Annotated in this window: 57 protein-coding genes (1 of these 57 running past the window's edge); 17 read left to right on the forward strand and 40 right to left on the reverse strand. The window is 41.1% G+C overall.

The window, feature by feature from the left end:
- Nucleotides 1-473: 473 nt before the first annotated feature.
- From ACWXWT_RS00600 to ACWXWT_RS00625, 6 genes are all read right to left on the reverse strand, one after another.
- Nucleotides 474-1,319, reverse strand: a complete 846-nt coding sequence (locus ACWXWT_RS00600) for a D-hexose-6-phosphate mutarotase (protein WP_456039684.1) — start codon at nt 1,317-1,319, stop codon at nt 474-476.
- A 100-nt stretch (nt 1,320-1,419) separates the two neighbouring features.
- Nucleotides 1,420-2,037 (reverse strand): DUF938 domain-containing protein, encoded by a 618-nt coding sequence (locus ACWXWT_RS00605; RefSeq protein WP_456039685.1) that lies wholly within the window; start codon nt 2,035-2,037, stop codon nt 1,420-1,422.
- Nucleotides 2,037-2,699, reverse strand: coding sequence for a response regulator transcription factor (locus tag ACWXWT_RS00610; protein WP_456039686.1), 663 nt, complete (start codon nt 2,697-2,699; stop codon nt 2,037-2,039). Before ACWXWT_RS00610 ends, ACWXWT_RS00605 begins: the two co-directional genes overlap by 1 nt.
- 182 nt (nt 2,700-2,881) lie before the next feature.
- Nucleotides 2,882-3,319, reverse strand: a complete 438-nt coding sequence (locus ACWXWT_RS00615; protein WP_456039687.1) for an acyl-CoA thioesterase — start codon at nt 3,317-3,319, stop codon at nt 2,882-2,884.
- A 281-nt stretch (nt 3,320-3,600) separates the two neighbouring features.
- Nucleotides 3,601-4,131, reverse strand: a complete 531-nt coding sequence (locus tag ACWXWT_RS00620) for a SixA phosphatase family protein (RefSeq protein ID WP_456039688.1) — start codon at nt 4,129-4,131, stop codon at nt 3,601-3,603.
- A gap of 4 nt (nt 4,132-4,135) precedes the next feature.
- Nucleotides 4,136-4,876 (reverse strand): SIMPL domain-containing protein, encoded by a 741-nt coding sequence (locus ACWXWT_RS00625; RefSeq protein WP_456039689.1) that lies wholly within the window; start codon nt 4,874-4,876, stop codon nt 4,136-4,138.
- Nucleotides 4,877-5,471: 595 nt separating this feature from the next.
- On the opposite strand from ACWXWT_RS00625, the gene ACWXWT_RS00630 reads away from it, so the two are divergent.
- Nucleotides 5,472-6,701: an HD-GYP domain-containing protein gene (locus tag ACWXWT_RS00630; protein WP_456039690.1), complete on the forward strand. Its 1,230-nt coding sequence runs from the start codon at nt 5,472-5,474 to the stop codon at nt 6,699-6,701.
- Nucleotides 6,702-7,164: 463 nt separating this feature from the next.
- Here the strand turns inward: ACWXWT_RS00630 and ACWXWT_RS00635 are convergent, their stop codons facing one another.
- Together ACWXWT_RS00635 and ppsR are read right to left on the reverse strand one after the other, a co-directional pair.
- Complete coding sequence (locus ACWXWT_RS00635) at nt 7,165-8,229, reverse strand: 3-deoxy-7-phosphoheptulonate synthase (protein ID WP_456039691.1); 1,065 nt, start codon at nt 8,227-8,229, stop codon at nt 7,165-7,167.
- A gap of 205 nt (nt 8,230-8,434) precedes the next feature.
- Nucleotides 8,435-9,247 (reverse strand): posphoenolpyruvate synthetase regulatory kinase/phosphorylase PpsR, encoded by an 813-nt coding sequence (gene ppsR, locus ACWXWT_RS00640; RefSeq protein ID WP_456039692.1) that lies wholly within the window; start codon nt 9,245-9,247, stop codon nt 8,435-8,437.
- A gap of 126 nt (nt 9,248-9,373) precedes the next feature.
- Here ppsR and ppsA point away from each other — a divergent pair, with 126 nt between their 5' ends.
- The 4 genes from ppsA to ACWXWT_RS00660 all read left to right on the forward strand — a co-directional run bounded on the left by ppsA (nt 9,374) and on the right by ACWXWT_RS00660 (nt 15,945).
- Nucleotides 9,374-11,743 (forward strand): phosphoenolpyruvate synthase, encoded by a 2,370-nt coding sequence (ppsA, locus tag ACWXWT_RS00645; RefSeq protein ID WP_456039776.1) that lies wholly within the window; start codon nt 9,374-9,376, stop codon nt 11,741-11,743.
- Between the two features lie 130 nt (nt 11,744-11,873).
- Nucleotides 11,874-14,921 carry a D-2-hydroxyglutarate dehydrogenase YdiJ gene (gene ydiJ / locus ACWXWT_RS00650; RefSeq protein WP_456039777.1) on the forward strand — a complete coding sequence of 1,016 codons (3,048 nt, stop codon included), beginning with the start codon at nt 11,874-11,876 and terminating at the stop codon, nt 14,919-14,921.
- A 12-nt stretch (nt 14,922-14,933) separates the two neighbouring features.
- Entirely contained in the window at nt 14,934-15,383 is a 450-nt protein-coding gene (locus ACWXWT_RS00655) for a DUF1285 domain-containing protein (RefSeq protein WP_456039693.1), read from the forward strand.
- 142 nt (nt 15,384-15,525) lie between these two features.
- On the forward strand, nt 15,526-15,945 hold the full coding sequence (locus ACWXWT_RS00660) for a MarR family winged helix-turn-helix transcriptional regulator (RefSeq protein ID WP_456039694.1): 420 nt from the start codon (nt 15,526-15,528) through the stop codon (nt 15,943-15,945).
- A 1,174-nt stretch (nt 15,946-17,119) separates the two neighbouring features.
- Here the strand turns inward: ACWXWT_RS00660 and ACWXWT_RS00665 are convergent.
- The 10 genes from ACWXWT_RS00665 to ACWXWT_RS00710 are packed head-to-tail and all read right to left on the reverse strand — an operon-like array spanning nt 17,120 to nt 25,015.
- Entirely contained in the window at nt 17,120-18,829 is a 1,710-nt protein-coding gene (locus tag ACWXWT_RS00665) for a Na(+)/H(+) antiporter subunit D (RefSeq protein WP_456039695.1), read from the reverse strand.
- Nucleotides 18,819-19,133 (reverse strand): hypothetical protein, encoded by a 315-nt coding sequence (locus tag ACWXWT_RS00670; protein WP_456039696.1) that lies wholly within the window; start codon nt 19,131-19,133, stop codon nt 18,819-18,821. Before ACWXWT_RS00670 ends, ACWXWT_RS00665 begins: the two co-directional genes overlap by 11 nt.
- A 1-nt stretch (nt 19,134) precedes the next feature.
- Nucleotides 19,135-20,601, reverse strand: coding sequence for a monovalent cation/H+ antiporter subunit D family protein (locus ACWXWT_RS00675; RefSeq protein WP_456039697.1), 1,467 nt, complete (start codon nt 20,599-20,601; stop codon nt 19,135-19,137).
- Nucleotides 20,598-22,088 carry a monovalent cation/H+ antiporter subunit D family protein gene (locus ACWXWT_RS00680; RefSeq protein WP_456039698.1) on the reverse strand — a complete coding sequence of 497 codons (1,491 nt, stop codon included), beginning with the start codon at nt 22,086-22,088 and terminating at the stop codon, nt 20,598-20,600. Before ACWXWT_RS00680 ends, ACWXWT_RS00675 begins: the two co-directional genes overlap by 4 nt.
- Before the next feature lie 5 nt (nt 22,089-22,093).
- Nucleotides 22,094-22,453: a cation:proton antiporter subunit C gene (locus ACWXWT_RS00685; protein WP_456039699.1), complete on the reverse strand. Its 360-nt coding sequence runs from the start codon at nt 22,451-22,453 to the stop codon at nt 22,094-22,096.
- A complete protein-coding gene (locus ACWXWT_RS00690; RefSeq protein ID WP_456039700.1) occupies nt 22,450-23,430 on the reverse strand; it encodes a DUF4040 domain-containing protein in 981 nt (326 codons plus the stop codon). The genes ACWXWT_RS00685 and ACWXWT_RS00690 overlap by 4 nt, the downstream gene beginning before the upstream one ends.
- Nucleotides 23,427-23,786, reverse strand: coding sequence for a monovalent cation/H(+) antiporter subunit G (gene mnhG, locus ACWXWT_RS00695; protein WP_456039701.1), 360 nt, complete (start codon nt 23,784-23,786; stop codon nt 23,427-23,429). The genes ACWXWT_RS00690 and mnhG overlap by 4 nt, the downstream gene beginning before the upstream one ends.
- Complete coding sequence (locus tag ACWXWT_RS00700) at nt 23,779-24,060, reverse strand: monovalent cation/H+ antiporter complex subunit F (RefSeq protein WP_456039702.1); 282 nt, start codon at nt 24,058-24,060, stop codon at nt 23,779-23,781. Before ACWXWT_RS00700 ends, mnhG begins: the two co-directional genes overlap by 8 nt.
- 2 nt (nt 24,061-24,062) lie before the next feature.
- The gene (locus tag ACWXWT_RS00705) at nt 24,063-24,584 is read right to left on the reverse strand and encodes a Na+/H+ antiporter subunit E (protein WP_456039703.1); all 522 of its coding nucleotides are present in this window, start codon (nt 24,582-24,584) and stop codon (nt 24,063-24,065) included.
- Nucleotides 24,581-25,015, reverse strand: a complete 435-nt coding sequence (locus ACWXWT_RS00710; RefSeq protein ID WP_456039704.1) for a Rap1a/Tai family immunity protein — start codon at nt 25,013-25,015, stop codon at nt 24,581-24,583. The genes ACWXWT_RS00705 and ACWXWT_RS00710 overlap by 4 nt, the downstream gene beginning before the upstream one ends.
- Before the next feature lie 211 nt (nt 25,016-25,226).
- Here ACWXWT_RS00710 and ACWXWT_RS00715 point away from each other — a divergent pair, with 211 nt between their 5' ends.
- The 3 genes from ACWXWT_RS00715 (at nt 25,227) to ACWXWT_RS00725 (ending at nt 26,469) form a co-directional block, all read left to right on the forward strand.
- Nucleotides 25,227-25,349 (forward strand): helix-turn-helix domain-containing protein, encoded by a 123-nt coding sequence (locus ACWXWT_RS00715; RefSeq protein ID WP_456039705.1) that lies wholly within the window; start codon nt 25,227-25,229, stop codon nt 25,347-25,349.
- Nucleotides 25,350-25,581: 232 nt separating this feature from the next.
- Nucleotides 25,582-26,016 (forward strand): hypothetical protein, encoded by a 435-nt coding sequence (locus ACWXWT_RS00720; protein WP_456039706.1) that lies wholly within the window; start codon nt 25,582-25,584, stop codon nt 26,014-26,016.
- Nucleotides 26,017-26,064: 48 nt separating this feature from the next.
- Nucleotides 26,065-26,469, forward strand: a complete 405-nt coding sequence (locus tag ACWXWT_RS00725; RefSeq protein WP_456039707.1) for an NUDIX hydrolase — start codon at nt 26,065-26,067, stop codon at nt 26,467-26,469.
- Here ACWXWT_RS00725 and ACWXWT_RS00730 read toward each other — a convergent pair.
- The 5 genes from ACWXWT_RS00730 to ACWXWT_RS00750 all read right to left on the reverse strand — a co-directional run bounded on the left by ACWXWT_RS00730 (nt 26,431) and on the right by ACWXWT_RS00750 (nt 29,460).
- The gene (locus ACWXWT_RS00730; RefSeq protein ID WP_456039708.1) at nt 26,431-26,802 is read right to left on the reverse strand and encodes a hypothetical protein; all 372 of its coding nucleotides are present in this window, start codon (nt 26,800-26,802) and stop codon (nt 26,431-26,433) included. The genes ACWXWT_RS00725 and ACWXWT_RS00730 overlap by 39 nt on opposite strands.
- Nucleotides 26,803-27,172: 370 nt before the next feature.
- Nucleotides 27,173-27,574: a CBS domain-containing protein gene (locus ACWXWT_RS00735; RefSeq protein WP_456039709.1), complete on the reverse strand. Its 402-nt coding sequence runs from the start codon at nt 27,572-27,574 to the stop codon at nt 27,173-27,175.
- Nucleotides 27,571-27,921 carry a P-II family nitrogen regulator gene (locus tag ACWXWT_RS00740; protein ID WP_456039710.1) on the reverse strand — a complete coding sequence of 117 codons (351 nt, stop codon included), beginning with the start codon at nt 27,919-27,921 and terminating at the stop codon, nt 27,571-27,573. Before ACWXWT_RS00740 ends, ACWXWT_RS00735 begins: the two co-directional genes overlap by 4 nt.
- A 3-nt stretch (nt 27,922-27,924) precedes the next feature.
- Complete coding sequence (locus ACWXWT_RS00745) at nt 27,925-28,677, reverse strand: DUF1538 domain-containing protein (protein WP_456039778.1); 753 nt, start codon at nt 28,675-28,677, stop codon at nt 27,925-27,927.
- 45 nt (nt 28,678-28,722) lie between these two features.
- Nucleotides 28,723-29,460 (reverse strand): DUF1538 family protein, encoded by a 738-nt coding sequence (locus tag ACWXWT_RS00750; RefSeq protein WP_456039711.1) that lies wholly within the window; start codon nt 29,458-29,460, stop codon nt 28,723-28,725.
- A gap of 578 nt (nt 29,461-30,038) precedes the next feature.
- Here ACWXWT_RS00750 and ACWXWT_RS00755 point away from each other — a divergent pair.
- Complete coding sequence (locus ACWXWT_RS00755) at nt 30,039-31,208, forward strand: TonB family protein (RefSeq protein ID WP_456039712.1); 1,170 nt, start codon at nt 30,039-30,041, stop codon at nt 31,206-31,208.
- A 19-nt stretch (nt 31,209-31,227) separates the two neighbouring features.
- Here the strand turns inward: ACWXWT_RS00755 and ACWXWT_RS00760 are convergent, their stop codons facing one another.
- The 5 genes from ACWXWT_RS00760 to ACWXWT_RS00780 all read right to left on the reverse strand — a co-directional run bounded on the left by ACWXWT_RS00760 (nt 31,228) and on the right by ACWXWT_RS00780 (nt 36,318).
- On the reverse strand, nt 31,228-31,572 hold the full coding sequence (locus ACWXWT_RS00760; RefSeq protein WP_456039713.1) for a hypothetical protein: 345 nt from the start codon (nt 31,570-31,572) through the stop codon (nt 31,228-31,230).
- Nucleotides 31,573-31,878: 306 nt separating this feature from the next.
- On the reverse strand, nt 31,879-32,337 hold the full coding sequence (locus ACWXWT_RS00765; protein ID WP_456039714.1) for a CBS domain-containing protein: 459 nt from the start codon (nt 32,335-32,337) through the stop codon (nt 31,879-31,881).
- A 103-nt stretch (nt 32,338-32,440) separates the two neighbouring features.
- On the reverse strand, nt 32,441-34,180 hold the full coding sequence (locus ACWXWT_RS00770; protein WP_456039715.1) for a GNAT family N-acyltransferase: 1,740 nt from the start codon (nt 34,178-34,180) through the stop codon (nt 32,441-32,443).
- A 13-nt stretch (nt 34,181-34,193) separates the two neighbouring features.
- Nucleotides 34,194-35,096, reverse strand: a complete 903-nt coding sequence (locus tag ACWXWT_RS00775) for a UDP-2,3-diacylglucosamine diphosphatase (RefSeq protein WP_456039716.1) — start codon at nt 35,094-35,096, stop codon at nt 34,194-34,196.
- Nucleotides 35,097-35,286: 190 nt separating this feature from the next.
- Nucleotides 35,287-36,318: a Glu/Leu/Phe/Val dehydrogenase dimerization domain-containing protein gene (locus tag ACWXWT_RS00780; RefSeq protein WP_456039717.1), complete on the reverse strand. Its 1,032-nt coding sequence runs from the start codon at nt 36,316-36,318 to the stop codon at nt 35,287-35,289.
- A 274-nt stretch (nt 36,319-36,592) separates the two neighbouring features.
- On the opposite strand from ACWXWT_RS00780, the gene ACWXWT_RS00785 reads away from it, so the two are divergent.
- Entirely contained in the window at nt 36,593-37,033 is a 441-nt protein-coding gene (locus tag ACWXWT_RS00785) for a DUF4826 family protein (RefSeq protein ID WP_456039718.1), read from the forward strand.
- A 55-nt stretch (nt 37,034-37,088) separates the two neighbouring features.
- Here ACWXWT_RS00785 and ACWXWT_RS00790 read toward each other — a convergent pair whose 3' ends face one another.
- From ACWXWT_RS00790 to ACWXWT_RS00815, 6 genes are all read right to left on the reverse strand, one after another.
- A complete protein-coding gene (locus tag ACWXWT_RS00790; protein ID WP_456039779.1) occupies nt 37,089-38,225 on the reverse strand; it encodes a ribosomal protein uL16 3-hydroxylase in 1,137 nt (378 codons plus the stop codon).
- Nucleotides 38,226-38,318: 93 nt separating this feature from the next.
- On the reverse strand, nt 38,319-39,689 hold the full coding sequence (gene purB / locus ACWXWT_RS00795; RefSeq protein ID WP_456039719.1) for an adenylosuccinate lyase: 1,371 nt from the start codon (nt 39,687-39,689) through the stop codon (nt 38,319-38,321).
- A gap of 39 nt (nt 39,690-39,728) precedes the next feature.
- Nucleotides 39,729-40,361 (reverse strand): high frequency lysogenization protein HflD, encoded by a 633-nt coding sequence (gene hflD / locus ACWXWT_RS00800; protein ID WP_456039720.1) that lies wholly within the window; start codon nt 40,359-40,361, stop codon nt 39,729-39,731.
- Between the two features lie 3 nt (nt 40,362-40,364).
- A complete protein-coding gene (gene mnmA, locus ACWXWT_RS00805; protein ID WP_456039721.1) occupies nt 40,365-41,483 on the reverse strand; it encodes a tRNA 2-thiouridine(34) synthase MnmA in 1,119 nt (372 codons plus the stop codon).
- A gap of 234 nt (nt 41,484-41,717) precedes the next feature.
- Nucleotides 41,718-42,191, reverse strand: a complete 474-nt coding sequence (locus ACWXWT_RS00810; RefSeq protein WP_456039722.1) for an NUDIX hydrolase — start codon at nt 42,189-42,191, stop codon at nt 41,718-41,720.
- A gap of 32 nt (nt 42,192-42,223) precedes the next feature.
- A complete protein-coding gene (locus ACWXWT_RS00815; protein ID WP_456039723.1) occupies nt 42,224-42,934 on the reverse strand; it encodes a pseudouridine synthase in 711 nt (236 codons plus the stop codon).
- A 359-nt stretch (nt 42,935-43,293) separates the two neighbouring features.
- Between ACWXWT_RS00815 and ACWXWT_RS00820 the strand changes: the two genes are divergently transcribed.
- Entirely contained in the window at nt 43,294-45,519 is a 2,226-nt protein-coding gene (locus tag ACWXWT_RS00820) for an NADP-dependent isocitrate dehydrogenase (protein WP_456039724.1), read from the forward strand.
- Between the two features lie 149 nt (nt 45,520-45,668).
- Here ACWXWT_RS00820 and cspD read toward each other — a convergent pair whose 3' ends face one another.
- Complete coding sequence (gene cspD / locus ACWXWT_RS00825; protein ID WP_456039725.1) at nt 45,669-45,875, reverse strand: cold shock domain-containing protein CspD; 207 nt, start codon at nt 45,873-45,875, stop codon at nt 45,669-45,671.
- Between the two features lie 196 nt (nt 45,876-46,071).
- Between cspD and clpS the strand changes: the two genes are divergently transcribed.
- Nucleotides 46,072-46,380, forward strand: a complete 309-nt coding sequence (clpS, locus tag ACWXWT_RS00830) for an ATP-dependent Clp protease adapter ClpS (RefSeq protein ID WP_456039726.1) — start codon at nt 46,072-46,074, stop codon at nt 46,378-46,380.
- A gap of 39 nt (nt 46,381-46,419) precedes the next feature.
- Nucleotides 46,420-48,678 carry an ATP-dependent Clp protease ATP-binding subunit ClpA gene (clpA, locus tag ACWXWT_RS00835; protein ID WP_456039727.1) on the forward strand — a complete coding sequence of 753 codons (2,259 nt, stop codon included), beginning with the start codon at nt 46,420-46,422 and terminating at the stop codon, nt 48,676-48,678.
- Between the two features lie 380 nt (nt 48,679-49,058).
- Here clpA and infA read toward each other — a convergent pair whose 3' ends face one another.
- The 3 genes from infA to aat form a co-directional block, all read right to left on the reverse strand.
- Entirely contained in the window at nt 49,059-49,277 is a 219-nt protein-coding gene (gene infA, locus ACWXWT_RS00840; protein WP_011496276.1) for a translation initiation factor IF-1, read from the reverse strand.
- 77 nt (nt 49,278-49,354) lie between these two features.
- Nucleotides 49,355-50,074: an arginyltransferase gene (locus tag ACWXWT_RS00845; protein ID WP_456039728.1), complete on the reverse strand. Its 720-nt coding sequence runs from the start codon at nt 50,072-50,074 to the stop codon at nt 49,355-49,357.
- Nucleotides 50,064-50,771 (reverse strand): leucyl/phenylalanyl-tRNA--protein transferase, encoded by a 708-nt coding sequence (gene aat, locus ACWXWT_RS00850; protein ID WP_456039729.1) that lies wholly within the window; start codon nt 50,769-50,771, stop codon nt 50,064-50,066. The genes ACWXWT_RS00845 and aat overlap by 11 nt, the downstream gene beginning before the upstream one ends.
- Before the next feature lie 52 nt (nt 50,772-50,823).
- Here aat and ACWXWT_RS00855 point away from each other — a divergent pair, with 52 nt between their 5' ends.
- Nucleotides 50,824-51,312 carry a glycine zipper 2TM domain-containing protein gene (locus ACWXWT_RS00855; protein WP_456039730.1) on the forward strand — a complete coding sequence of 163 codons (489 nt, stop codon included), beginning with the start codon at nt 50,824-50,826 and terminating at the stop codon, nt 51,310-51,312.
- 55 nt (nt 51,313-51,367) lie between these two features.
- Here ACWXWT_RS00855 and ACWXWT_RS00860 read toward each other — a convergent pair whose 3' ends face one another.
- Nucleotides 51,368-51,718, reverse strand: a complete 351-nt coding sequence (locus ACWXWT_RS00860) for a hypothetical protein (RefSeq protein WP_456039731.1) — start codon at nt 51,716-51,718, stop codon at nt 51,368-51,370.
- 427 nt (nt 51,719-52,145) lie between these two features.
- Between ACWXWT_RS00860 and ACWXWT_RS00865 the strand changes: the two genes are divergently transcribed.
- Nucleotides 52,146-52,928, forward strand: a complete 783-nt coding sequence (locus tag ACWXWT_RS00865) for a Nif3-like dinuclear metal center hexameric protein (RefSeq protein ID WP_456039732.1) — start codon at nt 52,146-52,148, stop codon at nt 52,926-52,928.
- A 96-nt stretch (nt 52,929-53,024) separates the two neighbouring features.
- On the forward strand, nt 53,025-54,944 hold the full coding sequence (locus ACWXWT_RS00870; RefSeq protein WP_456039733.1) for a monovalent cation:proton antiporter-2 (CPA2) family protein: 1,920 nt from the start codon (nt 53,025-53,027) through the stop codon (nt 54,942-54,944).
- Nucleotides 54,945-55,001: 57 nt separating this feature from the next.
- Here the strand turns inward: ACWXWT_RS00870 and metG are convergent, their stop codons facing one another.
- The gene (gene metG / locus ACWXWT_RS00875) at nt 55,002-57,053 is read right to left on the reverse strand and encodes a methionine--tRNA ligase (protein ID WP_456039734.1); all 2,052 of its coding nucleotides are present in this window, start codon (nt 57,051-57,053) and stop codon (nt 55,002-55,004) included.
- Between the two features lie 156 nt (nt 57,054-57,209).
- Between metG and apbC the strand changes: the two genes are divergently transcribed.
- Nucleotides 57,210-57,671 carry the 5' end (the start) of an iron-sulfur cluster carrier protein ApbC gene (gene apbC, locus ACWXWT_RS00880; protein ID WP_456039735.1) on the forward strand. The gene runs 654 nt beyond the window's last position, so the window shows 462 of its 1,116 coding nt (coding positions 1-462); it begins with the start codon at nt 57,210-57,212; its stop codon lies off the right edge, out of view.

Raw genomic sequence — 57,671 nt, forward strand, 5'->3', positions numbered from 1 at the left:
CAGATGCTGGAGGTAGAGTAACGCAGGAGCTTGTTACCGAGGATCACTATTCGCTTCAATCATCTGCCTTGCCTACAGCACTTTGAACTCCCGCTGAAAGATCACATATTTAATAGGATTGGTATTATCTGGTCAATTCAGCGGAAATTCTACGTCTTCTAGACAAGTAATAAGGTTGTTGAGATAGTAGTTCTCGGTAACAGCTTCTACGTTGCTCAATTTCCAACAGCTATGCAATCGCACGTCAACATACAATTAAGCAGTATGCACCAGAGGTGCAGAAACCAGCCCTTCAGGAGCCACTCAGTTTTTCTATTTTCTGTTGCACCGTTTCATAAGGGAACAACTATTATTACAACAGTATGCCTCAAACTGAGTGACTTTGATTGGTCACAAAATTAATAGAATTGGGATAAAGCAGAGAAAATGGCATGTCGTTATTGTGCATGCCATCGTGCAGCCTGAAGGGATTTTTATATCCAACCAATATGCGTGGTGAGTGTATGGCTTGCACCAGGCGCTAATACAACATTGTCCTCAAGTACGTTTGCAGCTTCTAAACACACCATGGTTAAGTAATCGTTGTTATTAAAACGTGATAAACGAGCTGATTTAGCTATCCATGGATTCCATAATACTGCAGATTGACTATTTTCACGACTTACTTCAATTGTACCTTTAACAGTATGTAACACTTGGGTGGTGCTTAAGTCGGTATATATTCGATCGGTTTCTTTATTAAATGTAACCGTATCTTCCTGTTGAATGATGGGACCTTGGCCAAACTCAATGTACTTAGCACCATTAAAACCACTGATGTTTAGTTGATGAATATCGTCAATAGGAAAATAACTGTGAAGCGCTTGGGTTAAACTGACATCGTGATTATCTAGGTTGGTGTTCACTATGCTCACAGATAGGGTGTCCCCTAAGGTAAACAATACTTTCACTTGGGTATTGTGCGGCCAATATTGTTGTTCTATTTCACTCTGAGGCAAAGTGAATACCAAATCAACAACTTGATTACGCATTTTAACCGTTTCGAGTGACCAGATTTTATTGCGTGCAAAACCATGTTGTGGATATTCAGGGTGTATATGTGTACCAAACCAAGGCCAGCAAACTGGGATACCGCCACGAATTCCATTTCCAGGTTGATAATCATCCGCAGACGATACCCAGAGTAGAGGCGGTTTTCCAGTTGGTGTAAATTGATCTATTTGGGCTCCTTGCATAAAAATTCTTGCTTGGCATAGCTCGGTATCAACCTTGACATATTCAAGACCATTAGGGTGTTTTTGGGTGGTGACAGAGCCCATCGTGTGTGTCCTTGTATTTATCATAAAATGCACTGATTCAAAAAGTGAATAGCTTAGCGTATTTTTAATAGAAGATAATGCTAGATATTGTTAGCTGATTTTATTGAGGCGTAAAACACAACATACGATTGTTAGCAGGCATCGCAATATCGTCTTTCAGCGTTAACCCTTGTTGTTGTGCCAATGTATTGATCCATTCAATATCACGGATCCCACTGAGTGGGTTTTGCTGTTTTAACCAGTTATCAAACTGTTGGTTACTTTCGCTAGTGAATTTTCCTGAATAATTAAATGGGCCATATATGGCTAGGCATCCATGATTAGCTAAATGCAGACCGCAGCTTTCAAAAAAGGATTCTACGAGGGCTTTACTCATGATGTGCAACGTATTCGCACTGTATATTGCATCAATATCTGATGAAAAAATTGGCCAGATTGTACTGACATCAAGTTCAACTGCAGTGGCTAAATTGGCTAAAGGGGAGTGATTTAACCTAGCTTGTAATGACGGTAAATACCTAGCCTGATCGCTGGGTTGCCAGCGAAGATATGTAAGGTGTTCAGCAAAAAAAACACTGTGTTGTCCTGTTCCACTACCAATTTCTAATACGTGTGTTGTGTTAACAAACCATTTTTTTAACTGTAACAGAATTGCAGATTTGTTATTTTCACAAGCCTGAGAAAAAGGCAATTGTGCAAGCGGTATAGTATTGTGCATTAAGATAAATCGACTTTTTCCATTTCTAATTGCTGGAGTGCTATCACGGCTTGAGTTCGATTGCGGACTCCAAGTTTACGAAATATCGCGGTAGCGTGTGCTTTGATGGTCGCTTCTGAAACCCCAAAATCATACGCTATTTGTTTGTTGAGCAATCCTTCTGCGAACATTTGTAATACTCGGTACTGTTGCGGAGTTAAATCCGTCAAACGGCTGGCCATCTGATCAGTCGGATCATCCGAAATAGGGATAATTTGAGTCCCTTTAGGTAACCAAATATCGCCATATAACACCGCATTTAATGCCTCACCTAAAGCTTCCATTGAAGCGGATTTAGGGATAAAACCACTACTGCCATAATGGACAGCCCGGCTAATGGTATTGATGTCTTCGTGTGCTGAAATCACCACGACGGGAATATCTGGGTAATGCGTTCGCAGATGAATAAGCGTGGAGTAACCGTGAGAACCAGGCATTTGTAGGTCAAGTAGTATTAGATCAAAAAGAATTTCTTTTTGATCTAATACATGCTGTAGGGCTTCAGCACTGTCCGCCTCAAACCATTGTGTTTTTTCAAAGGTATTACTCAATGCTTGTCTTAAGGCATTACGGAATAATGGATGGTCGTCAGCAATAATAATGTTTAAATTTTCGAGCTTCATGGCGTTTTTTATTCTATGTTGCACGTGAAGATTCATTCAATGTAACAGAAAAGTGATTAAGTGTTCTATTGCTTTATGTCACATTGTGATTGATTTTTAATAAAAATCGTAAAGCATTCGACTTTAGTCTAACTGGGTGAATTGTGATGCAGCCATTTGACAGCATTCAGACTGAATGAAAATTAGCCGTGTGGCCATACTTGTGTAGGATTTCTTTCTTCATCTACTGCGACAAATGTAAACACTCCACGTATGGCATGTTCCCGGTGGTCTTTGTACATGTCTTCGACATATATATTAACTTCAACTTTTAACGATGTATTACCAACATAGATAACATTGGCTATCAGCTCAGCTAAGCTGCCGGCTGGTATCGCTTTTTTAAAATCAATTCGATCAGAACTGACCGTGACTAATGACTTACGACAAAAACGCGTTGCGGCAATAAATGCTGTTTCGTCCATCCATGCTAACGCATCGCCGCCAAATAAGGTGTTATGGTGATTAGTATTAGAAGGGAAAATGGCTTTGATAACTCGTGCTTCTGATTGAGCAATACGTGCAGTTATGTCATCAGGGAAATCGGTTTGGGTTTGTGCTGGATTTAGAGCAAGGGACATACAACTACCTAATGTTATGTAAATCAACAATGAATAACGCGAAAACGCCGCGCATTGTACTGTAAAGGGATAACAAGTGTCGAATTCTTTGCCTTAAAACGATAGTGCTTACATTCCGTTGTCAATATACCTGACTGTCACACTTTGCTTTTATGCCGTTAATGTTAGAGGGTTGTTGACCGTACTTCGGATGGCTATATCGTTAATATTAAACCCGGTAATGATACAAACAAATCGTTTAATATAGTTCTCACCGGGTTTATCTACGCGTCCGGTTAAAATTAATAATGTAGTAACACGGTTGACACCATTTGGTTGCTTCCGTCAACGGTGATGATATAAAGACGGTCAAATTCGGTTGCATCATCAATTGCAAGTTGTTTATCTCCACCGAGTATTTCGACCAATTCGGTTGTGGTATTACTGTGACCAACAACTAAAATGTGCCCTTGTTGTTTGAGTAATAATGTTGCAAAGGCATCCATATCATGGGGATCATATATGCTTGGTTCAATGTGCTGATCTTGAGAGACTACCAGTGCGGTTTCTCGAGTTCGATTATAACCAGTAGTGTAAACCTTGGTGACCGGAGTACTTGATAAAATTCTCGCTAGGCGAATCGCTCTTAGTTGGCCTTGAGCGGTTAAACTTGGGTTTTTACCTTCGAGTTTTTCTGTGTGACGAACCAAATAAAAAACCTTTGTGTTAGATGATTGTTCGATTGAATGCGCATCTATATTGTTGGTTTTCGCCATGGCCAAGGAGCTAAATAAGGCCATTAACGGTAAAAGCATTTTGCTTGTTTTGTTCATTTTGTTAATCCGCTAGATAATATTCGATGGTAGATACAACTCGTACTTGTTTAATGTATGGGGTATTTTTGTCACGATCACTAATGCTAAATTGGCCCTGAGAAGCTTTTTTTATTTTACCGAGTCGACTTTGAGAGTCTTTAGCAAATTTCTCTGCAACGAGGCGAGCATTAGTGGTGGACTCTTCAATCATTTTGGGTTTAACATCATTTAAACGACTGAAAATATAGTCAACTTTAGCATCGTAGTTGTTTTGTGAAAAGACAATACCCATTTTTCCTAGTTCTGTTAAGCGTGGCATTACACTACGCACTTTATCGATTTGATTAGAATATACCGTGATAGTTTGTGAAGCGGTGTAACGCAATTCTGCCGGTTGATTGCCACCATATTGCTGCGCGAGTTTATCGGTAATGGTAGGTGCAGTAAGTGTAATTTCTTTCTGGTTAATATTTTGCTTTTTTAAAAATGCCATTACTTGATTGTTGTGTGTTTCCAGCTGTTTATAAAGTTCATCAAGATTATTATTCGCTGCTGTGAATTGAATAGGCCAAATGACAATATCGGCAGAATATTCGTTTTCAGCAAGACCTTTTACGATAACACTTCGGTCGAGTAATTTATATTCAACGATTGCTTGTTTTAATAATAGTCCTAATACACCCAATCCTATCGCTAATAATAAACCTGCAATAACCGTACTTTTATTTAAGCCTTGTGTAATAATGGGGGGATTGGTTTTCATATAATATCCTTATTTTATATGGGTTTGTGGTAAAAATTTGCCTATTATAAATGAATTCTATAAAACTCAAAAAAGAGCTAATTGCTCACCATTTTATTATTCCTTATTGATGCTGCTTAGGTTTTGAGCAATAGTGACAACAGATAAACAAACTATAAACTATTTGCTTACAATGCCTGTGTTAATGTTACTCGCTAAATTTAATAGACGATTATCATACTATATAGATAGGTTTATCTAGGACCTGTTGATTTTTGCTGGTTAAATTTTTTAGCCGAAGCTTTCGTGCAGCGTTTGTTGGTCATTTCTACTGCGTTATCGGCTTTTAATGTATAACAACTACACTATAAAGTTTCTGTCTTATAGCTCATGTTTAACTAATGACCAACAATTCGCTGCAAAAACAACCTTGAAAGATCAACAAGCCCTAGGCTTTATGGATTATTTTTAATGCATATTTTGCTAGTTCAGCCTTATACAACGATACTTATAAACTTGAAGTAACACATTATTGGTATTTATTTTTTTCTTTTTATACAACAGATGAAAAATGAACGCCATTGTTAGGGATTATTAATAAATTACAGGAAACGTTATGACTTCAACATTGTCTGACCAAATCATTCAGCATGATCCTGATAATGCGTTGCCTTTATGGCGTCGAGTTATTTTTATGCGACTCTTTAGTGTGTTAGCACTGTTATGCATTCCTGTTTATATTACCAGTGTCTATTTATGTATTGTCATGGAAATATGGTTCATGGCGGTATTTGATACCATTGCCTATGGTGTTTTATTGATGATTTTATTTTATCCAAAGATGAGTGATAGGGTTCGATATTATATTGGTTGCTATTTGGCATTTTTTATCGGTGTCGCATTTTTAGTGACTATTGGACCATCTGGAGCCGGTTTTTTTTGGTTATTTGCCTTTCCACCTTTGGTCAGTATTTTACTGAGTAATCAGTCGGCATTATGGGCTCAGATTGTTAACGGTGTTTGTTTAATCTTTATCGGTGTTGGATATGAATATCAATTACTTGATTGGCCAGAAATTAGTGGTTTTTCAACCTTGATTTGGTATGTAATCGTGATTAATTTTATCGTCACCAGTGCCATCGTTACCCAATCAACGTCGTATTTATTAGGTAAGCTGAGTCATTCTTTGCAATCGACTCTAGCTTCTCGCCAAGCAACAGTCATCGGGCTTGCTAAACTCGCTGAATATAGAGATAACGATACTGGTGCACACCTTATTAGGATGCAGCAATATGCCAATATGTTAGCTAGGCAAAGGCTAACTGAAGAGCATGTTCCTGAAGAGTTGACAGAAGCATTTATTCAAGAAATCAGTTTGTCTTCTATTTTGCATGATATTGGTAAAGTGGGTATCGCGGATAATATTTTGTTGAAGCCTGGTAGGCTAACGCCAGAAGAATTTGAACAGATTAAGGCACATCCGGTTATTGGTGCAAAAGTGTTAGACAGTTTATTGTCTTATGCACCGCAATGTGAATTTTTACTAATGGGAAAGGATATTGCTGGTGGACATCATGAAAAATGGGACGGCAGTGGCTATCCTCTTGGGTTAAAAGGAGACCTAATTCCTTTATCGGCCAGGATTGTGGCCTTGGTTGATGTGTATGATGCGTTAACATCGCCTCGTTGTTACAAAAGGCCTTTTTCACATGAAGAAGCCAAAAAAATAATTTTAGATGGACGCGGTAGTCATTTTGATCCTGCTTTAGTCGATAGTTTTATGACAATCGAACACCAATTTGCCGAGCTTGCACAGCTATCCTTATTGGCTTATAAGTCGGAATAATACCAATCCTATTAAATATGTGATCTTTCAGCGGGAGTTCAAAGTGCTGTAGGCAAGGCAGATGATTGAAGCGAATAGTGATTATCGGTAACAAGCTCCTGTGTTACTCTACCTCCAGCATCTTACCGCCATGGATGGTGGGAATGTGTTATTTTTTATGGAAAAAAATAGACCATGCCGTCGTATTTTGAAAGCATCTAACGAAGCATAAAGGACTTTGAACCCCGCCAGAATGGAGTCTCTCAGGTATGCCACTTCTGTGTTACATCGATTTAAAAGGGAACAACCATTTCTACATCAATGTGCCTTGAATTGAAAAACCTGAGAGACTCTGAACTGACCTGATATTTAATGGGATTGGTATAATACTTTGTTGTCTTGGCATTTATCGAGTTGTCTTTTGTTCAAAGAATAATGCCAGTCAAAAAGACTGGCATTATTCTTGGTGTATTCTGCTTTTTTGTTATTTGGCAAGTAACGCTTTACGTTGTTTAGCGGCTTGGGCTAAATCACGAAGTAGTTTTTCTGAGTCTTGCCAATGTAAACATGCATCGGTAATACTTTGACCATAAACAAGAGGCTCGCCATTGATGACTTTTTGATTGCCTTCAATCATAAAGCTCTCAGCCATAATACCGGCAATAGCGGTACTACCATTACGCAGTTGCTCCATAATGCTATCGGCAACATTGAGTTGGTTTTTATGCTGTTTTTCGCTATTGCCGTGGCTAAAGTCAACCACCATGCGCTGAGTTACACCCACTTTCTCAAGCTGTGCACGCGCAACTTCAATATCGTCTGCTGAATAATTTGGTGTTTTTCCACCACGTAAAATAATGTGACCAAATGGGTTGCCATGAGTACGGTAAACAGCCATTGCGCCATCTTTATCTGGCGAATAAAAAATATGTGGTGCTTGAGCGGCGCGCACTGCATCAACTGCGATATTGATATTTCCGTCGGTGCCATTTTTAAAGCCTACAGGGCATGAAAGGGCTGAGGCCATCTCGCGGTGTATTTGGCTTTCTGTGGTACGTGCACCAATTGCTCCCCAAGTAATTAAGTCGGCAATATATTGGCCATTCACCATGTCTAAAAACTCTGTGGCGATAGGTAATTTTAATTCGGTAATTTGTTGCAGCAGTTCACGTGCCATACGTAAACCTTTGTTTGGGCTGAAACTACCATCTAAATCAGGATCGGAAATTAACCCCTTCCAACCTACAATCGTACGAGGCTTTTCAAAATATACCCTCATTAAAATACATAAGTCATCTTTTAACTCATGGTGCAGGACTGACAGGCGGTTTGCGTAATCTAATGCTGCTTTAGTATCGTGGATTGAACAAGGGCCTACAATAACCAATAACCGTTGGTCTTTACCTGCGATAATGGATTCAACTTCATGGCGCTGGGCAACAAGATAATCGGCAGCATCTTGGGTTAATGGGTATTCTGAAGCCAACTGAGCAGGAGAAATAACTTTGCTTAATAAGGTTGTTCTGAGTTCATCTGTTTTAATAGTCATGCATATTACCGAGAAATCGTGAGATGCATTTGCATCATATTGCTCGGGATTATATACCCAAAGAAGTTCAAGATGCGAGGCTTAGCCTTGTATTGTGACGGTTAAAAAACAGATTGTAGTAAATGATAAAGACGAATCAACTCGGGTTGAGTCCGTCTCCAAGCATTTTTTTGCACTTAATAAGCAAAATTTTATTGTTTTACTATCAGAACATATGACGTTCTAAACCTGTCATGTCGATAATTTTTGTGGCGATTTCTTCAACGGAATGGTTGGTCGTATTCACAAACGGAATGCGTTCTTTTTTGTACATCATCTCGACTTCTTTTACTTCTAAACGGCATTGTCTTAGTGATGAATAACGGCTATTTTCCATGCGACTTTGGCGAATTTCATGTAAGCGATGTGGGTCAATTGTTAAACCAAATAATTTTGATTTATTGCGTTTTAATGCTTCGGGCAACTTAAGATTATCCATGTCATCTTCAGTAAATGGATAGTTTGCGGCCTTTATACCAAATTGCATTGAGAGATATAGGCTAGATGGGGTTTTACCGCAACGGGAAACACCTAACAGGATAATATCGGCTTTATCCATATGCTTCATGGTTTGGCCATCATCATTTTCCATGGTGTAGTTAATGGCATCGATGCGTGTTTCATAACCATGGTTACTTTTACCGTGGGTTCGATGTAATAAAGGCTTGGCTTGTACTCCTAAGTGTTGTTCGAGTGGCGCAACAAAGGTGTTCAAAAAATCGTAATCAACACATTCGCTCGAAAAAATCACATTGCGGATTTCAGGATTAATGATCGAGTGGAACACGAGTGGTCTTTCGCCTGTTGTAATAAAACAATCATTTATTTGTTGCTTAACTTTTGCCGCTCGTTGAACAGTTTCAACGAATGGAATCGTAAGTGCTTCAAATTCTATAGGAAATTGCGAAAGCACTGCATGACCAAAAACCTCTGCCGTGATCGCTGTCCCATCTGAAATATAGAATACTTTTGGTGTCATTCTGACCTCTTGTAGTAATAAAATTACAAATAAAATTATAGATTTACGCGTCTTGTATGGGAGTGTAAGATGCTCTTGCCCTCGTGTGAAGTGGCCACTGAAATAAAAACTTGCGGAGATAAAACTGTGCAGCAATACGTACTCTGGTATCAAGAATTAGGCATGGGTGATGTAAACAAGGTTGGCGGAAAAAACGCATCCCTTGGTGAGATGATCAGCAATCTGGCTAATGCAGGAGTTCAAGTTCCTGGCGGTTTTGCTACGACCTCTCATGCGTTCAATGAGTTCCTTGAACAAAGTGGAGTTAACCAGAAGATTAGTGACGTTCTGGATACATTGGATGTTGATGATGTCAATGAACTGGCAAAAGTAGGTGCTCAGATCAGACAATGGGTTATTGATACCCCATTTCAGCCAGCATTAGAAGTTGCCATTCGTGAAGCGTATGAACAATTATCTAGTGAAACAAAAGATGCATCATTTGCAGTGCGTTCATCTGCTACTGCAGAAGATATGCCTGATGCGTCTTTTGCAGGTCAACAAGAAACATTCTTAAACGTTAAAGGCTATGATGCCGTCATGCTAGCGATTAAGCATGTTTATGCATCATTATTTAATGATCGTGCAATTTCTTATCGTGTTCACCAGGGTTATGAACATCAAGGTGTAGCTTTATCTGCTGGCATACAACGTATGGTACGTTCAGACAAAGCGGCTTCTGGTGTGATGTTCACTATGGACACTGAATCAGGGAATAATGACGTTGTGTTTATTACTTCATCTTTTGGTTTAGGTGAAATGGTAGTACAAGGTGCGGTTAACCCTGACGAATTCTATGTGCACAAGCCAATTTTGGCACAAGGTCATAAAGCGGTTGTTCGCCGAAATATCGGCAGTAAGTTAATTCAGATGGTTTACTCTGATGATGACTCACACGGCAAGCAAGTTAAAATTGAAGATGTGGTCGCAGAACAACGCCGTCTATTTTCAATTAATGATGAAGAAGTGATGGAACTGGCTAAGCAAGCGGTGATCATTGAACAACATTATGGCCGTGCGATGGATATCGAATGGGCTAAAGATGGTAATGACGGTAAGCTATATATTGTTCAAGCGCGACCTGAAACAGTTCGTAGCCGTGAAGATGTGCAGCTAATTGAGCGTTATCATTTAAAAACCAAAGGCGATGTCATTGCAGAAGGTCGTGCAATTGGTCATAAAGTTGGTACAGGCGTCGCGAAGGTATTAGCTTCAATTGAAGACATGGACCAAATTAAACCTGGTGACGTGTTAGTGACTGACATGACAGACCCTGATTGGGAACCTATCATGAAACGTGCTAGTGCGATTGTCACCAATCGTGGTGGACGTACTTGTCATGCTGCAATTATCGCTCGTGAATTAGGTGTACCAGCCGTAGTCGGTTGTGGTGATGTTACTGACCGCATTAAACACGGAGATACTGTAACAGTTTCTTGTGCTGAAGGTGATACTGGCCTTATTTATGCGGGTAAACAAGAGTTTGAAGTCGTAACCAACCGTGTAGATACCTTACCGTCGTTACCAATGAAAATTATGATGAACGTGGGTAACCCCGATCGCGCCTTTGATTTTGCCCGTTTACCTAATGAAGGTGTCGGTTTAGCGCGTTTAGAGTTCATCATTAACCGCATGATTGGTATTCACCCTAAAGCATTACTTGATTTCAACGACCAAACGGCCGAATTACAAACAGAAATTAATGAAATGATTGCGGGTTATGACTCGCCTGTTGAATTTTATGTAGCTCGTTTAGTAGAAGGTATTGCCACTATCGCGTCGGCTTTCTATCCGAAGAAAGTGATTGTACGAATGTCAGACTTTAAGTCTAACGAGTACGCCAACTTAGTTGGTGGTGACCGTTACGAACCAGAAGAAGAAAACCCAATGTTGGGCTTCCGCGGTGCGAGTCGTTATATTTCTGAATCATTCCGCGATTGTTTCGCGCTTGAATGTGAAGCAATAAAACGGGTTCGAAACGAAATGGGCTTAACTAACGTTGAAGTGATGATTCCATTTGTTCGTACGGTTAGTGAAGCATCTCAAGTTATTGAGTTACTTAAAGAACAAGGCTTAGAGCGTGGTAAAGATGGTTTACGCGTTATTATGATGTGTGAATTACCTTCTAACGCATTATTAGCTGATGAGTTTCTTGAGCATTTTGATGGTTTCTCTATCGGTTCAAATGATTTAACTCAGTTAACATTAGGGCTTGATCGTGACTCTGGGATCATCAGTCACTTGTTTGATGAGCGCAATGATGCGGTTAAAGCGCTATTAGCTATGGCGATTAAAGCGGCTAAAGCAAAAGGTGCATATGTCGGTATTTGCGGCCAAGGTCCGTCAGATCACGCTGATTTTGCTGCATGGTTAGTTGAACAAGGTATTGATTCTGTATCACTTAATCCTGATACCGTGATTGACACTTGGTTATATTTAGCTGAAGCACATGCGTAAATAAGTGTCAAAATTGCAAGTTGATTTAAGATCTAACTTGCAATTTTATCAAGTTGTTAGAAAAGCCGCTTTTTAGCGGCTTTTTTTTGTTTATAATGGCTGCAATATGCCAATAAATAATAAGTCCTCTATGTTACCTTTGCTATCACATAAACAAACATTAGAACCTATCTATCTTGAGTATCTTGACGCGCTTGAGCAAAGCGAGTTTGAAGGAGAAATAGACAAGCGTTACAGTGCGCGGCTTATTCAGGCAACCGATAATTCGGTGTATCAATTTTTACCTCAAGCGGTAATATATCCTCTACATCAACAAGATGTAGAACTAGTGTTGTCGTTAGCTGCACAACCCAAATACAAACAAGTGACTTTTAGTGCTCGCGGCGGCGGAACGGGGACCAATGGCCAGTCACTTACCCATGGATTAATTTTGGATGTGTCTCGTCATTTAAATAAAGTGCTCGAAATTAATGCTGAAGAAGGCTGGGCAAGGGTACAAGCGGGTGTGATTAAAGATGCCTTAAATGATGCTTTACGTCCGCATGGGTTGTTTTTTAGTCCAGATCTTTCTACTTCAAATAGAGCCACTATCGGTGGCATGGTGAACACCGACGCCTCGGGTGCGGGCTCATTGGTGTACGGTAAAACTTCCGACCACGTATTAGGTATAACCAGTGTGCTGATTGATGGTAGCGTATTAACTACCACACCAATAGAACACGATAAACTTGAACGCTCTCCCTTTGGCGCCAACACTCTGGGGAATAATATTGCCAACCAAGTTGCTGAAGTTTGTCGCGTTAAGCGTGACACTATTATTGAACGTTTTCCAAAGCTAAATCGATTTTTAACCGGTTATGATTTAAAACATGTGTGGAATGATGACTTAAGTCAATTTGATTTATCGCGTATTTTAGCTGGCTCCGAAGGCACGCTTGCCATCATCACCGAAACTAAGCTAAACCTCACGCCATTGCCTAAAACCCGCATCATGGTCAATATCAAATATGATTCATTTGAATCAGCATTACGCCATGCGCCATCATTAGTACAGGCCAACGCTACCGTAGTTGAAACGGTTGACTCAAAAGTACTTAATCTTGCCCGCGAAGATATTATTTGGCATTCAGTAGCCGATCAAATTAAGGCTGTACCTAATAAGACCATAGAAGGCCTTAATATGGTTGAGTTTGCAGGTGAAGATGATGTTGTTAAGCATAAAGTGTCGCTGTTAGAAGAGATGCTGACAGGACAACTTACCCAACAACAGTTCGGTTTAGTGGGCTTTCAAATTATTAGTGACAGAAGTGATATTGACAGTATTTATGCGATGCGTAAAAAAGCTGTTGGCTTATTAGGTGCCACAAAAGGAACTCGGAAACCACTCGCATTTGCTGAAGATACTGCCGTACCTCCAGAAAACTTAGCCGACTATATTATGGCGTTTCGTGCGCTGCTTGATAGCCATAATTTGCAATATGGCATGTTTGGTCATGTAGATGCTGGAGTGTTACATGTTCGACCAGCATTAGATATGTGTGATGTTGCCGACGAAAAATTGCTGAAGGTGATATCTGATCAAGTCGCCGCATTAACGCTTAAATATGGTGGTTTAATGTGGGGTGAACACGGAAAAGGGGTGCGTGGTGAATACGGCCCTGCGGTGTTTGGTGATGAACTTTATGGTGTGCTCGAGCAAATTAAAGGCTTATTTGACCCAGATAACCGCTTAAATCCAGGTAAATTAGTCGCCCCGCCTCAATCGGGTCCATTGATATTTAATGTCGACAGTGCCAAGCGCGGCAGTTTCGACAGACAAATTCCGCTGCAAACCCGCGAAGCTTTTCCTGATGTTATGAACTGTAACGGTAATGGACTGTGTTTTAACTACAGCAGTTACTCGCCTATGTGCCCATCATTTAAAGTTACAGGTGACAGAGTTCAGTCGCCAAAGGGCCGAGCAGGGTTAATGCGTGAATGGTTGCGTTTACTTGAAGCCGAAGGTGTCGATGTTGACGAGTTAGCAAAGTCAAAACCCTTTGGTTGGATGCAACGCACTCAAAACACCATAAATAATCAACGAGATTATGATTATTCTCATGAGGTGATGGAGTCGCTTAAAGGATGTTTAGCCTGTAAAGCGTGTTCTGGTCAATGTCCTGTTAAAGTTGATGTGCCTAAATTTAGGGCGCAGTTCTTCAATATTTATTACAAACGCTACTTACGTCCAGCTAAAGACTATCTTGTTGCAGGTATCGAAGACTCGCTACCACTGATGGCTGCGATGCCTAAATTAACCAATTTTGCTTCGCAAAACCCAGTCAGCAAATGGGTGATTAAAAAAGCCATTGGGTATGTGGATGCGCCAAAGTTGTCTGTACCTACACTCAAACAACGCTTAGATGGCCATGCGAGTCGAGGTTACGACTTAGAAGCCTTATGTGCTATCCCTGACACACAGCGCAGCCAATATGTATTAGTTGTACAAGATCCATTCAACAGCTTTTACGATGCAGGTTTGGTTTATCGATTTATTCAGCTTATTGAAGCTCTGGGCTTTAAACCGGTATTACTGCCATTTAAACCCAATGGTAAACCGACTCACATTAAAGGATTTTTAGATAAATTTGCTAAGACGGCCCAAGATAGCGCAGACTTTTTGAATCAGGTTTATGCACTCGGAATGCCAATGGTGGGCTTAGATCCTGCATTAGTATTGTGTTATCGCGACGAATACAAAGAAGCCTTAGGACAACACCGTGGTCCATTTGAGGTGCTGTTGGCCAATGAATGGCTAACAGATGTTGTTGCGAGTCGAAATGGATCGTCAGCATTATCAGATGATGCGCCACAATACACTTGGTTTAGTCATTGCACCGAATCGACGGCTAAGCCGAATACCGCCAATGAGTGGAAAGCTATTTTTAGTCATTTTGGGGCTAAGTTAAACAGTGTCAATTTAGGTTGTTGCGGCATGGCGGGCACTTATGGCCATGAACTTGAAAACCTTGAACGTTCAAAACAACTTTTTGAAATGTCTTGGCAATCAAGTATTGAAAAAATGACTGAAAAGAGTCAAATATTGGTTTCGGGCTATTCTTGTCGAAGCCAGGTAAAACGTTTTTCCGGCTTTAAACCCCAGCACCCCATTGAGGCGTTGCTTAAGTTACTGGGATAAGGATATAGCATAATGACAGATGAAACAGCAGCATTAAGTACATTCACTCAACCTGATGGTGTGGCGCTTTGCAGTGATGATGTGCTGTTTCATATTCAAGCCAACGGTGATTGGTTGTATCTAGACAGTCCGTTGCCTGCAAAGTTTGCGGCCTTGTTTAGTCGTATTTTGAACTGTATCGATGACGAGTATTATTTAATTACACCCGTTGAAAAGGTCAAAGTCACCGTTGAAGCATATCCATTATTACTAGTGGATTATCATGGTTTATCTAAAGATACACATTCAAATGTTAAGCTGGTATTCACCCCGAGCATAGGTACGCAACTTCCCGCGATTAATATCGCGGATATTATCGTCACAGACGATGGCATTTACGTGCCTTTAGTACGAGGCTTGGTGGGGAAATTAAGTCGATCCTGTTACTACCGTTACATTAACGAGTACTTATCTTTTGACTAAAATAGCTTCTATTAACGTATAGAGATGGTAATCTAATTCATGTTCAGGTGTGTTTAACTTTGGTATCGATGCTTTGGCCTTATATGTCAGCAAATTCTATAACCGGAAGTAATCATACGGATGACGATGTAGGAGGTATCATTTGGAACGTTTTGAAAGTTTAAGTTACCTAATTTCCCATCTTAATATTGCTTTGCAGCAAGAGCTTGATTCGCGCTTAAAGCGCTACGAGCTCGACGGTAAACTTTGGCCTGTGCTATTCACCTTGTGGCAAGAGGAGGGCTTGAGCCAGACTGAATTATCTAAACGCTGTGATGTAGCTAATTACACCATGACCCGTTTACTGGACAATTTACAAGTACAAGGATTCATAACCCGTCATCAAGAAGCGGACAACCGCCGCGCATTTCAAATATTTTTAACTGATAATGGTAAAGCCTTAGAGCAAGACTTAATTCATGAAGCCGAGTGGGTTAATCAACACTTTTTAGGCGCATTAACTGACAGCGAACAAGATGAATTTATGCGTTTGTTGAATAAAGTTAATCAGTTTAGCCAATAAATAGAGTCGATAAGGTTAGTTAATCAGTTGAGTTAATCATCTCTCAGGCAGTAGCCGCTATTTATTGTTTATAGCCTACGACCATTAACGTCTTTGCCCTTGCTACATTTATTGTACAGATCAAAAGGGACGTTACCCCTCTCGGAGTCCCAGCCATTTCGGCAACAGTCTCCATCATTACTTACAACAGTTGGCCATAAATTTACTCATGCTAGCAATGGGATTGGTTTCAATATCAATTAATTTACAAGAATGAATCTAAAAAATGGCTAACCTTACTTAGCTTATAAGGTAAGGTTAGTACCAAAGGTAAAGTGGATATAAGTGGCTAGTTCATTTTGAGGGAGTCGCTAGAAAATGGCATATTTTCTACGTTTCAGCACCATAAAACTTTCCCATAGAGTGTTATATTTATTTGTACTGTTATAAATTGATTTGTGCTAAAACTCCGCCTAAGTTTTTTTATGAAAACACAGAAATGTTAGTAATGGCATGTTTAACCGTAGGGCCTGTTGATCTTTCAAGGTTGTTTTTGCAGCGAATTGTTGGTCATTACTCACATTTATAACTGCGCGGCAGAGACTTTGTTGTGTAGTTATTCTACATAAAAAGTCGATAACGCAGTAAAAATGACCAACAAAGGCTGCCCGAAGGGTTCGGCTAAAAACGTTTTACTCTTTGTTGAGCGATTCTTTGTAAATCAAGTGGTGCTTAGATTGCTAGGCAGCAATCCGCTCGCCTCGATTAAAACGTTTTTATCTCGAACGAAATTTAACCAGCAAAGATCAACAAACCCTAGCCTTCAGCCCTCACAATACCTATCTTCAACGCCTGTAAGCGTCACTATCTGATCTGAAAAATTATACCAATCCTATTAAATATGTGATCTTTCAGCGGGAGTTCAAAGAGCTGTAGGCAAGGCAGATGATTGAAGCGAATAGTGATCCTCGGTAACAAGCTCCTGCGTTACTCTACCTCCAGCATCTGACCGCCATGGATGGTGGTAATGTCTTATTTTTTATGGAAAAAATAGACCATGCCGTCGTATTTTGAAAGCATCTAACGAAGCATAAAGGACTTTGAAACCCGTCAGAATCTGAACTGACCAGATATTTAATGAGATTGGTATTACTATGCCAAATGGAGTCAAGTGAAAAATTTGTTCCCAGTGAAGCTAAAGGTAGTACAACAACACGTAGGCTGATAGCAACCCAGCGATCCATAGCACAGTAGTCCCCACGGGCCAAGAGCGCGCGAACACGCCGCGCTCTTGGCTATCTGCTGTATGCGGTTGGCCTAGATAACGCACTGCCATACGTTGTAAGAATTTCTGCAAGCGGTCTCGTTGTTGCGTAACCACGTCACCTAGTGAGCTAAGTGCTCGTTCGATCAACTTAACCAATGAAAATGCCGCACGTCGCCAAAGCCAATCTGTGTCGAGGCTAATTGTCATGGTACGTTTCATTAGTGGTAATAATACGAAGAAAGCCAAACCTGAAAATAGCAGTAACTGCAGGTAGAATAGCACTTTACCAATAGAGTACGGTTGGTAGTCAACAGGGTAGGGTAATAGGGAATAAAGCATTTCAGGGAATACACCCAGTAAAATGCATAAGCTGGCAAAAATGATCATCGCCAACCCCATATTCCATGGCGCATCTTTTGGCCTTAAACCTGAGTCTTTTTGGAAAAACACAAACCATGGAAATTTGATGCCAGCATGAAGGAATACACCGGCCGACGCGGCGGTTAATGCCATGTAAACCCACACTAAATCCCCATCGACAGCGGCCTGGGAGATCATGCTTTTTGTCGTAAAGCCTGAAGTCAGTGGAAAACTTGAAATCGCTAACGCGCCAATAATACCGCAAACGCAGGTAAGTGGCATGGTGCGAAATAGACCACCCAGCTCCATACATTTATTTTTCCCAGTGCGGTATATAACAACCCCAGCACTCATAAACAGTAGCGCTTTATATATAATATGTGCAAAAGCATGAGCCGTAGCCCCATTAAGCGCCATTTCGGTACCAATACCTACGGCAACAACCATAAAACCGACTTGGTTAACCACGGAGTAGGAAAGGATACGACGTACATCATTTTCCAATAATGCGAAAATAATACCGTACATAACCATAAATAGACCAATGCCAATCAGCACTGATTCGCCTGGGAATAATAATATCAGTGCCAGTACAGCTGTTTTAGTTGTAAATGCCGACAAAAATACTGAACCCGTGGGTGTGGCTTCTGGGTATGCATCGGCTAGCCAAGCTGACACTGGTGGTGCCGCGGCGTTTATCAATATGCCAATAAGTATCATCCATGTACTGAAATTTGTTGCTAGCATAGGTTGGATTTGGATAGAACCAGTCTCAAGTACGACACCTACAATGCCAACTTTAAGTATTACGCCACCGAGAAAATGCATAATGGCATAACGTATTCCAGCTGCGCGTGAACCGGGTGTACCACCACACCACACCACAATAGTAGAGAATATCGCCATTAGTTCCCAGTAGACGAACATGGTAATAAGATCGCCGGCAAAACAGACTCCTATAGCACCTGCAGCGTATGTAAAGGCTGCGGCAAGCTCATACCAACGTGCTATACGAAAAGAAAACAGACCTCCTACAAAGACCATGATCGCAAAAATAGTCGCAAACAATCGTCTTAGCGGACTACCTTCGACAGGTTCAATGTTGTATGAAAGAAATTTTACCGTACTCTGAACTCCGTCAGGGATCTGCCATATGGCCAACAGGGTAATAATTGGGGCGATTAATAGGACCGCTGTTCGTGCGTGCCATTTAACCAAACATATCAGTACAGCAGCAATTAGCAGGATAAATGCTGGAGAGAAAAATTCAAACCCCATTGCTATTCTCCTTTACCTTGTCATGACTAGGCGCTGAGGTTTCTATTTGCTCTGGTTCGTCATAATAATTCTGTGGACGTTTTAGAAGCAAACCTAATAATTTTGCTACTAGTACCATCACCAGACAACTGACAAATCCATAAAGTGCGCCGAACCCAAACCAGCCATCAAAGCCAAAATAACCTTTAACGTATATGACCGTCTGCGCAAGTACCACCAAAGTCAGTACAACACTGAAACCAATCCAGAGCTTACGAATCGTTGACGGCCGTACTAACCAGTGCAATTGTTTTTCGTCATTCATTTTAACCGAGCCCCTTAACTACTTGGCTTGCCAATTTAATTACTGGATCGTTAAACAAAAAGAAAGCGAGTGTCAGTATGGCGGTCACACACAATGCCAGCACAGCTAAAAACGGTGCTTCGCCGTGCTTCTTATCACCTTCTTTTTCTCGTTCAAACCAAACTAGGTATAAAATCGGCAAAAAGTAAGCGGCATTAAGAACGGTACTGGCAATGATAGTGAACACTGCTACTAGATTGTTAGCTTCGAAAGCTCCGGCTAAAATGTACCATTTGGAGACGAACCCCGCAGTGGGAGGGACACCAATCATACTCAATGCACCAATTGTAAACGCCGCCATTGTCCATGGCATACGCCTACCAATACCACGTAATTGATGGATTTCGGTCTTTTTAGAGGCAACATAAATTGCGCCAGCAGCAAAGAACAATGTGATTTTACCAAAAGCATGAGCGACCATATGTAAGGCGGCGCCAACCTCTGCGAGTGGTTTGAGAATGGCTGAGGCCATGACTACATAAGATAACTGGGCAATAGTGGAGTAGGCTAGTAGGCGTTTGATGTTGGTTTGGCGCATTGCAACAAGACTAGCAACAATGATGGTAAAAGCCGCAACATATAAAAGCCATTCTGAGCTGGGTGATTCAAATAGATATTCAATCCCAAATATATAAATGATTATCTTAGTGATAGCAAAAACACCAGCTTTAACTACTGCAACGGCATGTAGTAAGGCACTCACTGGGGTGGGGGCTACCATAGCGGCGGGTAGCCATTTATGCATCGGCATGACAGCCGCTTTGCCGATACCAAATACAAATAGTGCCAGAAGCAACCCTATTTCAGGGTCATTCAACTTACCAGCGAGGATCCCGCCGGCAGTAAAATCACCTGTTCCTGCCACGGTATAAGTCCAGATGATTGCAGGAAGGAACAAACCAATAGATGTACTCAGTAAAACACCCAGATAAATCCTTGCCGAACGTATCGTAGCAGCATCACCTTTATGTGCTACCAGAGGGTATGTCGAGAGTGTTAATAATTCGTAGCATAAAAAGAGAGTGAATAGATTGCCAGCGAAAGCAACACCAATAGTGGCAGAAAGAGCTAACGCGAAGCATACATAAAATCGAGTTTGGTTTTTCTCTTTATTACCGCGCATGTAGCCAACGGAATATATCGAGTTGATAAGCCAAAGCCCAGATGCCAATGCAGCAAATAGCATGCCCAGAGGTTCAACAGTAAACGCAATAGTTAGCCCAGGCATTACCTCGCTAACCTCTACCGAGGGGCTTCCGCCTTCCATAAGAGTCGGAATGAGTCCCCAAACAACCCAGATTAGTGAAACAGACGTAATAGCGGTTGCAGCTTCGCGAATATTAGGGCCTATTCGTCCAGCAAGGGAGATGGCGAGAGCTCCGACTAGAGGAAGACCAATGGCGACTAATATGGTCGTTTCTGGTGTCATTGTGAACCCTCCAAGAGAAGGGAAGCGGCACTATTTGCGAGTTCTAATGGAACCTGTGGAAACAGTCCGAAGTATATATTGAGTAGTGCAATAAAACCGGTAACTAATAACATTTGTATTGGTGCTTCAGATGTTGGACCTTCTCCTTCGACAGGAGCTTGGAAGTAAAGCGCCTCAACGATGCGCCAAACATAAACCACCGCCATCAAGGAACTGACTAGAATAATTGCTACTAGCCCACTCCCCCAAGGACCGCTTTCCAAAGCGGCGGTGATAAGGAGCCATTTACTAATAAACCCTGCAGTACCAGGCACGCCGATTAAGCTCAAACCACACACAACAAAAGCAGCACAAGTCCAGGGCATACGAGCTGCAGCACCACCGAGTTGATCTAGGCGTAAGTCACGATAATGATAAGCTAGGCAAGCAACTGCCAGAAACAAGCCACCTTTTGCTAGCGCATGGTTGAACATATGCATTGCGCTGGCGCTTAGTCCAGCCATGCTTACAAAGCTAACACCAAGCAAAATATAGCCTATTTGTGCTATAGATGATGAAGCAAGCCGCCTTTTAAGGTGTCCTTCGAACATCGCAACTGCAGAAGCAATAAGTATTCCGAGAATTGCCAATGGCATCGCAAACAATGCGAACTGAACTTCGTGATCCTCAAGCGTGGCTTGAAATACCATATAGTCAAATCGGATAAGTACATACAGTGCAACCTTGGTCGCGCAAGCAGCAAGAAACACGGTCACCATGTGCGGAGCATGTGTATAAGCGTTTGGCACCCATACATGCAAAGGAAACACAGCAGCTTTAAGGGCCAACCCAATAGTGATGAATCCAGCAGCAACTAGAACTGGATTTATATCGGTCACATCACCGAGGCGATCTTGAATATCTGCTAAGTTAAGTGTGCCGGTCATCATGTAGATTAGACCTACACCAATTAGATAAAAGGTTGCGCCAATAGTGCCCATCATTAGATATTTGAAAACGGCTGGAAGAGCCCGACGGTCTGGACCACCAGCTATTAATATGTAGCTGGCCAGAGATGAAATTTCCATGAAAACAAAAATATTGAAGGCATCTGCTGATACGACAATACCCACCAGGCCAGATAAAACCAAAAGCCAGGCCGCATAGAAAAGTGATTGGCGTTCTGATTCTATTTGCTGATCAATGCTTGGTTTGGCAGCGAGTAAGGCTGCAGTGCTTGCTCCCGTGATCACCAGCAAAACAATGGCACTAAACGTATCAACCGACAGTGCAATGCCATAAGGTGCCGGCCAGCCCCCCATAGCGTATTGGAGGGTTTGTCCGTCTAAAACCGCCAAAGTAAGCGCAACGGCGATAGAAAAACAAACTAGTGCAGCGGCAGTTGCTCCGGCCCAAGCTAAACCTCGCGGTTGTAACATGACGATAAGTGGTGCCGACAACATCGGTATCACAACTTGCAAAGCAGGAAGGTGTGCTAATAAATCCATAGTAATCAGTCGGCATCCAAAATTTCGTTTTCTTCGATCGTGCCATAACATTCCTTGATACGTACAACCATGGCCAGTCCCAATGCAAGGGTAGATACTCCCACAACAATGGCTGTTAGTATCAGTACCTGTGGTACTGGGTTTGAAAATATTTGATCTTCTACACCTTTTTGTATGATGGGGGCAGTCCCGCCTTCTACCTTATCCATAGTAATATACATAAGGAATACAGCAGATTGAAAAATGGATAATCCAATGAGTTTTTTTATCAAATTGGTTTTGCTAATCACGGCATACAGTCCCACCGTTAAAATAATAGCGAATACCCAATAATTGAAGTAGCCCAGCAGTTCTAATAGTTTCATGACCACCTCTCACGGGCAGCGAACGCATGAAAAATGGCCAGAAGTGCACCACAAACCGCCATGCCAACGCCGGCCTCGATAATTAATATACCCAGCTGTTGCCCAAACACAGGGTCAGCGGCTAGTACTGAATAATCTAGAAATGTTCCTCCCATCAACATGCAAGCCACACCCACGCCGCCATATAGCAATGCACCGCCTATAACCATACCCAACAGCACCCCACGAGGTATTGCGCGCAATGCCTCGGATTCGCCTTCGAGCAGCGCGTAAAGGATTACGCCTGTGGCAATAATTGCACCAGCTTGGAATCCTCCGCCCGGACCATATTCACCATGGAATTGTACATAAAGACCAAATAACACGATAAACGGGATCAGTAGTCGGCCGACTACTTGGGGGATCAGATGGTGGCGTAGACCACTACTTTTTTTAATCACTGGCGGATTTTTTCGTGAAGGGCTCACACCAAGGATGAATAAAACCCCGATACAAGCAGCGAAAACAACAAACACCTCGCCCAGCGTGTCATAGCCTCGAAAGCTGCCAAGGATTGCGGTGACCACATTGGGAATATCGATATACTCAGGTGTTTTTTCTAGATACCAAGGCGCAAGATGTTGATGCACTGGGGCATCAGGGTCGCCGAGCCGTGGTTTGTCGAAAGTGGCGTATATTATTAGCAATGCCAGAACGCCCACAGTACCTAGAGCTACCCACCGACCTCCAACTCGAGCTTTTTCCCGGTCACCAGTCAGCTCCAATGCACAGAGGAAGATTACCGTTGTCACTCCAGCACCCACCGCGGCTTCTGTTAGTGCTACATCTGCAGCGTCCAAAATAAAAAAGTTGGCCGCCATTAGTAAACTAAAAATAGATGTCAGCATTACCGCGACAAACAGGTCGTCGGTGCGCACTATAGCAATAGCGGTAATGACGAGAAGGGTCAGTAGGAATAGCGCAAAAATTAAGATCATTCTCCAGCCCCCTCTTGGGGTAAGTTGTTAGCCTTGGGTGCGTCGCTAGCGCTTCCATCGTCTGGCTTGAGCCCGGATAATAGCGCGGCATTGGCCAACGCATAGGTAGCGGTTGGGCCAGTCAGCAACAAAAACAGCATAATAGCAAACAGTTTAATAGCGGCTAGAGACAAACCGGCTTGTAGGATCATACCCACAAAAATTAAGATAGTCGCCATGGTATCAGTAAGACTGGCGGCATGAATTCTGGTGTAAAAGTTTGGCAGGCGCAGGCCGCCTATACCGCCGATTAACACGCAGGCACCACCTAGAACGAGTAAAATCCAACTCAGAATATCTAGCGCGACATCAATCATTTTTTGCCTCGGAATCAGATTTTCTTCGGGAACGATTTTGGAAAAAATTTAATACTGCAAGAATCCCGACCATATTGACCAGAGCGTAGGCTAACGCAAGATCAAGAAAATCAGGCCGACCGTAAAGAAATGCAATGACTGACAGTAACAATACTGTTTTGGTACCAAACACATTGACAGCCAGTACGCGATCGTAAGCGCTTGGTCCTTTAAGTGCTCTCACTAAGGCCAATACCATGGTCACCAAAATGGCTATAGAGACAACAATATACATAATTAGTGGGGCTCCAGAGCTGCTACTCGTCGATTCGCTTCGCCTTTTTGTAATTCTTTTGCACTTTCACTGGTCAGGCAATGAATCAATACTTTCCCCTTGTGTAAATCCAATGTGACGGTTCCCGGAGACAGGGTAATGGAATTGCCAAGAATGACTTGGCCCACGTCCGTTCTGGCTTCCGCTTCAAGCACAACCACGGTGGGGCTTATAGGCATAGAGGGTTTAAGGATTAGCTTGGCTACGTCCAGACTCGAAATAATAATCTCTCGAAGCAGCCACAACCAATAGCCTGGCAGGCGAGGCATAAGTTTAAGAAAATTTGTATGATGCCGGAAAAAGCCCATACGATGTGCCAAGTAAACGCTGAGCAAACAAGACAAAGCCCCCAAACTCATGACCAGTGGTTTGTAGAGCCCTGACCAGAGAAGCCAAGATATTGCTAAAATAAGCAGAAGTAGCAAAACAGACGAGAGTTTTGTTTCGCCGCGTTGAAACGTATGCTGGGCTAGAGTTAAGCTCATAGTTTGCAGGGGTAGTTTTTCAGTAATGATTTATAGACGACTTCCATCGCTGGTTCATTTTCTTCGCTGCTATCTTGGGCTGCTAGATCGACGACGATTACGTTAACTACATCGCGCAAAAGCAGCGGATCTCCTAGGCAAAAACCGGCTAGGCCAGCTGCTCTGGAACGGTCTAAACGGTTTGGCATACGAGTGCGAATCGCGCGTTCCGAGAAAGTCTCTTTACTTGCAAGGGCACTTTCCGCATTTAGCATGACTCTTGCATCGGTCGCTATTGCACCATCTATAAAGCCTTGAATATATCGGACACAATACTGACCATCAACGCTTTCTGGTTCAGAATTAAACAGTGCACAGTGCAATGAAAGTTCTTGAGCCGTCAGTACTTCTATTGCCTTAGCAGATGGTACTGACAATAATTGAAGGGCCAAGAAAGCGAAAGCCATTAAGGGGAAATTGTTTTTTGACATAAAAATCCTTTTTCTCTAATGATTTAACTTTATACAATTAATCATAGTACTAAAACTCTATCATAGTTTTGTTTTTCATCAATAAAAAATTGATACTGTATTTTGAGAAAATAAACTTTAGATGAGATAAAAGTACATTAGGGAATCATATGGTAAGTTTAATTATCATCACTTGCAGTATTTTTGTACGATAGCGACATATAGCAGTATCGCTCAGGCATCAAAATTCATGCATATTACGCCACAAACGCTTAGTGCTCAGATAAATTTATTAAAAGTTCAATTAGGATATTAGTGGCCGCAGGCTATAGCTTAAACCAACGCCGATATTTTCACTACGTAGTTCTATATGGTCACTGATTAATGAGTGGTGGCAAATGAGCTACCATCAAGGCACGTTATGCAAACCATTTAAAAAGTCATCGCGAATAAGCGACTAATGCGGAACTCGTTGTCAATTCGCTACATATGTTAACTGACTAATTATTAGATACTCCATAGCGGAGCAAGTGCCAAAAGGAATTTGAATGCAAAGGAATGGTTTACTCGTTATTGCTGGCTGCTTAAGCATCTTTGCTGCCTTGCTACACATTAGTTGTATATTTGGCGGCCCAGACTGGTACCTCTTTTTTGGTGCTGGTGAAAAAATGGCTAAAATGGCTGCTGCCGGTGATATTTATCCTACCATTGTCACATTGATTATCGCTGCTGTTCTTTGTGTTTGGGGGCTTTACGCATTTTCGGGTGCGGGCTTAATTGTTAAGTTAACGTTTCTAAAAACATGTTTAGTGTTAATCACTGCTGTATACCTAATTCGTGGAGTGGCGGGGTTAATTGTGCCTTTTTTCACGTCATCACCCGATATCCATCAAAACTCTATGGCTTTTTGGTTAGTGAGCTCAGCAGTTTGTTGTATTTATGGAATTTACTATTTACTTGGAACAAGGCAGTTATGGCGCTAGTTTTCCAAGACCAAATCACAAAGCTCTATTTATAATAAGAAAACCATCATGGCTTTTAACGATTTATTTAGACTCAGCTCCCATGCAGTAATCACTAATGACGATGGTCAAGTGCTGTTATTAAAAGCCAATTATGGTGACAAGCATTGGGGTTTGCCGGGTGGCGGGCTTGATCCTAATGAAACCATTCATCAGGCATTGCTGCGAGAGTGCAAAGAAGAATTAGGTTGTGAGGTAACAGTTAATTATCTATCTGGGGTGTATTTTCATTCAGCTTATCAATCACAAGCGTTTATCTTTCGTTGCGAGTTACCCCAAGGAGCGACAATACGTTTAAGCGATGAACACAGCGAGTACGCTTTTGTTGCTGTTACTGAATTATCTAACATTCAGCAACAGCGAGTAAACGAATGTTTAGCGTTCAGTGGTGTGGTTCGCAGCGCGGCTTTCTAAGGTGGCTTTATGCCATGTGGTTAGCATTTGCATAATATCAACAGAGTCACTGAGCTGTACCAAAGGTCTAGGTGCTGTGTATTGCTTAGTTTTTAATGCGTTAAGCACAGCTTCTACTTGATAGTAAAATCCATTGCCTTTAGCTTCAACATCTACATCTACATCTACATCTACAACTTCAGCTTGTTGTTCATATAATCTCACCGTAAATTGATTACCCTGAGATTCTGGTAACCAAGGGTTTGAGGTGAATTCAATACTTCCTAAACTGCCTAGAATAGTAAAGCCTGCATGCAGACCATAGTCTTCAGCGGTATGCAGATGACATTGCACGCCGTTGCTGTAACTGACAATGGCGGTTGATTCGCAAATATTACCGTCTTGCCCGCGTCTACCGGTCGCTTCAATTTGGTATTGTTGACTTTGCTCGGTACCGCATGACTAACTGCATTAACGATGCAGGGTAGCAACCCAAGCCGCGATAGATGGATTGGGTATTATTTTACAGCCACAGATTGTGGTGGAAGAGGCCATTAAAGCTGGATTATTAACAAACTTCAGTGCATTAGTTCCCCCTGATGGCGATGCCAATACACTTATTGTATAAAGATAAAAACCTGCCGCTAAAAACAAGAACCTTGATTGAATTTATTATTCGCCAGCTCGAATAATGACAGGTGTATATCATGGTTAATGCATATTATCACTTGGCTATCATGCCTTTAAGCACAATATTGTCATAAGTGACAAACCCTAAAATCTCACCCGCTTCAATCACTGGCGCCTTATTAATACTAAAGCGTTCAAACAGCCGTGCTGTATAGCGAACGTCCATATCTGCAGGTACCGAAAACACTGGTTTTATCATGATTTCATAAATATTTGTACGCTCGGGTGACTTGTCTTTTGCAAGCACTTTTCGGGCGATATCGCTCATGAGTACCATGCCGTATTCATCATTCTCATTGCGTTTCTTCACCACTAGTATATTCACATTATGGCTAATGGCTTCTTGGATTGCTTCAGCCACAGTGCACATGCCATCAACCATGACGAAATGGTTATTCATAACGTCGCGATTACGAATAGGGGGGTTGCTATTCATATTTGATCCTCAATATCTTTACTCAATTTTTGAACTTGATGGGCAACACCAACGGCATCTTCGACATCAATTTGAATTGCTATACCTTTGCCTGAGTTAGTGTCAAATTCACCCACATGAGAAATGGTTTCTAAAATATGACGACTCATGTGCTCTTCTACTAACCATAAAATCACATCACGTTGAACCTCTAAGGTTAGCCCCATAAAAGTGGTCTTTTGTTCTAACCCTTCACCGCGAGCATGGTTTATGACTGTCGCACCTGTCGCGCCTGCAATACGTGCTGCATCGAGTACCTTGTCAGTACAGTCATCATCGACAAACGCGACAATTAGTTTAAAGCGCATAGGTTACTCCTTAATGGTTTTTCGTTTGGATAAATAGTCAACTATTTGGGCATAACCCATAACAGTGATCATCGGAAATAAACTGGCAAAGGCAATTAGTCCAAAGCCATCAATTAATGGATTACGGCCCTCAACATTGGTGGCGAGTCCAAGCCCTAATGCCGCAACTAACGGCACGGTTACCGTTGATGTGGTTACCCCTCCAGAGTCATATGCTAAAGGGACAATCATTTTTGGAGCGTAAAAGGTTTGAATAACCACCACCACATAGCCCGCCATTATGTAATAGTGAATGGGATCGCCAACCACAATACGAAAACAGCCTAAAGTAATACCAATCGCTACGCCAAACGCCACTGACATTCGTAGGCCTTGGATACCAATGGTGCCACCTGATACTTGATTGGCTTTGATTGCCACTGCAATTAAAGACGGTTCTGCAATGGTGGTACTAAAACCGATAGCGGCGGCAAACACATAAACCCAAAAATAGTCTTGCCAAATAAACGGCTCATTGCCACCATCAGGGTGTAAAAACTCGCTGGTGGTCAGTTGATTAGCCATGCTCTCACCGATAGGGAATAGTGCCATTTGTAAACCCACGAGAAAAAAGGTGAGGCCGATAATCACGTAGATAAAACCGAGTAGCACTTTTCGCCATTGGTTAATCGGGCGTTTGAGTACGCCTAGTTGAAAGCCGAACAGAATTATAGCGATAGGAATCACATCCCGAGCGGTCAGTAATAGGGTGATCATCAACTCATTAAGCAAAAGTATTCCTCATTTTTGGGGTTAACTTAATCATTTAAGGAACAGCATGCCGTACAGCAACACAAAAATCATTGGGCTAAGACTTGCGAATGCTATTAAGCCAAAGCCATCAACCATCGGATTACGGCCTTTAATGACACTTGCTAAACCAACGCCTAATGCGGTGACTAAAGGTACGGTAATGGTCGATGTGGTGACGCCGCCAGAATCATAAGCGATACCAATAATGTTGGCCGGAGCAAAGCTGGTGAGGATCATCACTAACACGTACCCCCCAATAATGAGGTAATGAATTGGCCATCCTTTAAGAATGCGAATTACACCAAGTAAAATAGCTAAGCCAACCGAAATGGCGACGGTTAATCGTAACCCCATGGCATAAGAATTCATTGCTTGTTGGTTTGACTCTATCGCACCAGCATTAGCGGCAACCTGCGCCGCTTCGTTTGCGACAGCTGTGAGTGCAGGCTCAGCTAACGTAGTACCGAAGCCCAGAGAGAAAGAGAAAATAACTAACCAAAATACACTACCTTTTCGTGCTAAAGCTTCAGCAAGTGATTCGCCAATTGGAAATAAACCCATTTCTAAACCAAATACAAAAAAAGTCAGCCCCAATACAATAAATACTACGCCCACCAAAATTGAGCCTAGCTCGGCTGGCGCTTGATGTAATACAAAAATCTCAAAAAAACTAACGACTAAGATGATGGGAATAAGGTCTTTAAAGCTACTTAACATGGCTTGGAGCAATTTGGATATGGCTGACATATTGGCTCCTCGTTATTAATTCATTGTCATTTGTTTTAGTCTGCCTACCTGTGAGAGAACCACAATCATTATGTAACTTAAATGTTGTATTTTTGATCTGTATCATAGTCTGTAATGAAGGAAACTAATCTATTTGGGCTAAACATCGTAAATAATTTTGTGGTGCTAATTTGTGTTGACTCGTATCGAATCAAACATGTTGAGTTGAGTGGATGTTACCTTGTAAAAATCAGTCACTTGGCTTGCTGTGGGTCATTAATGAGGATACGTTCGCATCTAAGTATGATGAGCACGATTTTATAATGATGAATTTGCACATGACCATGATTTGATACTACTGTAACCCAATGAATAAACTAGACATATAAAATAGCAAACAGGCTCCGACAGATACGAGCAACCGTATTTTCTTCATTTTAGTGTCAGATTAGCTAATTCGAAGGGACATAAGTCCTTTATTGCATGTAAAACTAAAAACGGTTGTAAAGACATATACTAATCACAACGTAGGTAGACATAATATAATGGTCTGTTAATATTATTGATGACTTATTGAACTATGGAGTAAAGGACTAAAAATGAATAAAGGACTAAAAATGAGTAAAGGACTAAAAATGAATAAGGGACTAAAAATGAATAAAGGACTGTTTTCATCGCTATCGCTGGCCACTCTTCTGATATGCAATATTTTAACAATATCGAAATCTGTTGCAGAAGAAGCCAACTTCAAAGAAGTTTATCAAGCTTATAATGAAGCATCAAACAACAATGACAACCAAGAAACTCTTCGACTTGCTCAATTAGCATTTGAATTAGGTAAGCTCCAATTCGGTGAGATGAGTGTTGATAGTGCAAAGTTGGCGATGAATTGGGCCAAGGCGTTAACTTCGACATCTAAAGAAGGTAATCAAATAGAGGCTCATGACAAGCTACAAATGCAGGCCGAAGGTTTATATGAATACGCACTGAAAAATTACAGAGAGGGGTTGGCAAACAGTGCGGTTGAGCTTATCGATCCGATTACGCGACTTGCTGAAATTACCCAAGATGACAAATATGCTAAAGAGTTACTTGATGAAGCCATAGATATAGCAGATAAAACCAACAATAGTCTGGTTGTTGCAGATGTTAAAACCATAGCATTTAACCGTTTGTCAAAAACAACGTTTTATAATAAAAAAGTGCGAAACTACGCATTTGATGCCTATGATATTTATGCTGCTAAGTTGCCAGAAAATGCAGTTAAGCGAGTGAATGCAACGTATATTGTTGGTACCCTAAATATTAACATGAATAATAATGATGACGCCGAAAAACACTTATCTGAAGTTATAAAGCAGTATAAAGCTTTGCCTTATAGCCATCCTTATGAATTAAGTGCTCATGCATTACTCGTTAGTCTTTTTGAACAACAAGGGCGCAGTGAAGCGGCTACTGAGCATTGTGTAGCAATAGGCAAAATGACGCCATGGGATGATCAACAAGAACAAACCCCGTTATTTAGAAAGTCACCTAATTATCCAATGTCATATGCGAAACAGCGCAAAAATGGTTGGGTGCAAATTGAATTTACAGTCAATGAAAATGGATTTGTTAAGTCGCCTGAAATAATCGATTCACAAGGTGGTCGCAAATTTGAAAAAGAATCAATAAAAGCACTTAGTCAATGGCGTTATGCGCCTAAGTTTGTTGATGGTAAGCCCACTTCAGCAAAGTCGACAGTGAGACTTGATTTTACCATAAGCTAATAAACGTTAAAGTGCTAGGTTAACCTAGCCAATACAAACTTAGCATCCCTAAACACGCTATGACAAAGCTAGTTTCTATCATGAATTGGCTTTGTTGTAGCTGTTTTTCACCTTGCTTTAAAATGGTGACCAATTGATTTTGTTTGTAAATCCGGCAGGATACTAATTCTGTTTGTGGATCTATAATTAATTGAAAACGAAACTTTTTTCCATTGTTAAGCATGACATCATGCATGCTTTGTTGTCCAAAGTTGAACTTGCGGGACACAACCTTACCATTAATGAAAACGCGTTCAAGTCCACACCAATTGCTTGCTTGTAATTCAATATTGTCTTGATTGAGATCATAAGTAAACTTAATCATAATGCCCTCCCTTCACATATAATGGCGTACTCGTCATATAATAAAAGCAGAGTCATATGACAATTTCCAGTACAAAAATATGAACAATTTGCGAAAAAAAGCTATCTAGTTGGCTAGCTTGAGAATATTTATTTTTAGTCGAACCTATTGCATAAAAACCTTTTATGTACGTCACAATATGAGACGTTTATGAGGACGCTAGGTAAGGGTAATGAGATGTAAACTACAGCAGAGTGAGTGTTGATAATAGACTGGATAAAGTGTTTAGGATGATTTACGCTTAACTAACAACAACATGATTTTTATTTAAGAAATATAAGCATTCAATAGATCTTTCCAAGTAATAATACCCACAATAATATTGTTTTCTAGCACGGGTAAACAACCGATATTGTGGTCTAAAATTAGCCTACTAGCTTGATTTATATCACAATGAGGGGCGATGGAAAATGGTTTTTTTGTCATGACTTGATGTACCCTTTTATGTAGGGTTTCTGTGTCTCGGATTAGTTCAGCGGCTGTACCTATATTAGGGCTTAGTGCCCGCAGAAAGTCTCTGTGAGATAATATACCGCTCAGTTTATTTTTATCATCGACAACAATTAAGTGATGAAAACTGACATTATCAAAAATCTCTTTAGCTAGGCTCAGCCGGTCATCCATTTCAATAGTGACAATTCTGGTTGTCATGATGTCCGCAATGCGAATATGTTTAGGTGCTTTTGTGTCCAATGTATCTGATAACATATCTGTAGACGTTGTCATAAGCGATTCCCCACGTATTTATTCTTTTATATCAGATAAATATTCGTGTAACAATCATTTAACGGCCTATGACGACTGCTATTTACATTAAGCACTTGCCTAGTCAAGATGCAATTTTGTTTTCGGGTAGGTGTCCTGCTAAGTATTTTTGATATTTAATTGGTTTTAATTGATGGATATCGACTAAGACTAAACCATCGATACAGTCACCAAATTCAGCGTCGATACCAAAATCAAGAAACTGTACACCATGATTGTCACACAGCTCGCCATATTGCTTAAATAATGTCGGTACAGATACACCCATATTTGCTAGTGTCCGTTTGAGTATTTTAAAGTTATCAGCATAATTAGCACCACAGAATAATTGATGTAATTGATGTTGACGTTCGTCGGTGAAGTGGTAAGAGTTAAATGATGTTGCGAGCACTTGAATTGTAGAAAAATGATGCTGGTAAAAGAATACCAGCATCTCTTTAGCTTGCACGGGTAAACCATCACTTAGCGATACAGGGCCAAATAAGTAGCGGTATTGAGGGTTTTTAACTAAAAATGCGCCAATTCCCTGCCACAAATATTCTAAACTTCGGCGACCCCAATATTTAGGTTGGACAAAGCTGCGACCAAGTTCGAGGCCTTGATCAAAATAAGGGGCGAACGCATCGCGATATTCAAAGAGTGATTGGCTATATAAAGCATTTTCACCAACGGTGTCATGGATCATTTTTGCACTGGCAAAACGGTAGGCACCAACAATTTCTAATTCATCTTTATCCCATAATACTAAATGGAAATAGTGATTATCATATTTATCGGTATCACGACGTTTGCCGGTACCTTCACCCACGGCTCTGAAGGCGATTTCACGAAGCCGACCAATCTCACGCATAATTGCACTGCTGTGAGTATGCTTATATAAATAGATTTGTTTATTGTCTTGGGTTTTACCTAGCAATTCGCATTGTTGTAATGCTTGTTGTAGCTCACTGCGTTTTTCTGGATGAGCAATGGCATTTTGGGTAATGAATAACGGACTGCGATTTTTACCAATGCGGTATAAATGATTTTTAAGCAGATTCACTTTGGTTTTAAGTGGGAAATCTTGAGTGCTGACAACTTCTTTTGCAATCAATTGGCCAATCCGTAATGGCATGACATGATCCATTTGTTTAAACATTTCTTTGACCAGTAATAACGTCGCTAATGGTTTGTAAATCATTGAAGCGCCATAAAAGGTGGCAGAGTTTTTCGCATCCACATACATAGGTAAAAGCGGAGCATTACAGGCGCGAGCCATTTTTAAAAATCCGCTGTGCCAATGTAAGTCGGTGACACCAGTTGGGCGTAAACGCGAAACTTCACCTGAGGGGAAAATCAATACCGCACCTTCATTTTTGAGGTGGTGATGAATTTCATTTAAATGTTGTTTAGGTGTACCACCTGTCATGTTACGTACTGGCAATAAAATGGAGTGAAGTGGTTTAATGGCCATAAGTAATTCATTGGCAACGACTTTAATGTCTGGGCGAACTTGACTAATTAATTTAATTAGAGCTAACGCATCTAATGACCCTATTGGATGATTCGCGTAAATGACTACACGTCCTTCAATGGGAATATTTTCTATTTCGTTATTGGGGACGCTGTAACTGAAATTTAAACAGGCAAGAATTTGTTCAACAAAATCGACCCCGGATAAATGCGCGTGTTCATTAGCAATGTCATTACACTGCTTTTCATGAAGTAAGTAGCGCAACATCGCTTTGGTTGGTGTTGCTAACCAAGGCTTGTTATGCACATTTGGTAGGTTTTTTTCGACCACATTATCGACAGTAAATATCATATTTTAGCCTTATTTATGCAACATGCTGTTTTTGGGGCGTGATGATTGATTTGGTTTCTGAAGAGCTGAAATAAATCGTGTTTACGACGGTTGCTTGTAACGTCTGTTCGTCCCACTTGAGTAACTGCACATTGCCAGTTTCGGTTTCGGCAATTAAAGTGCAATTTTCAACCCAATCACCGTCATTGGCATAAGTAATGGTGCGATGGTTAATTGTGTGCTGGGATAATTCTGGCTGGTGGATATGACCACAGATGACCATATCCACCTGTTGTTTTACCGAATAGCGCAATACAGCATCACGATATTGATTAATGGCTTGTTGGGCTTTATTTACTCGGAGTTTAATATAACTGGCTAGTGACCAATATGGATATCCTAGGCGGCTTCTTACCTTATGTAATTGGCGATTCAGCCACAATAATACATCATATAAATGGTCACCTAATTTGGCATAAGCTCTGCTCACACACACTTGTGAGTCGAATTGGTCTCCATGCAGCATTAGAAAACGTTTGCCGTTAAGGGCTTGATGAATATGCTGCTTGGCAAGGGTGATACCTCTGAAATGACTGTCGGCATAAGCTTTGAAAGCTTCATCATGATTACCTGGTATATAAAATACTTGGGTGCCATTACTGGCCAGTTCGAGGATTTTTTGTATCACTTTATTGTGGCTATCAGGCCAATAAACGCGTTTTTTTAATGCCCATATATCGACAATATCGCCAACCAGATATAAATATTGGCATTGACTATGATTAAGGAAATGTAATAAGAATTCGGCCTTGCAATCAATGCTGCCTAGATGAACATCCGAAATCCACAGAGCACGAAAGTGCTGAGTTTTCTCATTATGGGTTAAGTGAGATAAAGGTTGCCGTTGCTGATTACTTTTGTTGCTGTGTGAGATCATCAGTCATTCACCCTAATACACAGGTTGCGTCAGTGTTGATTTAGAGTAGGGCTGTTATTTGACACTAAGGTGAACGATTTGTTGCAACTTGATTAAACTTGTTGGCTTTTGGTGGGCAAAAAAAAGGGAAATGCATTGGCATCACCCTTGAATATTTAGGCGTTAAATAGCCCAATATAAAGCGAATTAACTATCTTGCTGCATCTATAATAGCTTTAGCCATTTCATCGGCAACAGAGCCTGTAGTACGGTCTTCAGCATCTGCACGCTCAAAGATAGTCAGTAGAGTGTTGTAAATTTGCTCAACCTTGGTAGTTGAAGCTGCTGCATCGTAGTGTTTTTCAAATGATACATTAATAATACCACCCGCATTAATCACGTAGTCAGGAGCATACAAAATACCCATTTGCTTAAGCTTTTCGCCGTGACGTACTTCAGCTAACTGGTTATTAGCGCAACCTGCGATGATAGAGGCTTTTAATAACGGCAATGTGGTGTCATTAATCGTTGCACCTAATGCGCATGGTGCATAGACATCGACATCTTGTGTGTAGATGTCTTGTGGTGCTACGACGGTTGCACCAAACTCAGTTGCAACACGGTCAAGAGATGCTTGGTGAATGTCGGTAACAATGAGCTCAGCACCTTCTTTGTGTAAATGCTTGCACAGATAATAGCCTACGTGTCCTACACCTTGAACTGAGATTTTAATGCCTTTCAGGCTATCAATGCCGCGCTGATGTTTTACGGCGGCTTTTATACCTAAATAGGTGCCTAATGCAGTTAAAGGTGAAGGGTCGCCAGACTTTCCTTCAAGACCTGCAACAAATTCAGTTTCACGGCTGGCAATCATCATGTCTGATGTTGAAACGCCGACGTCTTCAGCTGAATAGTATTTGCCACCTAAGCTGTTTACAAAACGACCAAAGGCTAAGAATAATGCTTCACGGTCTGTGGTCTTAGGGTCTGCAATGATAACTGCTTTTCCGCCGCCCATAGTTAAACCGGCAAGTGCGTTTTTATAGGTCATACCACGAGAGAGACGTAATACGTCTGTTAAGGCTTCATCGTCCGATTGATAGTTCCACATGCGGCAACCGCCAACAGCGGGTCCAAGGTTGGTATTATGTACAGCAATAATGGCTTTTAAGCCACTTTGCTTGTCATGACAAAATACCACTTGTTCGTGTTCATCGAACGAAACATGATTAAAAACTGCCACGTGTAATCTCCGCTTGTTAATTAAAGTTCACGCACCTTGTGTTAATTGATGACAAAAGGCACAAACGACTGCTTGTTATATTTATTGCAGCACGATAGCATTTAGCGATACTCTCAACAAAGCATGATTTGGTTATTTTTGTGATTGATGTGGCAATTTAGCTTGCCACTTTACGTAAACGTAAGGTTACTTGTGTTACATCAGTGTTTTTAAGATTGAATGTCAGGTGTTTTTTTATTCTAACCTGTAATATAACAATAAGATAGGAAGTATTATGACTGAAGAAGTGGTTGAAACCGTTGCGCAAACAACAGAAGACCAAGAAGCATTAAGACAGGAGTGGGTACGAACTCAGTTTCAGAAAGCCAATCGTTTTTTAGCTGAAAAGGGTGTTATTCCAAGTAAAGTACTTGCCGAGGATAGTCGTTATCTAGCGCCTTATTTAGCCATTTGGAAGATGGAATCGAAACAACCTAAGAAACAAACATTTTGGGTGATGTCGGGTGATTTACCTTCTGACTATGTTGATGTCAAAGTGGCGACAACAGCCCGCGAAGCGATTAGACATTTTTCAATGATGTGGCAACTTAAAGCAGAAAATTTGCATAAGTCTGGTGCGACAAAAGATGCAACTCAACTCAAATTTGCGCAGTTATTGGTGTCCCGCGCAGAAAGCCTTTATAAAATACACCAAGATGAAAAACTCTGGGGTTAGTCGATACTCAGAAAACAAAAAGGCACTTTGGTGCCTTTTGTGCTTTATGGATTCATTATTCTTCTTCTGCTAAATAATACAAACCTTGGTTGATAAGTTGAGTCAGGGTTTCGAGTAATGGTTTACATTGAGTCAGCTCACTGGCTTGTTCTGGTGTTATACACACATTGTTGGCCAAGAGAAGTAGGGTTTGTTCACTGACTTCAGATAATGAATATACTTCACCATTAATAAATAGGCGTGGCTCAATATCTTGTTCAAGACGTAGCACTTTTAAACCGCCAATACGTTGAATGATAGCGCCTTGTTCAATTGCGTCAATGAGGTCATCACTACTAAGTGCTTCTTCTCCTTCACACACATCTAGTTCGAAGCGGTTTTGGCTGAGTAATTTACCTAGCATGGTTTGGTATGCTTTTGGATCTTGTGCCAGTTGCACTAATAAATCCATTATACCTTGTTGGTGAGTTTGGCTAATAACACCAGGTGACTTGGGCTCGTCTTCGGAGGTAAAGCGTTTATTGCCTAGATTATTGTCAATAAGGTTGTCTGCAAGTTCAGTTAATAATTCTTGCTGGCTTGGAGCTCTAAAGCCAATCGAGTACGACAACGCAAGCGATAATGTTTCGCCGCAATGTGGGTATCCTGGTGGAATGTACAGTACATCGCCTTTTTGTAATACCACATCGATGATCGGTTCAAAGTCATCAACTAGCGGTGAGTTAGGGTTATCACCGCGGCGCTTATGTAGACCTTTGTCGCCCACTTTCCAACGACGTTCGCCATCGCCTTGAATGATAAACACATCGTAGTTATCAATATGCGGCCCAACACCACCACCTGGCGTGGCAAATGATGCCATTAAGTCATCAAAACGCCAGTCTGGTAAGAATCGAAATGCTTCAACCAATGGCTGAGAATCAGGATACCAATGGTTGACGGCTTGAACTAATAGCTGCCAGTTGTCTTCACCAAATTGGTCGTAGTCTTCAAATGGGCCATGAACAACGTCCCAGTCATCACCTTTTGTGACCACCACGCGTGACGATATTTCTTCTTCACAGGCTAGGCCGGCAAGTTCATCTGCGGCGATAGGATCTTCAAAGTCGATAAAAGCCTGTTTGATCACAAGTGGTTTTTGTTGCCAATGCTGTTTAATAAAAGCTTGGGTATCAATATTTAATGTGTACATCATTGACCTCAGGTCGAGATAATTAACGAGTGGTAATACAATAAAAAAGCGGTCACATATGCGACCGCTAATGGAATGTATAAGCTTATAGGACTATTTTAGTTCATCAACAAAGGCTTCTGCACGGCCAATGTAGTTTGCTGGAGTCATTTTTTTCAATTCAACTTTAACGTGTTCTGGCAATTCAAGACCATCAATGAATACTGCAAGTTGTGCGGCATCAATACGTTTACCACGAGTCAGTTCTTTTAACTTCTCATATGGTTTTTCAATGCCGTAACGACGCATTACTGTTTGTACTGGCTCGGCCAATACTTCCCAGTTTTTGTCTAGTTCAGCTAAAAGTTGTGCTTCATTCACTTCTAACTTGCTAATGCCTTTCAAGGTCGCTTGATAAGCAATTAACGAGTGAGCCATACCAACACCTAAGTTACGCAATACGGTTGAGTCAGTTAGGTCACGCTGCCATCTTGATACCGGTAATTTAGCGGCTAAATGCTGCATTAGCGCGTTAGCGATACCTAGGTTACCTTCAGAGTTTTCAAAATCAATTGGATTAACTTTGTGCGGCATAGTTGATGAACCAATTTCGCCAGCGATAGTGCGCTGCTTAAAGTGGCCAAGTGCAACATACCCCCAAATATCACGGTCAAAATCGATTAGGATGGTGTTGAAACGGGCAATGGCATCGAACAATTCTGCAATGTAATCATGCGGCTCTATTTGAGTGGTATAAGCGTTCCAGTTAATGCCAAGACTGGTGACAAAACGTTGTGACAACTCATGCCAGTTTACTTCTGGGTAGGCAGAAATGTGAGCGTTGTAGTTACCGACTGCACCGTTAATTTTACCCATAATTTCAACTGCGTTGATTTGGTTTAATTGACGCTCCAAACGTACCGCGACGTTAGCCATCTCTTTACCTAACGTAGATGGCGACGCTGGTTGGCCATGAGTACGTGACATTAATGGCACGCTTTTATTGTCATGAGCTAATTTTTTTATCGCGTCAATAATTTGTTGGCAATGCGGCACTAGCACTTGTTCACGAGCTTCTTTTAACATTAAGCCATGAGATAAGTTGTTAATGTCTTCAGAGGTACAAGCAAAGTGTACAAATTCATCAATCGCGACTAATTCAGCGTTATCGGCGATTTGCTCTTTAATAAAATATTCAACGGCTTTAACGTCGTGATTGGTGGTGCTTTCGATGTTTTTAACTCGTAATGCGTCTTGTTCACTAAAGTTATCTTTAATGCTGTCTAACAAGGCTAACGCGGTTTCGCTAAACGGGGGAACTTCTTCAATCTCTGGGCAGCTTGATAATAGCTTTAACCAGTTGATTTCAACTTGAACACGGTACTTAGTAAGACCGAACTCGCTGAAAATCCCTCTTAATGAGGCGGTTTTACTACCATAACGACCGTCTACCGGAGAGATAGCAGTTAGTGCGGAAAGATCCATTTGAAGCTCCTTGATGAACTTTGTTGTAGGGTGAATCGATTAATTGTTATTTTGGCTTTTTCTTGCGGTATCAAATATCGCTTTTCTAGCAAACACTAAGTGTCGACGCTTACCACCTAATTGGCGCCATAATACTGCACTGCGCATTGCAGCAAGTAGTAGAGCACGAATTTTATTCTGTACTATGGGTTGCTGAAGACAATCGGGATTACCCGATATCTGTAATTTAGGGCCTAGTTCACTAATTACGTCACTGTAGATACTGGCAAAGTTAGCTATGACTTGCTCGTCTGTTATCGCAAAGTGGCTAAGTTGACGATGCACCTGATTGATACGCTCGGCTAACATGCCCAAACCATTTGCTGAACGTACAAGCTTTCGTTCAAGGGTTAACACGCCGACTAAGTAACGAGTGGTTTCGACATCTTTATTTTTGCCATCACCGAGTTGGTTTTGAATGAGCTGATAGCCTTGGTCCAAAATTGTTTTGTCTGGGTACACGTCCGCTGTTGATTTAGGCTCTGTCACTAAAATAGTATTGAGCGTGGCCGCTAACGCTTCTTTATCGCTTTCGCCGTGGCGAGCTAAATACTGTACCTGGCCGATAGCCTGTAAAATACCAGCAAAGGCCATAGTGCGTTCAAACAAGATGTTGCCAGGAGTTTGACTCACAGTTTATCCTCGAATTAAGGTATCGATTATGCCGCCACCTAAACAAATGTCATTATCGTAAAATACCGCAGATTGGCCAGGGGTGACGGCTGCAACGGGTTGGTCAAACATCACGGTGATGTTGTCTGCGTCATCATAGGTAAGTGTACATCCAACATCATGTTGACGATAACGCGTTTTAACGGTGATGTGACTGTTATTAGCTGGCCCTTTACGATCAACCCAATGCAATTGATTAACCGTCATACCTGTTGACATCAGGCGAGGGTGATTCCCCCCTTGTGCAACAATAAGTACATTGCGGATTAAATCTTTCTCGACCACATACCATGGGTCTTCATTACTGTTTTTCAGTCCACCAATGCCAAGGCCTTTACGTTGCCCTAGGGTGTGGTACATCAACCCTTGGTGAGTACCAATCACTTCACCTTCAGCGGTTTCAATATCGCCTGGTTGTGCCGGTAAATAAGTCGCTAAAAAGTCGGTGAATTTACGTTCACCAATAAAGCAGATACCAGTACTGTCTTTCTTGTCGTGAGTAATGAGCCCCAGCTTTTGGGCTATTTCGCGTACTTGGTGTTTTTCTAGTTCACCCACAGGGAATAAACTGCGACTCACTTGTTCGTGGCTTAAGGTATATAAAAAGTAGCTCTGATCTTTATTACCATCAACGCCACGGAGCATTTCTACGCTACCATCGCTATTGTCACGACGACGAACGTAGTGACCCATGGCAATATAATCAGCATCTAAAATGTCGTCAGCAAATTCAAGAAATGCTTTAAATTTAATTTCTTTATTACACATTATATCGGGATTAGGCGTGCGGCCAGCTTTGTATTCTGCTAAAAAGTATTCGAACACGTTATCCCAGTATTCAGCAGCGAAGTTGACAGTATGCATTTTAATGCCTAGTTTGTCGCAAACTGATTGTGCATCTTTTAAATCATCAGCCGCCGCGCAATATTCATCGGTATCATCTTCTTCCCAGTTCTTCATAAACAGCCCTTCAACCTGATAGCCTTGCTGCATTAACAAGTAGGCTGATACTGAAGAATCTACACCGCCAGACATGCCGACAATGACTTTTTTACCGTTTGAAGTTGGGTTGATTGATGTCATAAATCCTAAAAACCTTGAAGATAGATAATGTGTATATTGTACCGAAACACCATTGTTTCAAGGCATTGTGCTAGTTTTTTGCTAGTCGGAATCCTGAAAGATGTTATGTGCGCATATTAGACAAATTAATTTACATAATGCCGAATAAATATGATATTTGTGCGGCGCGTATTCTATCATGCATTCGCTTAATGGGCTATCTTGAGGCTCATAGAAATAGCCTAAGACAAGCCATTAAAAGTAATCAACATTTAGTAATGTTAATGGGGTGTGCTGTGACGGGATCTTTTTTTCTATTTGCTGTAAATAATCTTCAATACTTTTTAACACTAGTGGGCTGCGAAGTTGGTTACCAATAGCGTTAATTTCAGTAAGACTAAGCCAGTGAGTATCAATTATGACATTATCGCGCGGTGTAGCATGTTGTTGTGTGGCCAGTTCGATACAAAATGTATAGCGTATAAAGGCTAAGTCTGCGGATGCACTAAATTGATAAATTCCCACTAAGGCTTGTGGTGTTAATTCAAGCCCTGTCTCTTCGGCTATTTCTCGTGCGCATGCTTCAACAAGTGATTCATTGGCCTCTAAATGCCCCGCGGGTTGATTAAATTTGGTTTCACCATTAATACATTCTTCCACTAATAAGAATTTACCTTGGCAGTGGATAACGCAAGCGACAGTGGTATTAGGTTTATAACGTTCGGTCATCCTTTTCTCCTGCTTTAGCCAATTATTGATGATTATTTGCGAGTACTGAGCACTTTATATTCGCCATTAGGTAAATCATCTAGACACCATTGACCTATTTTATAACGGATTAATCTTAGGGTTGGATGGCCAACATGAGCCGTCATTCTTCTCACTTGACGGTTTCTACCTTCGCAAATTTGAACTTCAAGCCAAGTTGTTGGAATTAATTTCCGTTCACGCACCGGTGGATTTCTAGGCCAAATATCAGGGGATGTCATTACACGGACTTTTGCAGGTAAGGTCATTCCGTCCTTTAACATTACACCATTAGAAAGGGCCTCAATGGCTTCAGTTGATGGCTCACCTTCAACTTGCACCCAATAAGTTTTAAAGGTTTTTTTATTCGGTTGAGTTATTTGAGCTTGTAATTGCCCGTCATTAGTCAGTAATAACAAGCCTTCACTGTCGCGGTCTAACCGTCCTGCGGCATATACATCGGCTACTGGAATAAAGTCTTTCAATGTTTGCCGGCCAGCTTCATCGGTAAATTGGCATAACACATCAAACGGTTTGTTAAATAGCACGATAACCGGATTTTCTGCGCGTGGCTTTTGTGATGGCCGCGTCGTTAGCTTATTTCGATTAACTGCACTTTTAGTGACATGATTGGCTGATGTTGTTGACACGGCCGCTTTGTTTGTCGATGTTTTTCTAAATGGAGTGAATTTACCGTTTTTTGACATAAAAGGTATGGTTAACATCCTTTGCTAATAAGAGTGAGTGATAAGTGAGCGAATATAAATTTACGGTAGTTTACTGCGTATTCGTCCTTAGTGGAATTTGAAAATTGTTAAGAATGATCTATGATGTTCGCCTAAAAATTGTGATCTGTACCTAATTTATCATTCTGGGATATCGGGTTTTGCCCCTTACTCTCACAGGTTTAGAACAAAATATAATAATAAATGGGATAGGGGATTTCACATTATTGGTGTATCAAATGGTATGCCATGGTTGCAAGTTAAGGTTTATTTGCAGGAGTGTTATTTATTAAAACCCGTTATTTGCTTACACAACTTATTCTAATAAATTATTAATTTACAATAATGTAGGAAATAAAATGAAAGATAAGACTCCAACAATCATATACACAGAAACCGACGAAGCGCCGGCGCTGGCCACGCTGTCTTTATTACCTATTATCCGTACATTCACTAACGCTGCAGGCGTAAAAGTCGAAACCCGTGATATTTCTTTGTCAGGACGTGTAATTGCTAATTTCCCTGAGAAATTAACCGCAGAGCAAAAAATTGCTGATGCGTTAACCGAATTGGGCGAATTGGCAAATCAGCCAGAAGCCAACATTATTAAATTACCTAATATTAGTGCATCGATTCCCCAGCTAAAAGCGTGTATTGCTGAGCTTCAAGCAAAAGGTTATGACATTCCTAATTATCCGGATGAGCCTAAAAATGACGCTGAACTTGAAACAAAGTCGCGCTACGACAAAATTAAAGGTAGTGCAGTAAACCCGGTATTACGTGAAGGAAACTCAGATCGTCGCGCACCTACGTCAGTTAAAAACTACGCTAAGAAAAATCCGCATTCAATGGGTAAGTGGGCGAGTGACTCTAAGTCTCATGTTGCTCACATGAACGAAGGTGACTTCTACGGCAGTGAATTGTCTGTGACATTAGCTGCTGCAGATAAAGTCAATATTGTGTTAAGCCGACAAGATGGCAAAGATGTTGTATTGAAAAGTGGTTTAGCGCTTTTAGCGGGGGAAGTTATAGATTCTTCCGTGATGAGTAAAAAAGCATTGGTAGATTTTTATGCCCGTGAAATTGAAGCGGCAAAATCAGAAGATGTTCTATTATCTTTACACCTTAAAGCCACCATGATGAAAGTGTCTGACCCAATATTATTTGGTCTTGCAGTTAAAGTGTTCTTTAAAGATGTATTTGATAAGCACGGGGCGTTATTTGCTGAATTAGGCGTAGATGTAAACAACGGTTTTGGTGATGTGTATGCAAAAATTGCCACACTTCCAGAGGCAAAACGCAGTGAAATTGAAGCTGACATTGCTGCTGTTTATGCGGCTCGCCCAGCACTCGCGATGGTTGATTCAGATAAAGGCATTACTAACTTGCACGTACCAAGTGACATTATTATTGATGCCTCTATGCCTGCCGCTATTCGTTCTTCTGGTAAAATGTGGGGGCCAGACGGTCAATTACAAGACACTAAAGCAATGATCCCAGATCGTTGTTATGCCGGTGTTTATCAAGAAACAATCGCTTTTTGTAAAAAGAACGGAGCCTTTGATCCAACGACAATGGGTAGCGTACCAAACGTAGGTTTAATGGCTCAAAAGGCAGAAGAATATGGCAGCCACGATAAAACTTTTGAGATCCAATCTGCTGGTACGGTTAACGTAATTAATCAAGCTGGCGATGTATTAATGAGCCATACGGTTGAAGCTGGCGACATTTATCGTATGTGTCAGGTAAAAGATGCACCTATTCGCGACTGGGTAAAACTTGCTGTTAAGCGTTCACGCTTAAGCAACACGCCTGCAGTATTCTGGTTAGACAGCAAGCGTGCTCATGATGCTGAATTAATTAAAAAAGTGACAGAATATCTTGCAGAACAAGATACTACAGGTTTAGACATTCAAATCATGTCTCCAGAAGATGCTACACGTTTCACATTAGAACGTACCATCAATGGTGAAGACACAATATCGGTAACCGGTAACGTATTACGTGACTACTTAACCGATTTATTCCCAATTCTTGAACTGGGAACAAGTGCAAAAATGTTGTCTATTGTTCCGTTAATGAATGGCGGCGGCTTATTTGAAACTGGTGCGGGTGGTTCAGCACCTAAGCACGTGCAACAAGTCGAGAAAGAAGGCCATTTACGTTGGGATTCACTCGGTGAGTTTTTAGCGCTTGCAGCGTCTTTAGAACACTTAAGTCAAACAACCAATAACCTAAAAGCGCAAGTGCTTGCAGATACGTTAGATGTGGCTATTGGTGAGTTTCTTGATAGCAATAAGTCACCTTCTCGTCGTGTAGGTGAACTTGATAACCGCGGCAGCCATTTTTATTTAGCGATGTATTGGGCACAAGCGTTAACTGATCAAACGGCTGATCCAGAGCTTGCTGCACACTTTAGTCCACTGGCTAAGTCGTTGGCGGAAAATGAAACGGCTATTATTGCTGAGTTGAACGGCGCACAAGGTCCTGCTGTCGATTTAGGCGGTTATTATCGTTTAGATGTTGTAAAAGCTGAACATGCCATGCGACCTAGTGAAACATTAAACCAATTTGTTGTAGGTTAATTTTTTTACAGGTTTAAGGTGATACATTTGATTATATAGAAAAATATTCTCCCATGTGACGCTAGATAAAACCTTTGTGGCAACATTTTTTAGTCAATAAAAAAGACAGGGATTAAAATCCCTGTCTTTTTGTTTTATAGTCTCACCAATTACTTTGTTGGTGAGATGGCTGAAGCATGCATTCCTTTAGGGCCTTGTTCAACTTCAAAACACACAGGTTGACCTGCTTTTAAGGTGCGATAACCTTCCATTTCAATAGTTGAATAGTGCGCAAATACATCTTCGCCACCCTGATCAGGGCAAATAAACCCGAATCCTTTGGCGTTGTTGAACCATTTAACAGTTCCGTTTGCCATACTTCCACTTCCTTCTGTTGTCTACTTACCAGTAAGATAGTAAAACTTATTATCCAGCGGTCTAGTATTCGCCGCCTAATAAACAGAATGAAATTTGTACGAAAAGAAGTCAAGAAGTAATTAACAAAAAAACAACATTTAATTAATTTAATAATATCAAGTGGTCGGGAACCAAACTAGAGGCTAGTATTAAACCATGGCTAAATTAGGTAGCGTAGAACATATTGAAGAAAAGGTTGAATCTGAACTGCAACCACCCCATATGTATAAAGTGGTGCTAAACAATGATGATTACACCCCGATGGACTTTGTGGTAGAAGTATTACAACGTTTTTTTGAAAAAAATGAACAGCAAGCTGTAGATATTATGTTAGCTATCCATAACCAAGGGAAGGGATTGTGCGGAGTGTTTCCATTTGGAATAGCAGAAACAAAGGTGTTTCAAGTAAATCAGTTTGCAAGAGAAAACCAACATCCGTTACTGTGTACGTTAGAGAAAGCATAAATCGGTTACACAGTCTGTGGTTAAATTTAGGGGGTGCTTATGCTGAACAAAGATCTGGAAGTCACCTTGAACCTAGCGTTTCAGCAAGCTAGAGATTCACGTCATGAGTACATGACGGTAGAACATTTATTATTAGCGCTGATTGATAATCCCTCTGCATATGAAGCATTAATTGCTTGTGGGGCGGATGTTAATCGTTTACGAGAAGAAGTGGCTAATTTTATTCAACAAACTACACCCATCATTGCAGAATCAACTGAAGAACGTGAAACCCAGCCTACTTTAGGGTTTCAACGTGTTTTGCAACGCGCGGTGTTTCATGTGCAATCATCAGGTCGCAACGAAGTCTCGGGCGCCAATGTGCTTGTTGCTATTTTTAGTGAGCAAGAATCGCAAGCGGTTTATTTGTTACGTCGTTGTGATATTACTCGCTTAGATGTGGTTAATTTTATTTCTCATGGCATGTCTAAAGAAGATGAATCCGGTGAAGCACAAGATCAGGAACGTATTGAAGATCAGTCTGAAAATACGGAAGACCGTAGCATGTTGGCGCAATTTGCCGCTAATTTAAATCAATTAGCACAAGACGGCGTGATTGACCCCTTGATTGGTCGAGATGCTGAAATTGAACGTGCAATTCAAACGCTTTGCCGTCGTCGCAAGAATAACCCATTACTTGTGGGTGAAGCAGGAGTGGGTAAAACGGCCATTGCTGAAGGATTAGCTTATCGTATTGTCAATAAGCAGGTTCCAGACGTTATGGCTAATGCAACCGTTTATTCATTAGATTTAGGCTCACTATTAGCGGGTACTAAATACCGTGGCGATTTTGAAAAACGCTTTAAAAGCTTATTAAAAGAATTAGCTGCGGATGAGCACGCCATTTTGTTTATTGACGAAATTCATACCATTATCGGTGCCGGTGCTGCTTCAGGCGGTGTGATGGATGCATCTAATTTATTAAAACCATTACTGTCCAGTGGCAAGTTACGTTGCATGGGCTCAACCACATTTCAAGAGTATCAAAGCATTTTTGAGAAAGACCGCGCTTTAGCGCGTCGTTTCCAAAAAATTGATATCAATGAGCCTTCAGTAGCCGAAACCACTAAGATTTTGATGGGACTGAAATCCAAATACGAAGAATACCATGGTGTTCGATACACCCAAGCAGCCATCAGTAGTGCAGCCAGCCTTTCGGCAAAACACATTAATGATCGTCATTTACCTGACAAAGCGATTGATGTGATTGATGAAGCGGGCGCGCGAATGGTGATGATGCCGCAAAGTAAACGCAAGAAAACCATTGGACAAGCCGAAATTGAAGCTATTATCGCTAAGTTAGCTCGTATCCCTGAGAAGTCGGTATCGTCGACTGACAAGGATATGTTGCGTAACCTTGAACGCAACCTCAAGATGGTAGTTTTTGGGCAGGACAAGGCTATAGAGAGCCTCAGTGCTGCTATACGTTTATCGCGCAGTGGGTTAGGTTCAGAAAAGAAACCTGTTGGTAGCTTTATGTTTGCTGGCCCAACTGGGGTAGGTAAAACCGAAGTTACCAATCAATTGGCCAACTGTCTCAATCTCAAACTCATTCGCTTTGATATGTCTGAGTATATGGAGCGTCACACCGTTTCGCGTTTAATCGGTGCCCCTCCAGGCTATGTAGGTTATGACCAAGGTGGCTTGCTCACTGATGCGGTGATTAAAAATCCACATTGTGTGGTGCTACTTGATGAAATCGAAAAGGCGCACCCAGATGTATTTAACTTGTTACTGCAAGTGATGGATCACGGTACATTGACCGACAATAATGGTCGTAAAGCTGACTTTAGAAATGTTACTTTGGTGATGACAACCAATGCAGGCGTACAAGAAACAATTCGTAAATCGATTGGTTTTAGACAGCAAGATCACACTCAAGATGCGTTAGCTGAGATTAACAAAGTCTTTTCACCTGAATTCCGTAATCGATTAGATTCAATTGTTTGGTTTAATCATTTGGATATGACCGTTATTGCTAAAGTGGTTGATAAGTTCTTAGTTGAATTACAGGCACAACTGGATGATAAACATGTCACGTTGGATGTCAGTGATGAGGCTCGGACCTTACTGGCTGAGAAAGGTTATGACAAGTCAATGGGCGCACGTCCAATGTCACGTGTTGTGACTGAATTAATTAAACGTCCGTTAGCAGATGAAGTCCTATTTGGTGTACTTGAAAGGGGCGGTATTGCGCATATTGATGTTAAAGAGGGTGAGATTCATATTGATTGTGAGTCACTAGAAAAAGTGTCTTAAGCATTCCATTTTAAAATTAAAAAAGATGACCTATGGGTCATCTTTTTTTTATGTGTTAATTGCGCCTAATATTAAATGGCAAAATAAGTTATCAACTCAGAGCATTTCTCGCTGTTCAATTTAATCGACATTGATTTATAAAATGGGTCACCCATTTGTAAATCAACACAAAATAATAGTGGAGCGTAAGAGGTGCTACTGCAATACGAATTAAAACTAGCACTATAGTCATTATAGTTGAATGCTCGGGACCTATTACGTTGAACATTCATGTTGTTTAATGCGCGGTACTTTGCGTTGAATACACATTATTTATGCCGTTTGTTACATAACAAAAAAAACCGACAGGGAGTCGGCTTCTAACTTGTTAAGGCTAGCGATTAACGTGCGCGGAAGACGATACGACCTTTTGATAAGTCATAAGGAGTCAGCTGAACCGTGACTTTGTCACCCGTTAAAATACGGATGTAATTTTTGCGCATTTTGCCAGAGATGTGGGCTATCACCACATGTCCATTTTCAAGCTCTACGCGGAACATTGTGTTTGGCAAGGTCTCAAGGATAGTGCCCTGCATTTCAATGTTGTCTTCTTTCGCCATTAATAGTTATCCCATTAGCCTTCAAATATGAAAAATCGGGCGTATCATGCCCCAAAATCGCTTAACTGTAAAGAGTGTTAACAAGAAAGAGGTTGAACTTCTTCACCAATTTGCCAACCTTGTGCTGTTAAAATTTGATATGGTCGATATTGACGTTTGTATCTCATTTTTCGATTTTGATCAATTTGATAGCCTAGATACAAATAACGTTTACCCATCGACTTAGCCAATTGGCATTGAATCAAAATCATTAATGAGCCTAATGAACGCTCGGCGTAGTCGGGATCAAAATAACTGTATATAGCGGAAAAACTGTGTGCCATTTCGTCGGTGACAGCAACACCAATCAGCTGCTCTTTATCAAACACCTCTACAAACATGGGGGGTAACCAATCTGACAATAAAAAATCATCATATTGGCTTTGAGAAGCAGGGTACATAGGACCATCACTATGACGCTCATTAATGTATCTTTCGTACAAGGAGTAATGCTCTGGTCGAGCTGTACGATTAATTTTCCAATGAAGATCTTGGTTATTTTTCAAGGTGCGTTTTTGACGTTTTGATACCACAAAGTCATTAATGTTTAAGCGAATAGATTGGCAAGCTTGGCAACTGGGACAGCGGGGTTTATAGATTGCATTTCCATTACGACGAAACCCCATCGCAAGCAGTTGTTCAAACAGAGCAGCGTCTAATTGCGGTTCTTGGATAACCAAAAGTTGCTCTTTATTTCCTTCAATATAGTTACAATCAAAAGGTTGGCTTATTCCGACATTGACAGATTTAGAATTCAATTAACACCTCTTGTTTATGCCACATTGATGCTGAAATTTGTTGGTCTCGATTTCGGTGAAGTATTGACAAAAATTCACGTCTTGGTAACGCTTTTGCGCCAAGACTAGCCAAGTGTGGATTCATTACTTGGGCATCAATTAATTGAAAATGATGTTTTGACAAGTGTTGATTGAGTATAGCAAATGCTGCTTTTGATGCATTAGTTTGGCGATGGAACATAGACTCGCCACAAAAAACACTGCCTACAGGGATACCATAAAGCCCACCGACTAACTGTTCTCCATCCCAGACTTCGAGAGAATGCGCATGTCCTTGTAGATGAAGTTCGTAATACGCCATTTGAATTTCGGCTGTAATCCATGTGCCATCTTGTGTACCACGAGGCTGAGCACAACCTGCGACCACATCTAGAAAAGCATGATTGATAGTAAATCGCCACGAGGATTTCTTAAGGAACTTGACTAAGCTTTTACTGCCAAAGTGATGTGTTGGCATAAATACAGCGCGAGGATCAGGTGACCACCATAAAATGGGGTCGTTGGTGTTAAACCATGGAAAAATACCTTGGTAATAAGCCTGTAATAAGCGGGCGGGTTGCAGGTCACCGCCAATGGCTAAAAGACCATTAGGTTCGGTTAGTGCATGTTCTGGCGGCGGAAAGCCGATAGACTGATTTAAATAAGACAGTGTATTCACAATTGAGTATATTAATTGGTATACCTTATCGTTAACTTAGCGGAAAATAGCGATGTTTAACATCATAACTGTAAGTGGAAAGAGCATTTTTGCAGTATTGCTAACATTTTGTGTGTTTTGTGGACCCGTTTTGGCTGCTTACGAGCGTAATCAAGCTGTGCCAGTTGAAAAAGTACTCTATGGCAATATTGAGTCTGTTAGGCATGTGACAGAAAAACAGCTGGTGGAAGACAGTCACAGCGGTTGGAAAACATTTGGCGGTGCATTGATTGGTGGTGTGATTGGGCATCAGTTCGGTGGTGGTTCAGGCCAAAATGTGGCGACGGTATTAGGGGCGTTGATTGGCGGTGGTATTGGTAGCCAACATGGTCATTCAGAATATTATCTTCAAAACAAGTTGATTGAACTGATGATTAAACAAGAAGACGGTACTCAAATTATGGTGATTCAAGATGTTGACCCAGGTATGAACTTTGCGGTTGGGGATGACGTTCGAGTCGTTTACTTAACGGGTTATGTCAGAGTGGATCTTGCGATGTAATATGGACTGAAACAGCAGGAGCCGACCCAGACTCCTGTTGTTTTATTGGCTGACCTTAGAATCCTCTTGGCAATGTTTGCTTGCCCGTTGTGTTTTCGAGCTTTTGACGCCACAACTGTTTAGGTGTTAATCCACCAGATGTAGGGTGTTCTTTTAGTTTTGATTGTTTTTTCAATGCAGGCTTTGCAGCTATTGCTGCTGAAGGTTTTACGGCTGCAGGTGCACTTTTTTCCGATGATGCCAGTAGTTCAGCATGCATAGATTCAAGTTCGCTAAAGCGTACAGATTTAGCGCCGTCAATTTTGTACCAGCTTCCTGATTGCTCAATAGCGACAGAGCTACCAGACTGTTGCTCAAGTGCCTTTTGTAGTTGGCTGATGACCTCTTCTTTAGTCAATGTTGTCATAGTTCATAACCTATTGGTGATCATGTTAAATTAAGGTTGTGATTAATTTTAGAGTGTTATGGCACCAAAAGTCCAATTCAGACTAAAATTATGCGATTATCCGCCAATAAGTGTCATTAATTGGTGGTTTATCGGCTCATTACGACAATAATGCACAATAAATGAACTACATAGATGGCGTGAACTTTTTCAATTTGTATATTAATCCCCTGTGTTTATTTAATGCCTAGCTGCGTAAGCCAATCAACCTGATATGTTAAATTTTATTTTAGATTGGATATGCTTCACGAGACTAATCATATTACGGTAAACTAAAACTCAAGTTTCGCATCACAGCCTCAGCTTTCACTGTAAGAATAAAGAAATGGTATTTATTGATAAGCTTTTTTATTGAATAAGCTGAGTTAGCTCATTATGTAGGGTTATTATGTCTAAAAATCATCAAGCGTCGTCAACTGTCTCACGTCAAGAATTGGCCTTCTATCTTGATACTTTTTTAAATGTTAATGCATTTAAAGACTATGCTCCAAACGGCTTGCAAGTTGAAGGAAAGGCTAACATTCGCACTATTGTGACGGGGGTGACGGCTTGTCAGGCATTAATTGATGCTGCAATAGCCCTTAATGCCGACGCAATCTTAGTCCATCATGGTTTTTTTTGGAAAAATGAATCTGAAGTTATCACTGGCATGAAATATCGTCGAATCAAAGCGTTAATGGATAACGATATGAGTTTATTTGGCTATCATTTACCGTTAGATGCCCATCATGGTGTGGGAAATAATGCTCAATTGGCTCAACAATTAGGCATTATCAGTCCAAGGGTCTATGAGGCGGTACCACAAGATTTGTTATGGCATGGTCATTTAGAGCACCCTTTAACAGTCGCTGAGTTTAGTCATTTACTCAACACCGTGTTAACCCGTCAACCGTTGCATATAGGTGATGAAACTAAAATGATCTCAACCCTGGCATGGTGTACTGGTGGCGCACAAGATTACATCGATCATGCTGCACAAATGGGGGTTGATGCGTTTATAAGTGGTGAAGTGTCAGAACGGACATTTCATAGTGCTATTGAGCAAGGGCTTCATTATTTTGCTGCGGGACATCATGCTACTGAGCTATTTGGCATTCAAGCATTAGGCGAACATTTAGCCGAAAAATATAATATTGAACATCATTTTATTGATATCAAAAATCCCGTGTAATTATCAGTAATCTGTTGATGTTAATTTTGTGTGTGTAGTAAAGTCGTGATGTTAGACTTTGAATAGGTATGACATTTTATCGTCTGGAATAAATAAATGACCGAATATTTTCTACAAGCCTTTATCTATTTAACGGCAGCAGTTATTGCTGTTCCGTTAGCCAATAAATTGGGCTTAGGTTCTGTATTAGGGTATTTGATTGCGGGTGTCGTCATCGGCCCTATTGTTGGTTTAGTGGGGAGTGAAACGAATACCATCCAACATTTTGCCGAATTTGGTGTGGTGATGATGCTGTTTCTGGTCGGTTTAGAGCTTGAACCCAAAATGCTTTGGGCTATGCGTAATCGGCTATTGGGACTTGGTGGCTTACAAGTTGTCGGGTCGGTTGTCGCTGTGATGGCCTGTGCTATTTATGCAGGGTATCAACTAAGTATAGCCTTAACGATTGGATTGATTTTTTCATTGTCGTCTACCGCTATTGTGTTGCAAACCTTATCTGAAAAACGCCTCAATAAAACCCATGCAGGTAAGAATGCATTTTCGGTATTGTTGTTTCAAGACATTGCCGTTATTCCGATGTTGGCGTTTATTCCTTTATTAGCTTTACCTGAATTGGTTGAGCAAGCCCAAATAGCCCTCAGTAACATGAGCGAACAGCACGAGCAATTAAGTCTCGTGGCCTCATTGCCGGGATGGGCTTATGCCATTGTGCTGGTATTAGCGATTGCTGTCGTGGTGTTAGGGGGGCATTATTTAAGCCGCCCGCTATTTAAAATTGTTGCCGAATCTGGGGCTCGAGAAATATCCACCGCCGCTGCGTTAATGTTAGTCATTGGCATTGCAGCATTAATGAGTTTAGTGGGCATATCACCTGCATTAGGGACTTTTTTAGCCGGCGTGGTGCTTGCTAACAGTGAATTTAAGCACGAGCTGGAAGCTAATATTGGTCCGTTTAAAGGCTTATTATTAGGGTTGTTTTTTATCACTGTCGGTGCTGGTATTGACTTTTCAGTGTTGTTTGCCGATTTTGGCGAAATCATGTTAATCACCTTAAGTGTGATGTTGATTAAAGCGTTTTTACTGTATTTATTAGCATTAATTTTTGGTATTAAAGGAAGCGATCGCTGGTTGTTTGCCTTGTGTCTTGCTCAAGCGGGAGAGTTTGGTTTTGTCTTGTTGAGTTTTAGTGTTCAACATTATGTTATTCCAACGGACTTAGCCCAGACATTATCGATAGTGGTGGCACTATCGATGTTTTTAACTCCAGGGTTATTTATTTTATTTGATAAGGTGATTTACCCACGTTTTCAAGTGCAAACCAATCAACGTGAACAAGATAATATAGATGATAAAGGAACGGTAATTATTGCGGGTATTGGCCGCTTTGGCCAAGTAGTTAACCGGGTGCTTGTATCAAATAATATTAAAACAGTTGTGCTCGATTATCAGGTGTCTCAGGTTGATACTATCAGGCGAATAAATACTAAAGCTTATTATGGTGATGCGACTCGTCCAGATCTATTAAAAACAGCAGGCATTGAAGAAGCCTCGCTTTTTGTGGTGGCCATCGATAATAGAGAAAGTAGCGTCGAGTTGGTTAAATACTTACATCATACTTACCCAAAACTTAGTATTGTGGCTAGAGCATTTGACCGTGGACATGGACATTTATTAAAAGCTGCTGGTGCAGATGTGGTTGAGTCGGAAACGCATCACTCGGCTCTTGAGCTCAGTTTGTCGTCGTTACAGCTTTTAGGTCACTCTGAAGAATATGTGTTAAGACGTAAGGCAACTTATAAGCGCGTTGAGAAAGAAGCATCAAAGCGCTTATATGACTTTTGGTTGAAAGAATCAGCAGGTGAGCGTTTTAGTAACGATTTTATTAAATTGTTTATGTTGTATGAAGAGCGATTAAAGCAGGCAATGGATGACGATAATGCCGCTAATCAACAAAATATAGATGATCAACACGATGTCAATCTAAAACAAAAAAGTGACATTGATGTTCAGGAATAATCAATGACACTATAAAAAAAGACCGCAGAAGCGGTCTTTTTTTGATGGTTATAATGACTATTTAACCCGCATGCCTGGTAGTGCACCTTCATGGGGTTCTAGTATAAACAAGTCTTTACCGCCAGGACCTGCAGCTAATACCATGCCTTCAGAATCACCAAACTTCATGGTACGTGGTGCTAGGTTCGCCACCATTACCGTAAGCTTACCGACTAAATCTTCTGGCGCATAAGCTGATTTAATGCCGGCAAATACTTGCTTGGTTTCGCCACCTAAGTCTAATTCAAGACGGAGCAATTTTTTTGCTTTTTCAATGTGCTCCGCTTTGCTGATCCGAGCGATACGTAAATCAATTTTAGCAAAGTCGTCAAAGCTGATTATAGGGCTAATAGGATCATGCTCTAATTGGTTAACGGTTTGTTTTGGTTCGTCGGTGTTGGGCGCATCCGTGTTAGTTGCCTGTAAGTTCTCTTTAGATGCGTCGATGATAGCGTCAATGCTCTTAGATTCAATGCGTTGCATCAATGCCTTAAATGGCGCTATTTCATGGCCAGCGAGATCTTGACTTAAATTGTTCCATGTTAAAGTTAGTTGTAAAAAACCTTCAACATTTTCGGCCAGTTTAGGTAATACAGGCTTAAGGTATGTCACCAAAATTCTGAACAAGTTTAGTGCATTACTGCACACCTGGTGTGCTTCAACTTGTTTATCTTCTTGCTTGATTAATTGCCAAGGTGCGGCGTCAGCAACATAGGCGTTAGCGATATCTGCTAATGCCATAATCTCACGCATGGCTTTACCAAACTCACGATTTTCATAGAAATCGGCAATGATTTCACTTTTAGCTAAAAATGTTTCAGTTAAACTATTGTCGGTTACTTTCGCTAGTTTGCCATCAAAACGTTTACTGATAAAACCTGCTGTGCGGGAGGCTAGGTTAACTAATTTCCCGACTAAGTCTGAATTTACGCGCTGGGAAAAATCCTCTAAATTTAAATCTAAGTCGTCAATACGGCTATTTAATTTTGCTGCGTAATAATAACGTAGATACTCAGGATCTAAATTGTCTAAATAAGTACGCGCTTTGATAAATGTGCCTTTCGACTTAGACATTTTAGCGCCATTAACGGTGACATAACCATGGGCATATACGCTGGTTGGCTTACGAATACCGGCACCTTCGAGCATGGCTGGCCAAAATAAGCTGTGGAAATAAACAATGTCTTTACCGATGAAATGATAGACCTCTGCAGTTGAATTTAGTCCCCAGAAGTCATCAAAGTTAACATCATCACGTTTGTCACATAAGTTTTTAAACGATCCCATATAGCCGATAGGTGCATCTAGCCAAACATAGAAGAATTTTCCTGGAGCATCTGGGATTTCAAAACCAAAGTAGGGTGCATCACGAGAAATGTCCCATTGTTGTAACCCTTGCTCAAACCATTCGTTGAGCTTATTAGCCATTTCTTGTTGTAAAGAACCAGACTGGATCCACTCTTTTAACATGCCTTCAAAGGCTGGCAGGTCGAAAAAGAAGTGTTCGGTATCTTTCATGATTGGTGTTGCACCCGATACCGCTGATTTAGGGTTTATCAGGTCGGTTGTGCTATAGGTTGCACCGCAACTATCGCAGTTGTCACCATATTGGTCCTCAGACTTACATTTAGGACACGTACCCTTAACGAAACGGTCAGGTAAAAACATTGATTTTTCAGGGTCAAATAACTGTGAAATCGTTCTAGTTTTGATGTAACCGCCATCACGTAATTTTAGATAAATATCGTTAGCTAAGGTGCGATTCTCATCACTATGAGTGCTGTGAAAATTATCAAACTGAATGTTAAAATCGGCGAAATCTTGCTGATGTTCTTGTTGAACTTGCGCAATCATTTCTTCAGGCGTAATCCCCATTTGCTGTGCTTTAAGCATGATAGGTGTGCCATGAGCGTCATCGGCACAAATATAGTAGCACTCATGGCCACGTAATTTTTGAAAACGTGACCATATATCCGTTTGGATATATTCAAGCATGTGGCCAAGATGGATAGGGCCATTGGCATAAGGAAGGGCGCTTGTGACCAGTATTTTACGCTGTGATTCTGTCATTTTGTCTCGATATCAAATTACACCAAAAATATTGCCTGATACTAACTGATTAGCAGACTTTTTTCACCAAAACATGACCTAAAAAAGCTTATTAATCACTATTTTTTTATTAAGTTCTGATACACTTGTACAAATTTCTTGTTCGGAGTTGCCATTTTGGTTAATACGCATACAAATTATCAATTAAGTGATGAATTATTGTCGCCAGTGTTAGATATTTTAGAAGCATTTGAAGATCCTTATTTGCATAAAGGTTTGGTCAGTGCAGGATGTGTAACGGCTTTATCGATAGAAGGAAAACGCCTACAGTTAGGTTTAGTTTATCCTTACCCTTGTATGACTCAGTATCGTGACACTGTAATGGCCGTAACAAACAAGTTGGCGGTGTTAGATGCCATTGATGAAGTTGAATGTGAAATTGACTTTCAGCCTCGTGTTTATTCTGCTCTGCCCGCAATCCCACCTATTCCTAATGTAAAACAGGTTATTGCTGTGGCATCGGGTAAAGGCGGTGTAGGGAAATCAACCACCGCAGTTAATTTGGCGTTGGCGTTAAAAGCGGAAGGCGCAGAAGTCGGTATTTTAGATGCAGATATCTATGGACCGTCCATTCCATTG

It is taken from the genome of Shewanella sp. A22 (assembly GCF_053850585.1).

Bases quoted from the DNA above. Each gene is read 5' to 3' on its own strand.
- ACWXWT_RS00600 (WP_456039684.1), bottom strand. From the start codon at position 1,319: ATGGGCTCTGTCACCACCCAAAAACACCCTAATGGTCTTGAATATGTC.
- ACWXWT_RS00605 (WP_456039685.1), bottom strand. From the start codon at position 2,037: ATGCACAATACTATACCGCTTGCACAATTGCCTTTTTCTCAGGCTTGT.
- ACWXWT_RS00610 (WP_456039686.1), bottom strand. From the start codon at position 2,699: ATGAAGCTCGAAAATTTAAACATTATTATTGCTGACGACCATCCATTA.
- ACWXWT_RS00615 (WP_456039687.1), bottom strand. From the start codon at position 3,319: ATGTCCCTTGCTCTAAATCCAGCACAAACCCAAACCGATTTCCCTGAT.
- ACWXWT_RS00620 (WP_456039688.1), bottom strand. From the start codon at position 4,131: ATGAACAAAACAAGCAAAATGCTTTTACCGTTAATGGCCTTATTTAGC.
- ACWXWT_RS00625 (WP_456039689.1), bottom strand. From the start codon at position 4,876: ATGAAAACCAATCCCCCCATTATTACACAAGGCTTAAATAAAAGTACG.
- ACWXWT_RS00630 (WP_456039690.1), top strand. From the start codon at position 5,472: ATGACTTCAACATTGTCTGACCAAATCATTCAGCATGATCCTGATAAT.
- ACWXWT_RS00635 (WP_456039691.1), bottom strand. From the start codon at position 8,229: ATGACTATTAAAACAGATGAACTCAGAACAACCTTATTAAGCAAAGTT.
- ppsR (WP_456039692.1), bottom strand. From the start codon at position 9,247: ATGACACCAAAAGTATTCTATATTTCAGATGGGACAGCGATCACGGCA.
- ydiJ (WP_456039777.1), top strand. From the start codon at position 11,874: ATGTTACCTTTGCTATCACATAAACAAACATTAGAACCTATCTATCTT.
- ACWXWT_RS00655 (WP_456039693.1), top strand. From the start codon at position 14,934: ATGACAGATGAAACAGCAGCATTAAGTACATTCACTCAACCTGATGGT.
- ACWXWT_RS00665 (WP_456039695.1), bottom strand. From the start codon at position 18,829: ATGGGGTTTGAATTTTTCTCTCCAGCATTTATCCTGCTAATTGCTGCT.
- ACWXWT_RS00670 (WP_456039696.1), bottom strand. From the start codon at position 19,133: ATGAATGACGAAAAACAATTGCACTGGTTAGTACGGCCGTCAACGATT.
- ACWXWT_RS00675 (WP_456039697.1), bottom strand. From the start codon at position 20,601: ATGACACCAGAAACGACCATATTAGTCGCCATTGGTCTTCCTCTAGTC.
- ACWXWT_RS00680 (WP_456039698.1), bottom strand. From the start codon at position 22,088: ATGGATTTATTAGCACACCTTCCTGCTTTGCAAGTTGTGATACCGATG.
- ACWXWT_RS00685 (WP_456039699.1), bottom strand. From the start codon at position 22,453: ATGAAACTATTAGAACTGCTGGGCTACTTCAATTATTGGGTATTCGCT.
- ACWXWT_RS00690 (WP_456039700.1), bottom strand. From the start codon at position 23,430: ATGATCTTAATTTTTGCGCTATTCCTACTGACCCTTCTCGTCATTACC.
- mnhG (WP_456039701.1), bottom strand. From the start codon at position 23,786: ATGATTGATGTCGCGCTAGATATTCTGAGTTGGATTTTACTCGTTCTA.
- ACWXWT_RS00700 (WP_456039702.1), bottom strand. From the start codon at position 24,060: ATGTATATTGTTGTCTCTATAGCCATTTTGGTGACCATGGTATTGGCC.
- ACWXWT_RS00705 (WP_456039703.1), bottom strand. From the start codon at position 24,584: ATGAGCTTAACTCTAGCCCAGCATACGTTTCAACGCGGCGAAACAAAA.
- ACWXWT_RS00720 (WP_456039706.1), top strand. From the start codon at position 25,582: ATGCAAAGGAATGGTTTACTCGTTATTGCTGGCTGCTTAAGCATCTTT.
- ACWXWT_RS00725 (WP_456039707.1), top strand. From the start codon at position 26,065: ATGGCTTTTAACGATTTATTTAGACTCAGCTCCCATGCAGTAATCACT.
- ACWXWT_RS00735 (WP_456039709.1), bottom strand. From the start codon at position 27,574: ATGAATAGCAACCCCCCTATTCGTAATCGCGACGTTATGAATAACCAT.
- ACWXWT_RS00740 (WP_456039710.1), bottom strand. From the start codon at position 27,921: ATGCGCTTTAAACTAATTGTCGCGTTTGTCGATGATGACTGTACTGAC.
- ACWXWT_RS00745 (WP_456039778.1), bottom strand. From the start codon at position 28,677: ATGATCACCCTATTACTGACCGCTCGGGATGTGATTCCTATCGCTATA.
- ACWXWT_RS00750 (WP_456039711.1), bottom strand. From the start codon at position 29,460: ATGTCAGCCATATCCAAATTGCTCCAAGCCATGTTAAGTAGCTTTAAA.
- ACWXWT_RS00755 (WP_456039712.1), top strand. From the start codon at position 30,039: ATGAATAAAGGACTAAAAATGAGTAAAGGACTAAAAATGAATAAGGGA.
- ACWXWT_RS00760 (WP_456039713.1), bottom strand. From the start codon at position 31,572: ATGATTAAGTTTACTTATGATCTCAATCAAGACAATATTGAATTACAA.
- ACWXWT_RS00765 (WP_456039714.1), bottom strand. From the start codon at position 32,337: ATGACAACGTCTACAGATATGTTATCAGATACATTGGACACAAAAGCA.
- ACWXWT_RS00770 (WP_456039715.1), bottom strand. From the start codon at position 34,180: ATGATATTTACTGTCGATAATGTGGTCGAAAAAAACCTACCAAATGTG.
- ACWXWT_RS00775 (WP_456039716.1), bottom strand. From the start codon at position 35,096: ATGATCTCACACAGCAACAAAAGTAATCAGCAACGGCAACCTTTATCT.
- ACWXWT_RS00785 (WP_456039718.1), top strand. From the start codon at position 36,593: ATGACTGAAGAAGTGGTTGAAACCGTTGCGCAAACAACAGAAGACCAA.
- ACWXWT_RS00790 (WP_456039779.1), bottom strand. From the start codon at position 38,225: ATGTACACATTAAATATTGATACCCAAGCTTTTATTAAACAGCATTGG.
- purB (WP_456039719.1), bottom strand. From the start codon at position 39,689: ATGGATCTTTCCGCACTAACTGCTATCTCTCCGGTAGACGGTCGTTAT.
- mnmA (WP_456039721.1), bottom strand. From the start codon at position 41,483: ATGACATCAATCAACCCAACTTCAAACGGTAAAAAAGTCATTGTCGGC.
- ACWXWT_RS00810 (WP_456039722.1), bottom strand. From the start codon at position 42,191: ATGACCGAACGTTATAAACCTAATACCACTGTCGCTTGCGTTATCCAC.
- ACWXWT_RS00815 (WP_456039723.1), bottom strand. From the start codon at position 42,934: ATGTTAACCATACCTTTTATGTCAAAAAACGGTAAATTCACTCCATTT.
- ACWXWT_RS00820 (WP_456039724.1), top strand. From the start codon at position 43,294: ATGAAAGATAAGACTCCAACAATCATATACACAGAAACCGACGAAGCG.
- cspD (WP_456039725.1), bottom strand. From the start codon at position 45,875: ATGGCAAACGGAACTGTTAAATGGTTCAACAACGCCAAAGGATTCGGG.
- clpS (WP_456039726.1), top strand. From the start codon at position 46,072: ATGGCTAAATTAGGTAGCGTAGAACATATTGAAGAAAAGGTTGAATCT.
- clpA (WP_456039727.1), top strand. From the start codon at position 46,420: ATGCTGAACAAAGATCTGGAAGTCACCTTGAACCTAGCGTTTCAGCAA.
- infA (WP_011496276.1), bottom strand. From the start codon at position 49,277: ATGGCGAAAGAAGACAACATTGAAATGCAGGGCACTATCCTTGAGACC.
- ACWXWT_RS00855 (WP_456039730.1), top strand. From the start codon at position 50,824: ATGTTTAACATCATAACTGTAAGTGGAAAGAGCATTTTTGCAGTATTG.
- ACWXWT_RS00860 (WP_456039731.1), bottom strand. From the start codon at position 51,718: ATGACAACATTGACTAAAGAAGAGGTCATCAGCCAACTACAAAAGGCA.
- ACWXWT_RS00865 (WP_456039732.1), top strand. From the start codon at position 52,146: ATGTCTAAAAATCATCAAGCGTCGTCAACTGTCTCACGTCAAGAATTG.
- ACWXWT_RS00870 (WP_456039733.1), top strand. From the start codon at position 53,025: ATGACCGAATATTTTCTACAAGCCTTTATCTATTTAACGGCAGCAGTT.
- metG (WP_456039734.1), bottom strand. From the start codon at position 57,053: ATGACAGAATCACAGCGTAAAATACTGGTCACAAGCGCCCTTCCTTAT.